Genomic DNA, 54567 nt, shown 5'->3' on the forward strand with positions numbered 1-54567 from the left:
TCACCCTTCGGTTATCTCGGTGATATAAGCGCGCAGTATCCGGTTATGCGGCCATTTCCAGCCGGCCCCATGAAGGGGGTGTAGCAGGAAGATGACTTTCCGCACCGTTGGGATGCCGTTGTATTTCCCCAAGCGCTTCTGAGATTCACCGAGGAACCTCACTGACTCCTCTGGCGATAGAATTTTTGAAAGATCTTCGCTGAATCGATCCAGTTGGAAGTAGAGTTTTTCTCATCAGGATCTCTACGTGAAGAAGTCGAAGTTTTTCGAAGAACAGATCAGAGCGAGCGGTACCGGAATGTGGCTGCTTCGGCGTCGTGTATGGGGCGGCCGATTGTCGTGCATCGGGCCTGCGCCGCGCCGATCAGGCGCTAGGGCTGGGATGGGCGGAAGTGGTTTGAGCCAGCCCTTTGATCGTGGCCATGGGGGTGCCTCTATAACAAGCGTGTTTTGTACGAGCGCCGCATCGGCGCAATCAGCTGTCCTTGCCGCTGAGCGCTTCACGCAGATCGGCGAAGCGGCGGAGCAGCCGCGGGGCCGGCGTCAGTGTCGCCAAGCCGTCGGCGCCATAGCCGTAGTCGACGCCGACGAAGGCCATGCCGGCGGTGGCTGCCGCTTCGGCGTCATGCAGACCGTCGCCGATCATCACGGCGTCGGCCGCCGCCACGCCGAGCGCCGCGAGCGCCGCCTGTAGCGGCAGTGGGTCCGGCTTGCGCGCAGCGGTCGAATCGCCGCCGATCACCGCACTGAACAGCGGCGCCAGGCCCAGCGCTTCGAGGATCGCGACGCTGATCGCCTCCGGCTTGTTGGTGCAGACGGCAAGCCGCCGGCCTTCGGCATGGAACGCCGCCAGCGTTTCCGGCACGCCGGGATAGGGCCGCGTATGGATGGCCGGGGCGGCGAGGTAGTCGGCCATGAAGCTGTTGCAGGCGGTGTCCAGCGTCGCCTTGTCCGGGGCGGCGCCGGCTGCCGTCAGGCCGCGCCGGACCAGTGCGCGCACGCCGTCGCCGACGAAGCGGCGGACCTGTTCGCGGCCCAGCGGTGCAAGGCCGCGGCCGGCGAGCAGGCGGTTCAGGCAGGCGTGCAGATCGCCGAGGCTGTCGACCAGCGTGCCGTCGAGATCGAACAGCAGCGCGCGCGGTGGCCGCGGAATGCGCCGGACCGTCGGCCCCGATCCGGGGCGACCGCGGGTTTTTGCTGCAGAAGCGCGGTCCTCAAACATGCGAAAATGATAGCCCGCCAGCCGCCCGTTCCCGTAATGTCCCTGACGATCCTTCCCGGTGCCGATTCGCTGTCGGCCTTCCGTGCCGAACGCCTGCTCGCCAAGCTGAAGGTTCACGCGCCGGGGCTGCGCGCCCTGCGCAGCCGCGATTTCTACCTGGTCGAACAGGCGCCCTCCGCGGCGCCGGTCGGCGAGGCCGAGCTGCGTCGCCTGTTGGGGCCGGGGCCGGCCACCTTCGAGGCCGCGGATCTGCTGCTGTTCGTGGTGCCGCGCGTCGGCACCCTGTCGCCGTGGTCGAGCAAGGCGACCGACATCGCCAAGGTCTGCGGCCTCGCCGGCGTCGCCCGCATCGAGCAGGGCCGCGCCTTCTTCCTCGACGGCGTATCAGCGCTGCCGGCCGCCGCGCTCGACGCGCTGCACGATCCGATGACCGAATCGGTGCTGCGCGACGAAGCCGCGCTGCGCCACGTCTTCGACGGCCAGCCGCGCCGCGCGCTGCGCACCGTCGACGTGCTGGCCGGTGGCCGCGCGGCGCTGCTCGCCGCCAACCGCGACTGGGGCCTGGCGCTGTCCGAGGACGAGATCGATTACCTCGCCGCCTATTACAGCGGTGCCGGCAAGAATCCGACCGACGCCGAGCTGATGATGTTCGCGCAGGTCAACAGCGAACACTGCCGCCACAAGATCTTCAACGCCGAGTTCACGGTCGACGGCGAGACGCAGCCGCACTCGCTGTTCCAGATGATCAAGATGAGCTACGCCGCCGCGCCGGACGGCGTGCTGTCGGCGTACAAGGACAATGCCTCGGTGATCGAAGGTCCTACGGCGATGCGCTGGTTCGCCGAGCCGGATCACGTCTACCGCGCGCACGACGAGCCGGTGCACATCCTGATGAAGGTGGAGACGCACAACCACCCGACCGGCATCTCGCCGCATCCGGGCGCCGCCACCGGCGCCGGCGGCGAGATCCGCGACGAGGCGGCGACCGGCCTCGGCGGCAAGCCGAAAGCCGGTCTCGCCGGTTTCTCGGTCGCCAACCTGCGCATTCCGGGTTTCGTGCAGCCCTGGGAAGCGGACCTCTCGCGTCCGCCACGCATGGCCAGCGCGCTGCAGATCATGCTCGACGGTCCGATCGGCGCCGCCGCCTACAACAACGAATTCGGCCGCCCGAATCTCAACGGCTATTTCCGCACCTACGAGATGCTGGTGACGCCGGACGGCCGCGAACAGGGTTCTGATTGCACCCGCAATCGCGGCTATCACAAGCCGATCATGATCGCCGGCGGCTACGGCAACATCCGCGCCGGGCACGTGCAGAAGCGCGAAGTGATCGAGGGCGCGAAGCTGATCGTGCTCGGCGGCCCGGCGATGCTGATCGGCCTTGGCGGCGGCGCCGCCTCGTCGATGGCGACCGGCGCCTCGAGCGCCGAACTCGACTTCGCCTCGGTGCAGCGCGCCAACCCGGAACTCGAACGCCGCTGTCAGGAAGTCGTCGACGCCTGCTGGGCGCTCGGCGAAGACAATCCGATTCTCTCGATTCATGACGTCGGTGCCGGCGGCATTTCCAACGCCCTGCCGGAGCTGGTGCATGCCGACGATCGCGGCGGCCGCTTCCAGCTGCGCGAGGTGCAGGCCGCCGACCCGGCGCTGTCGCCGATGGAAATCTGGTGCAACGAATCGCAGGAGCGCTACGTCATCGCCATCAAGGCCTCCGACGTCGCGCGCTTCGGAGCGATCTGCGCGCGCGAGCGCGCGCCGTTCGCCGTGGTCGGCACGGCGACCGCCGAGCAGCGGCTGCTGGTCGAGGATGCCGTGCTCGGCCGGCCCACCGTCGACATGCCGATGCCGGTGCTGCTCGGCAAGCCGCCGCGCATGAAGCGCGCGAGCCGGCGCGCGAAGACCACCTTCCCTCCGCTCGACACGGCGACGATCGATCTCGCCGAGGCGGCGCGCCGCGTGCTGCAGCTGCCGGCCGTGGCGAGCAAGCAGTTCCTCATCACGATCGGCGACCGCACGGTCGGCGGTCTCACCGTGCGCGACCAGATGGTCGGCCCCTGGCAGGTGCCGGTCGCCGACTGCGCCGTCACCGCGACCGGTTTCGAGTCGACGACGGGCGAGGCGATGGCGATGGGCGAACGCACGCCGCTGGCGCTGCTCGACGCGCCGGCCTCGGGCCGCATGGCGGTCGCCGAAGCGGTGCTCAACATTGCCGCCGCGCGCATCGAGAAACTGTCCGACATCCGCCTGTCGGCGAACTGGATGGCGGCCTGCGGCCAGTTCGACGAGGACGCGCGCCTGTTCGACACGGTGAAGGCGGTCGGCGCCGAGCTGTGCCCGGCGCTCGGCATCGCGATTCCGGTCGGCAAAGACTCGCTGTCGATGAAGTCGGTGTGGCAGGACGACCAGGGCGAAGCGCAGGCGCAGACCGCGCCGCTGTCACTGATCGTCTCGGCGTTCGCGCCGGTCGTCGACGTGCGCGCGTCGCTGACGCCGCAGCTGAAGACCGACGCCGGCGAGACGCGCCTGGTGCTCGTCGATCTCGGCGCCGGCAGGAACCGCCTCGGCGGCTCGGCGCTGGCGCAGGTTTACAACGCGGTCGGCGACGTCGCGCCGGATCTCGACGACGCGCAGCGGCTGCGCGCCGCCTTCGAGCAGATCCAGCGGCTCAATGCCGACGGCAGGCTGCTCGCCTATCACGATCGCAGCGACGGCGGCCTGCTGGCGACGCTCGCCGAAATGGCCTTCGCCGGTCACTGCGGCCTCGAGGTCGCGCTCGATCAGCTCGGCGACGACGCGGTCGCCGCGCTGTTCAACGAGGAACTCGGCTGCGTCGTGCAGGTCCGTCAGGCCGACGTGGTGGCGACGATCGCCGCACTCAATGATGCCGGCCTCGCGGCGATCGACATCGGCACACCGACGACCGGTGATCGCATCGCCTTCACGCAGGCCAATCAGGTCGTGCTCGAAGCCTCGCGCACCGCGTGGCATCGCCTGTGGGCCGAGACCAGCCATCGCATGGCGGCGCTGCGCGACAACCCCGACTGCGCGCAGGAGGAATTCGCCGCGCTCGCCGACGCCGACGACCCGGGCCTGCACGTGCGGCTGACCTTCGCGCCGGAAGTGGCGGCGCCGCATCTCGCGCGCCGGCCGAAGGTGGCGATCCTGCGCGAGCAGGGCGTCAACGGCCAGTACGAGATGGCATACGCCTTCCATGCCGCCGGCTTCGAAGCGGTCGACGTGCACATGAGCGACATTCTCGAAGGCCGCGTCAGGCTCGCCGACTTCGCCGGCCTCGCGGCCTGCGGCGGCTTCTCCTACGGCGATGTGCTCGGCGCCGGCCAGGGCTGGGCCAAGACCATCCTCTTCAACGAGCGCGGCCGTCGCGAGTTCGCCGACTTCCTCGCCAGCCCGGAACGCTTCGCGCTCGGCGTCTGCAACGGCTGCCAGATGTTCGCCGCGCTCAAGGACATCGTGCCGGGCGCCGAGCACTGGCCGGCGTTCCGCCGCAACCGCAGCGAGCAGTTCGAAGCGCGCTGGTCGCTGGTCGAGCTGCTCGAATCGAAGTCGATCTTCTTCACCGGCATGGCCGGCAGCCGCCTGCCGATCGCCGTCGCGCACGGCGAGGGCCGCGCCGAATTCGGCAGCGCCACGCAGCTGTCGGCGCTGCAGATCGCCGGCCAGACGGCGATGCGCTACGTGACGACGCGCGGCGAGATCGCCACCAGCTATCCGGCGAATCCGAACGGCTCGCCGGAAGGCCTGGCCTCGGTGTGCAACGCCGACGGCCGCGTGACGATCCTCATGCCGCACCCGGAACGCACGATCGCCGGCACCTCGGGTTCGTGGTGGCCGAGGAACTGGGCCGCCGACGGCGCCCAGGGCAAGACGCCGTGGTTCCAGCTGTTCGTCAACGCGCGCAAGTTCACGAAATAGCAAAGGCTGCGGCTGTACGGGAAGCCCGGCCCGCGGCCGGGCTTTTTCGTGGCGGCCGGCCTGCCTCAACGGTGTCGTGTCCGGTCGGTGTCGAGCGGCGCCAAATGCCGGACGCGATACTCGACCGCACCATCGTGACCTAGGCGGTCGTGAAATCCTTCTGCTCGCCCTCTGCTCGCCGCTGCTGCACCGCCACGCCCGGCGCGAGCCGCGCGGCGCGCCCGCCACCGGGGCGAGGTCTGAGTCGCCGGGGCGCGTCTACGAGCCGGACACGAAGCTGGCGCTGCCGTCGCCGCCGCCGTCGCCGAGGCGTTCGATCACCGTGCCGGGCGCCAGGCGCTGCGCCACCCGCGCGGTCGACGGTTCGGGGAATGCGGCGTGGATCAGCGGCAGATCGCGCGCGGCCTGTTCGCGCAGGGTCACGCTGCCGCCGGTGGTCAGCGCGCCGATGTGCGTCGTCTCGCGGAACTGGTAGCTGCCGAGATAGATGCTTTGTCCCGGCTCGACGCGGAATTCGACCGCCGCCGCCGATTGCGAGCGGATGACCGAAGCGCCGCAGCCGAGCTGCCAGCCTTTCAGCTCGTAGCGGCCGACCGGCATTTCGACGGCGAACGGCGCGCCCTGCGCGACGATGTCGGCGCGCGCCTCGCGGCCGGCGAACAGTGGCACCAGCTTGTCGACCGCGTCGCCGCGATCCTGCTCGATGCGGTAAGTCCTGCCTGAATCGAGCTCGGCGACATAGAGCGTGTAGTGCTCGCAGCGGCCATCCGAGGCGATGGTGCCGACGGCGACGCCGGTGGCGGCGGGCTGCGGAAGCGGGTTCTGCGTGGCGCAGGCTGCCGGGAGCAGCGCGCAGGCGAGGACGAGGCGGCGCATGGTGGGTGAGGCGGTCTTGGGGATACGGTCCTAGCCTAACGGCCGGCGGTGCCCCGACGCCAGCGGCGTGTCCGCCCGCTCGTGGCCGCACGGCGCTGATCGTTCGGCGCCCTCATGTCGCCGCGGCAGCCGCGCGCGGCGCGCGCTCGATCAGTCTTCCGGCAGCTCGGGCTCGGTGTACTTGGCCGGCGGATTGCCGTCGTAGACCTGGTTCAGGCGGCGCTGCAGGTAGGCGGTGCGCAGGAAGACGTAGGGATCGAGCTGCTGGTCGAGCACGCTGTCGAGGTCGAGCAGCTGCGCGCGCGTGTCGACCGCGAGCACGCCATTGAGCGCGATGCGCTCGGGCCACGTGTAGTCGACGTAGTTTGCTGGAGCCATGAAATAGTCGCCGACGCGCCCGACCGCGTCGCGATTGGTCGACGGCCCGAAGAACGGCAGCATGATGTACCAGCCTTCACCGACGCCCCAGCGGCCGAGCGTCTGGCCGAAATCCTCGTCGTGCTTGTCGAGCCCGACCATGGTCGCCGGGTCGAACAGGCCGACGACGCCGAACGTCGTGTTCATCAGGAAGCGCGTGAGGTCGAGCCCGGACTGCTTGAACTTGGCCTGCAGCGCGTCGTTGACGACGACGGTCGGGTAGAACAGGTTGTCGAAGAAGTTGCTGACGCTGCTGCGCACCGGCGCCGGCACGTAGTCGACGTAGGTTTTCGTCACCGGCCGCAGCACGTACTTGTCGGCCGTGGTGTTGAAGGCGTAGATCGGCCGGTTGATGCGCTCGAGGGGATCGGCCGGCTCATACGGCGAGTTGTGGGCGCAGCCGACGAGCAGCGCGGTCGCGAGCCCCCATGCGAGCGCCGCGGCCGTCCCCGTCGTCCCCTTGTCCATCGCGTGCGTCCAATGCCGCTTCAGGCGGCGCCAGTCCCTAAGCCCAGAATCGCGTCGAGTCCGAAGAACGCCACTAGCCCGCGCAGCTGCGCCGGCGCATTGACGAACTGCAGGCCACGGCCTTTCCTTTGGGCGGCGCGCCGCAATTCAAGGAGAAGGGCGACGCCGGCACTGTCGCACTGCGTGACGGCGGAGAGATCGATCGTGTCCCGCGCGGCGAGTGCCTCGGCGCGAGCGAACCATTCGGCCGCCGTGGCGAAGGTCAGCGGTCCGCTCGGTGCGTCCGGCGCCTGGTTCACGGCGCCTTGCCTGATTTGGCGTCGGCGGGGTCGACCTGCAGCTGGCCGGCGTTCAGGCGCTGGATCACCGAGGCGATGTTGCTCTTCTTGATCTCGGCGTCGATCTGCGTGCGGAAGTTGAGCACCAGCGAGATATTCTCGGCCTTGATGTCCCAGACCTTCCAGTCGCCGTCGCCGCCGTTGCGCATCGAGAAGGTCACCGGGATCGGCGGCTTGCCGTCCTTGCGCACGATGGTCGTGTTGACCTCGGCGCGCTTGCCGCCGTCCTGCACGACGCCCGGCTTCACCTGGATGTCGACGCTGTCGTAGTACTCGAGCAGCTTGTCGGCGTAGCTGTGCACCAGCATGTCCTTGAACGCCGTCTCGAACTGCTTGATCTGCTCCGGGCTCGCCTCCTTGAGGTGCGAGCCGAGGATGACCTTGGCGATGTAGGTCGTGTCGAAGTGCGGCACGATCTCGCGATCGACCATGGCGTAGAAGCTGGCCTTGTCGGCCTGGTACTTCGCCACGTTCTTGCCGATGTCGGCGCGCAGGGCGTCGGTCGTGGTCTTGATCACCTGCTCGGGCGGCGTCGCCGCCACCGCGCCGGCGGCGACGCCGAAGGCGGCGACGAGGCCGATGGCGAAATTGCGGATGAGGCCGCGACGGGTCGAAAGGTTCATGTCAGTGCGCTCCTGCGGTGGCGCCATTGTTCTTGGCTTGCAAGGAATCGGCGAGCTTGCCGATGGCATCGGCGAGCTTGTCGTCCTTGCCGGACGAGCCGGCGAGGAACTGGCCGATGAGGTTCTCGAGGACCAGCGCGCTCTGCGTCAGCGTCAGCTCGCTGCCGTCCTTGAGGTAATCGTCCATGCCGCCCGGCTCGAGACCGATGTACTGCTCGCCGAGCAGGCCGGAGGTGAGGATCTTCGCGCTGGAATCCTCGGGGATCTTGTCGTACTGCTTGAGGATGTCCATCGACACCTTGGCCTGGAAGCTGGCCGGGTCGATGCTGATCTCGCGCACGCGGCCGATCTTCACGCCGGCCATCGACACCGCCGCGCCGACCTTGAGGCCGCCGATGTTCTGGAACATGCCGGACACGCGATAGGTGTCGCCCTTGCCGACGGTGTCGAGGCTGGCGACGCGGAAGGTCAGCACGAAGACCGCGGCAACGCCGAGGCAGACGAAGAAGCCGACGAGGATTTCCAAGGCTCTGGATTGCATGGCTAGGCTCTGTCTCTACGCTGAGGCCGTTAATGGAACATGAACGCGGTGAGGACGAAGTCGAGGGCGAGGATCGCCAGCGACGACACCACCACCGTCGAAGTGGTCGCGCGCGACACGCCTTCCGATGTCGGCGCCGCGTGATAACCCTGGTAGACGGCGATCCAGCTGACCACCGCGCCGAACACCAGGCTCTTGGTGAAACTCTGGATCAGGTCGTGTCCGTCCACATTGGCGCGGATCTGCGACCAGTAGCTGCCGGCATCGACGCCGAGCAGTTCGACGCCGATCGCGTGGCCGCCGGCGACGCCGATCGCCATGACGTTGAAGATCGCGGTCAGCAGCGGCATGGCGATCACGGCGGCGATGAAGCGCGGCGCGATGACGTGGCGCATCGGATCGACCGCCATCATTTCCATCGCCGACAGCTGGTCGGTGGCGCGCATCAGGCCGATCTCGGCGGCGAGCGCCGAGCCGGCGCGGCCGGCGAACAGCAGCGCCGTCACCACCGGACCGAGCTCGCGGATGATCGACAGCGCGACCAGCACGCCGAGCGAGCTGGCGGCGCCGAAGCGCACCAGCGTGTGATAGCCCTGCAGCGACAGCACCATGCCGATGAACATGCCGGAGATGACGATGATGATCATCGACAGCACGCCGATCATGTAGATCTGCCGGACGATCGAGCCGGGACGCAGCAGCGCCGGCGGAATCGCGCGCAGGATGCCGAGCAGGAAGAACAGCGCGCGGCCGAGCCCGGCGAGGAAGTCGGTGAGCACCGTGACGATGCCGCTCATGCTTGCCCCAGCAGATCGTCGGCCAGCGTGCGGGCCTTGTAATGGAAGGCGACCGGGCCGTCCGGCCGGCCCTGCAGGAACTGCTGCACGTATTCGAGCGGGGACGCGCGGATCTCGTCCGGTGTGCCGCGCGCCTGTATCTGGCCGCCGGCCACCACGTAGGCGTAGTCGGCGATCGACAGCACCTCGGCTACGTCGTGCGACACGATCACGCTGGTGATGCCGAGCGACTGATTCAGCGAGCGGATCAGGCGCAGCAGCACGCCCATGCTGATCGGGTCCTGGCCGGTGAACGGCTCGTCGTACATCACCATTTCCGGATCGAGGGCGATCGCGCGCGCCAGCGCGACGCGGCGCGCCATGCCGCCCGACAATTCCTCCGGATACAGATCGCGCGCGCCGCGCAGGCCGACGGCCTCGAGCTTCATCAGCACGATGTCGCGGATCGCCGCTTCCGGCAGGCGCGTGTGCTCGCGCAGCGGGAAGGCGACGTTCTCGAACACCGACAGGTCGGTCAGCAGCGCGCCGTTCTGGAACAGCAGGCTCATGCGCTTGCGCAGCGCGTAGAGTCCGGCGCGCGACTGGCGATGCACGTTGAGGCCGTCGAACTCGACGGCGCCGGCGCTCGGCTGCCATTGCCCGCCGATGATGCGCAGCAAGGTGGTCTTGCCGGTGCCGGAAGGACCCATGATGGCGGTGATCCTGCCGCGCGCGATGTCGACATCGACACCGTCGTAGATCTTGCGGCTGCCGCGGCTGAAGTGCAGGCCGCGCACCCGGACGAGCGGAGGCAGCGTGGCGTTCGGCGCGGCGTCGGACGTCGGGACGGTCGATGGCATGTTAGGTCGAAGGCAAGCGGCGGAGGGACAGCCTGCAACGGCGGCACATTGTAGCGGAGCAGCCGAACGCAGCCTGACTGATCGTCATGGATCGGGCCGCGAACCCCTTGCCCGCATCTTGCCGAGGGTCGGGCGGCCGGAGCAAGCACGAGGCCATGCCAGGTGCTTATTGAGGCGACCGCGCGCATTTCACAAGAGCCGGCAAGATCCGGGACGCGCCGGGCCTCTTGCGCACGATGGCGGCGGCTTCAGGCACCGCCACCGTCCGCAGACGCCGGCCGGGTGAGGAAGCGCAAGAGATGCACGAGCAGGGCCTCGCCGGCCGCCTCGACGCTGGCCGGGCCGCCGAGATCCGCGAGCTGCGCCATGCGCAGGCCCCGGTAGCCACAGGGATTGATGCGCGAGAACGGTTCCAGATCCATGGCCACGTTGAGGGCCAGCCCGTGATACGTGCAGCCGCGCCGCACGCGCAGGCCGAGCGAGCCGATCTTCATGCGCACGCCGCGCGCATCGTCGACATAGACGCCCGGCGCGTCGCGGTCGGCATAGGCGCGGATGCCGGACTCGGCGAGCAGCTCGATCATGCTCTGCTCGAGCCGCGTCACCAGCGTGCGGATGCCGTAGCCGCGCCGGTGCAGGTCGATGAGGAAATACACCACCAGCTGGCCGGGACCGTGATAGGTGACCTGGCCGCCGCGATCGGCCTGCACGACCGGGATGTCGCCCGGCGCCAGCAGATGCTCGGCTTTGCCGGCCTGGCCCTGGGTGAACACCGGCGGATGCTCGAGCAGCCAGATCTCGTCCGCCGTGTCGGCGTCGCGCGCGTCGGTGAAGGCGCGCATGCGCGCCAGGGTGTCGGCGTAGGCGACGCGGCCGAGGCGGCGGACGACCGGCGGGGCCGGATCGGCGGCGATGGCGGAAGGCACGGCCATGGGGGCGGCGTGGAGCGGGCGAAGTCCGGAGCGGGCGGCGCGCATGGTGCGCCGCCGGCGCGGCGAACACAACCGGCCGCGTGAAACCGAATCGCACGGCCGGCCGTAATCCCAGTCGTCAGCGATTCATCGACCTGGGGAGGGCAGTTTGGACATCGCCATCATCGGCGCCGGCATTTCCGGTCTCGGCGCCGCGCATGCGCTGCAGCAGCGCCATCGCGTCGTCGTCTTCGAACAGGACGCGCGCGCCGGCGGCCACACCAACACCATCGAGGTGCCGACGCCGGCCGGGCCGCAGCCGATCGACACCGGCTGGATCGTCTTCAACGCGCAGAACTATCCGAACCTGGCGGCGCTGTTCGCCGAGCTCGACGTGCCGGTGCGGCCGACGCGGATGTCGTTCTCGGTGTCGCTCGGCGACGGCGCCTACGAATGGCGCGGCAGCGACAATCCGCTGTCCTTCTTCGCGCAGCCGGGCAATCTGCTGCGGCCCGCGCACTGGCGCCTGCTGCGCGACATCCTCGCGCTCAATGCACGCTGCCGGAAGCTGCTGCGCGAGGACCGCCTGCCGGACGGCACGCTCGGCGCGTTCCTCGACGCGCAGGGTTTCGGCGGCGAGCTGCGCAGCCGCTACCTGCTGCCGATGGCCGGCCTGATCTGGAGCTGCTCGCCGGCCGAGGCCGCCGAATACCCCGCCGCCGACTTCATGCGCTTCTTCGAGGCGCACGGCCTGTTCAGCACCATGAACCAGCCGTGCTGGAACACCGTGGTCGGCGGCAGCCAGGTCTACGTGCGGCGCCTGCTGCAGCGTTTCGCCGGCACGCTGCGCCTGGCGACGCCGGTGCGGCGCGTCGAGCGCGCCGCCGACGGCGTGCGCGTGCACAGCGCGGCCGGCGTCGAGCGCTTCGACGCGGTGATCTCGGCCGTGCACGCCGATCAGGCGCTGCGCCTGCTCGGCGCCGCCGACGACACCGAGCGCCGCGTGCTGCGCGGCATTCCCTACACGCGCAGCCGCTGCGTGCTGCATACCGACCGCAGCTTCCTGCCGCGCCGCCGCTTCGCCTGGGCGAGCTGGAACTACCTGCATCCGCGCGACGAGGTGCACCGCGAACCGATCAGCGGCAGCTACTGGATGAACCAGCTGCAGGGCATCGCCAGCGAAACGCCTTATATCGTCACGCTCAATCCGCGCCGGCCGATCGCCGCCGCGCAGGTGCTCTACGAGACCGACTACGAGCATCCGTTCTACGGCCCCGCCTCGGTCGACACGCATCGCGACCTGAGCGCGATGCAGGGCCGCGGCGGCCTGTGGTGGGCCGGCGCCTGGACCGGCTTCGGTTTCCACGAGGACGGCCTGAAGTCGGCGCTGGCGGTGGTCGCGCGCCTCGATCCGCACTGCCTGCCGACCTGGGCCGTGCTCGGCGCGGCGCCGTCGCCGGCCGCAGCGGCGCCGGCGGCCGGCGCGCTGCACGCGGTCGCCGTGCCGTGAGCAGGACGGTCGCCACGGCGGCGCTCTACGATTGCCGCGTCGTGCATCGCCGGCACCTCGCGCCGGCGCTGCGCTTCCGCTACCGGCTGCTCTACCTGCTGGTCGACATCGACCAGATCGAGGCGCTGTCGCGTTCGCTGTGGCTGTTCTCGTACAACCGCTTCAACCTTTTCAGCCTGCACGATCGCGATCACGGCGGCCGCCGGCCCGGCGCGCTGCGCGCCTGGGCGGAGGACGCGCTGCGCGCCGCCGGCATCGTGCCGGACGGCGGCCGCATCCGCCTGCTGTGCCTGCCGCGCCTGCTCGGCTACGCGTTCAATCCGCTGTCGCTGTGGTACTGCGAAGCGCGCGACGGCCGCCTGCGCGCCGTCATCGCCGAGGTGCGCAACACCTTCGGCGAGCGGCACAGCTACGTGCTCGAACGCGGCGGCGCGGCGATCGACTGGCTGCAGCCGATCGCCAAGGACAAGGTCTTCCACGTCTCGCCGTTTCTCGACCTGCGCGGCGGCCGCTATCGCTTCCGCCTCGAGGCGCCGGGCGAGCGCCTGCGCGTCGCCATCCACGAAACCCTGCACGGCGCGGCCGTGCTCGATGCCGGCATGGCGGGCGAGCGGCGCGCCCTGAGCAGCGGCGCGCTGCTGCGCGCGCTGCTCGGCATGCCGTGGATGACCGTCAAGGTCGTCGTCGCCATCCACTGGCAGGCGCTGCGCCTGTTCCTGCGCCGCGCACCCTTCTATCCCAAACCCCTTCCGCCTTCGTCGGAGATCAGCTGATGAGTCAACCGCTTCCCGAGTTTCCCAGCCTGCCCGCGCGCGCGGTCGAGGGTCGCGAGGTGACGAGCCGCGGCATGGCGCGGCTGCTGCTATGGATGCTGCGCGATTTCGCCATCGGCCGCCTCGATATCGAGTGGCCCGACGGCACCGGCGCGCGGCTCGAGGGCGCGCAAGCCGGCCCGCACGGCCAGCTGCGCATTCACAGCCCGCGCCTGCTCGGCTACGTGCTCGCGCGCGGCGAGGTCGGCTTCGGCGAGGCCTACATGGCCGGGCACTGGGACTCGCCCGATCTGAGCGCCCTGCTCGAAGTGCTGTACCGCAACGAGAACCGCGTGCGCGGCCCCTACGAGCGCAACGCGCTGGCGCGCCTGTGGGGGCTGCTGCGTCATCGCGCGCGACGCAATACGCGGCGCGGCGCGCGGCGCAACATCGAGTACCACTACGATCTCGGCAATGCGTTCTACGCGCAGTGGCTCGACCCGAGCATGGCCTACTCGAGCGCCGTGTTCGCGACGCCCGAACAGCCGCTGGCCGAGGCGCAGCGCCACAAGTTCGAGCTGCTCTGCGAGCGCCTGCAACTCGGTCCCGGCCAGCACCTGCTCGAGATCGGCTGCGGCTGGGGCGGCTTCGCGATCCATGCCGCGCAGCGCAGCGGCTGTCGCGTCACCGGCATCACGCTTTCGCAGGAACAGCTGCGCGAGGCCGAGCGCCGCGCCGCCGCGGCGGGGCTTGCCGACCGCGTGCAGTTCCGCCTGCAGGACTATCGCGATCTCGGCGTCGAGACCTACGACCGCGTGGTGTCGATCGAGATGTACGAGGCGGTCGGCGAGGCCTGGTGGCCGACTTACTTCGCCACCATCGCGCGCCTGCTCGCGCCCGGCGGCGTCGCCGCGCTGCAGGGCATCACCATCGATCCGGGCATCTTCGAGGCCTACCGCCGCAAGCGCGATTTCATCCAGAAGTACATCTTCCCCGGCGGCATGTTGAGCACGCCGGCGCTGCTCATGGCGCAGGCGCGCGCGGTCGGCCTCGCGCCCGAGGCGCCGGCCTTCTTCGCGCACGACTACGCGCGCACGCTGGCCTGCTGGCACCGCGGCGTGCTCGAGCACGCCGGCGCCATCGAGCAGGCATACGGCATCCGCTTCCTGCGCATGTGGCGCTACTACCTCGCCTACTGCGAGTGCGGCTTCTCGACCGGCAGCATCGATCTCATGCAGCTGACGCTGCGCAAGCCGGCGGTCGCGCCATGACGCGCCGCGCCCGCCTGCTCGCGCTGCTGCGCCAGCAACTGCTGCAGGGCGTGACGCCGCGGCGTCTGGCGCTGGCGCTCGGCCTGGCGTTCGCGCTCGGCATCTTCCCGGTGCTCGGCGCGACGACCATGCTCTGCGCCGTCGCCGGCGTGCTGCTGCGCCTCAACCAGCCGCTGCTGCAGCTCGCCAACTATCTGGTCTATCCCCTGCAGCTCGCGCTGCTGCTGCCGTTCTATCGCGCCGGCGAATGGCTGTTCGGCATGACGCCGGTGCCGCTGCTGTCGGTCGCCGATCTGCTGCGGCGCTTCGACGCCGATCCCTGGGCGTTCGTCGCCGACTATGCGCGCGTCGGCGTCGCCGGCATCGTCGTCTGGCTGCTGCTGAGCCCGCTGCTGGTCGGCACGCTGTACGGCGCCCTGCTGTTGCCGCTGCGGCGCATCGCCGGCCGCGAGGTGCCGGCATGAGCGCGGCGCCATGCACGCCGGCGCAGGCCATGCTCGCCGCCGCGGCGCTGGCGTTCGCCGCCAAGTGCTTCGCCTGGTGGCTGCAGCGGCGCACCGGCAACGCCGGCCTCGTCGATCCGGTCTGGGCCTGGACGCTGGGCGGCGTGGCCCTGCTGCTCGCCGCGCTCGGCAGCGCGCCGCCGTCGGTGCGCGTGCTGCTGGCGCTGATGGGCGGCGGCTGGGGCCTGCGTCTCGGCACGCATCTGTGGCGTCGCAATTTCGGCGCGGCCGAGGACTGGCGCTACGCGCAGCTGCGCGAACGCTGGGGCGCGGCGGCGCCGGCGCGCCTGTTCGCCTTCTTCCAGTTCCAGAATCTGTTCACCCTGGCGCTGGCGGCGAGCGCCTTCCTGCCGGTCGCCTGGCGCGGCGCCGCGCCGTCGTCGCCGGCGATGCTGCTCGCGGTCGCGATCTGGCTCGTCGCGGTGTTCGGTGAAGGCGTCGCCGATGCGCAGATGGCCGCTTTCCGCGCCGATCCGGCGCGCCGCGGCGAGGTCTGCGCCGACGGCCTGTGGCGCTGGTCGCGGCACCCCAACTACTTCTTCGAATGCCTGCACTGGTGCGCCTACGTGCCGCTCGCGCTCGGCGCGCCCTGGGGCTGGGCGACGCTCATCGCGCCGCTGGTGATGGCGACGCTGCTGCTGCGCTTCTCCGGCGTACCGCTGCTCGAAGCGGAGCTGATGCGGCGCAAGCCCGGCTATCGCGACTACGTGCGGCGCACTTCCGTTCTCATTCCCTGGCCTCCCCGTTCATGAATCTCATCGATCTCTGCGAGCGCGGTTACATCCCCGACTTCCTGACCCGCCTCGGCATGCGGCGCCTCATCGCACAGCGCCTGCGCGACGAGCGGCGGCGCGACACGCCGGCGGCGCGCGCCGCCTGGCTCGCCGAACTGCGCGCGAGCCCGATCGCCATCGACACCGGCGCCGCCAACGAGCAGCACTACGAGGTGCCGCCGGCCTTCTTCGAGATGCATCTCGGCCCGCATCTCAAGTACTCCTGCTGTCTTTACGACGACGGCGGCGAGTCGCTGTCCGGCGCCGAGGCGGCGATGCTGCATCGCTACGCCGAGCGCGCCGCGCTGGGCGACGGGCAGCGCGTGCTCGACCTCGGTTGCGGCTGGGGTTCGCTGTCGCTGTGGCTCGCGCGCCGCTATCCGCGCGCGCAGATCGTCGGCCTGTCGAACTCGCACGGGCAGCGCGAATTCATCCTGCGCCGCGCCGCCGAACTCGGCCTGCGCAATCTGCAGATCGTGACCGGCGACATCGCCACGTTCGAGTTTCCGGACGAAGTGCTCGGCAAGGGCTTCGACCGCGTGCTGTCGATCGAGATGTTCGAGCACATGCGCAACTACGAGCGCCTGCTCGCCAAGATCGCCGGCTGGCTGCGTGCCGACGGCCGCCTGTTCGTGCACGTCTTCGCGCACCGCGAGCTGAGCTATCCCTTCGAGGAGCGCGACGCCAGCGACTGGATGACGAAGCACTTCTTCCGCGGCGGCCTGATGCCCTCGCGCGCGCTGCTCGCCGAGTTCCAGGGCGATCTGCGCCTCGAGCGGGACTGGTGGCTGCCCGGCACGCACTACGCGCGCACGGCGGAGGACTGGCTGGCGCAGCTCGACGCGCGGCGCCACGACATCCATCGGCTCTTCGCCGGCACGTTCGGCGCAGCGCAGGCGGCGCTCATGGTGCAGCGCTGGCGCATGTTCTACATGGCGGTCGCCGAGCTGTTCGGCCATGCCGGCGGCGGCGAATGGGGCGTGGCGCACTACCTGTTCGCGCCGCGCAAGGCGCAGGCCTGATGCCGATGCGCGCCTCGCGCGCGGCGCCGCGGTACGCGGCCGGGCTGGCGCTGGCGCTGCTGCTCGGCCGCGCGGCGGGCGCCGAGCGCGTCGAGCGTTTCTACGGCTACGCCTTCGAACTCGACAGCGGCCGCTTCCTCTACACCGAGGCGCACCGCCAGCGCTACGACGGCGAGCGCTGGCTCGGCGGCGAGGTGCGCTACGTCGACGCGCAGGGCCGCGAGTTTGCGCGCAAGACGCTCGATTTCAGTGCCAGTCCGTACGTGCCGACCTACCGGCTCGAGGTGCCGGGCGACGGCTATCTGGAAGGCATCACGGCGGTCGCGGGCCGCGACGTGCAGCTGATCAAGCGCGAGCGCGCCGACGCGCCATTGCGGCGGCGCGAACTCGCGCTCGACGGCACGCTGGCCGCCGACGCCGGCTTCAACAGCCTGCTGCTCGATCATCTCGACGCCCTGCGCCGCGGCGCGACGCTGGCGTTCCGCTTCATCGCCGCCGGCCGTCTCGATGCCTATCGCCTGCGCGTGCGCGAACTCGGCGACACGCAGTTCGAAGGCCGGCCGGCCGTGCGGCTGCAGGCCGAACCGGATTCGCTGCTGCGCCTGCTGGTCGCGCCGCTGCAACTGGTCTACGACCCCGAGCGGCGACGCCTGCTCGAATACCGCGGACCGTCGAATGTGCACGATCCGGCGAGCGGCGCGAGCTGGAACGTGCGCGTGAGCTTCTCCGCGCAGCCGCCGGCGCAGGCCCTGCCGCTGCCGCCGCCCTGAGGGCGACGGCCTCAGCCGCTCTGCAGGATCGCCGCCGTGGTCAGCACCGGGCCGGTCGGCTTGCCGGTCGGCGAGCCGCCCTGCGGTTCGAGGCTGACGGCCAGGGTGCGGCCGGCGGCGAGCGGCAGGTGGGCGGGCAGGGCGCGACGCAGTTCGCCGGACACCGGCAGCAGACCGAGCGAGACCGGGCCGGCGTCGGTGATCAGCCACAGTTCGACGTCGTGACCGGCGACCGCGGCGGGCGGCTGGCCGCCGGCGCGGATCGCCAGCGCGTCGCGCGCCGGCGTGGCGCTCACCGTCCAGTGCATGTCCGACTGCGGCATCTGCAGCACGGCGACGTAGCTGGTGGCCGCCACCGGCACCTCGACGCGCTCGGTGATGACCTGCGGCGGTTTGCGCATCTGCACGCCGAGCGCCACGGCGAGCACCAGCGCGGCGGCGCTGGCGGTCCACGCCCAGGCCGTCGTCGCCGTCGCGCGCGGCGCGCGGCGCAGCGGCGTCACCGCGGCGCCGGCGATGCGGCGCTGCAGGCCGAGCCAGACCAGCGGCCGCGGCGGCAGCGGCGCGAGGCGCAGGCCGAGCCCGGCGAAACGGCGCTCCCACCACCACAGCTCACGGCGGAAGCCCTCGTCGCGCGCCAGCAGCGCCTCGGCCTCGCGGCGGGCATCGGCTTCGAGCGTGCCGAGCGCGTACTCGGCGGCCAGCAGACTGCGTTCGTCGTCGGCGCGCGGGTCCATGTCAGGCGCCTCCCAGGCAGTCGCGCAGGCGCAGCAGGCCGCGGCGCAGCCAGGACTTCACGGTGCCCATCGGCGTGCGCGTGCGCGCCGCGATCTCGCTGTGCGTGCAGCCCTGGTAGTAGGCCAGCAGGACGATGCCGCGCTGCTCGGCCGGCAGCTCGCGCATGCAGTCGTCGAGGCGGGCCAGGCCTTCGGCCTCGGCGGCGTAGTCCTCGGGCGTCTGGTCGTGCGCAGGCGCATGGTCGTTGTCGTCGAAGTCCTCGTCGACCGGCTCGGTGCCGGCCGGCTCGCTGTCCGGCCGGCGCGCGCGCAGCAGGTCCAGCGCGCGATAACGGGCGATGGTGGCGAGCCAGGCCATCGGCGCGCCGCGCTCCGGCGTGTAGCGCTCGGCGTTCTGCCAAATGCGCAAGTAACAGTCCTGCAAAGCATCCTCGGCCCATTCCCGTGTCTTCATGATACGCAGCAGGATCGCGAACAGTTTCGGGCTGGTCAGCGCGTACAGTTCGGCAAAGGCGTTTTCATCGCCGCGACCGCTGGCGGCGAGCAGCAGGGACAGCGTGTCGGCGTTGTCGGCGGAAGGCACGTCGTCGGGCATCGGTCGGGCGGTGCGACGATCATACTGGCTTCGCCGCACGATGACTGCAGAAAACCTCAACAAGGCAACAACGTGCGAGCGGCAATTTGCGGAAATCGGCGGCGGACGGCCCGGAATTTGCGTTGCCCGGATACCGACACCGGAGTCGAGGACGCAGGACATGCAGGCCGTGGCAGAAACAGTGGCAACGATGCCGACTGACGATGCGGGCGACGTGCAGCAGGCCGATCGCACGCCCCTCAGCGCGGCGGCGCGGTCGGAATTGGTGCGGCGCCTGTTCCAGGAACACAATCGCGCGCTGATCGGCTTTCTCGTCGCGCGCCTGCAGTCGGAAGCCGAGGCGCAGGACGTCGCGCAGGAAGCCTACGTGCGCCTGCTGCAGCTCGATCAGGGCTCCGCCGTCAGCTTCCTGCGCGCGCACCTGTTCGCCATCGCCGGCAACCTCGCCATCGACCGCCTGCGCCAGCGCCAGGTGCGCGAGCGCAACTCGCCGCAGGAATTCTTCGAGGATCTGCTGACCCGCCCCGGCCCGGACCGCATGGCCATGGCGCAGGAGGAACTGGTGCTCATCAAGGCCGCGCTGCGCGAACTTCCGGAAAAGTGCCGCCGCGCGTTCATGCTGCATGTCTTCGCCGGTCAAAGCGTGCAGGAAATCGCGGCCCAGATGCATCTCACCGACCGCATGATCCGTCACTATGTTGCCCGCGCGATGGCCACGTGCCGGCAGCGTATGGATGAAGCGAACTCCTGATCCCAAGCATTCCCTGACGATTCACGCGCTGCCATCCGTGACGTGCTGCCCGTCGGGCGGCCGGCGGCGGTTCGTGTGTGCATCGCAAATCTGGGACAATGCCCTTCGGAGGGGTTGGCAATGAATCCGAAGGAAACAACGACGACCGGCCTGGAACAGGCGGCCCTGTGGTGGCAGCGCCTGCGCGAGGCCGACGTGGCGCCGGAGACCGTCAGCGAATGGCTCGACTGGTGCCAGCGCGATGCGGCGAACCTGCAGGCCTTCGAGAAGATCGAGGCGCTGGGCGGCCGTTTCGAAGCCCTGGATGCGCAGACGCGCGCCGGTCTGATGCGCGAGCTGCTCGACGACGCGACGCCGGGCTCGGCGCCGCCGGCGGATCGGCAAAGGCGCGCGCGCAAACCCTGGCGTCTGGCGCTGGCGGCGGGCTTCTGCGCGGCGCTGATCGGCGCCGGCGTCTATCTGTATGCGAACCACGGGACGGGTGCCGTGCAGCGCGCGGTCTACGTGACCGCCAAGGCGCAGAGCCGCGAACTCGAGCTCAGCGACGGCTCGCACGTCGCGCTCGGCGCGGCGACGCGCCTCGACGTCGCCTATTCCGCCGACGTGCGCGATCTGCAGCTCGGCGACGGCGAGGCCTACTTCGAAGTCGCGCACAATGTGCAGCGGCCGTTCGTGGTGCGGGTCGGCCGCCTGAAGGTCGTCGCCGTCGGCACCGCCTTCAACATCCGCAAGACCGGCGCGCACGTCGAGGTCGTCGTCACGCAGGGCGCCGTCGACGTCGAGAACGCGGCGTCGCTCAATGCCGCGCAGTCGGCGCAGACGCGCCTGCCGAACGACGGCGCGATCCGCGTCGCCGCCGGCCAGCTGGTGGTCGCCGACGCCGCGCAGGGTCTCAGCGTGCGCCCGGCCGACCGCGTCGCCGCCACGACCTGGCGCCAGGGCCGCCTGCAGTTCGTCGACGAGGATCTGTCGATCGTCGTCGCCAACCTCAATCGCTATGCGCGCCACGAGGTCGTCATCGCCGACGCCTCGCTCGACGGCCTGCGCTATACCGGCACGATCGTGCAGGGGCGCGAGACCGAGTGGCTCGCGGCGATCGAGAAAGTGTTCCCCGTCGACGTGCAGCGCGATGCCGAGGGCCGTGCGCTGCTGCGCCGCCGCGAGGCGACGCGCGCCGCGCTGAAGAGCTGATCCCCGCCGCATTCCCCTGACGGCGGCCGCAGGCACGCGGCCGTCGCATGATGCGCGCCTTTTTCCGATTGCGCGTCGCCGCGCGTTCCCGCTTCGTTGCCACAGCGAGAACGCGCATGGGCCGCATCCGTCAACGCCTGAAGAAATACGCCGGCGCGCGCGCCGCGGCACCGCTGCGGCCGCGCGACATCACGCCGGCGCGCGCCTGGCGCGCCGCGCGCGGGGAAGGCCCGGGCGCCGCCGGCCCGCAGCGCTTGCCCCGAGGCGATGCCTCTGCCTCATCGTCGCGCATCGGCGCACCGCCGGATGGCATCGCTGCGCCAACAGAACGCAACTGATCCTATTCGCGAAAATTGTGGTTGACCGGATTTCCGAATTCATTTTGCCGCGCGTTTTGAAGTTGGGAAGGGCACGCCGTCGCGCGCCCACGCAACAAGCGGCAGACAGAGTAAAGGGAGTCAGTCGTGATGAACGTGAATGGTATTGGGGCAGTCCTCGAATCGATGCGCCCGCGCGTGCCGGCGCGTGCCTGGGCCTGTGCATCGCTGGTGCTCGGCGCCGCGCTCGCGGTGCAGAACGCGCACGCGCAGAGCACCGACGCCGCGGCGACCGAAGTCGCCGTGGCCGATCCGGACCCGGCACCGGCGCCGGAGCCGGCGGCTGACGACAGCGTCGAGGAAGTGATCGTCACCGGCACGCGCAAGGTCGGCATGCAGGCCTCCGACAGCCCGGCGCCGGTACAGGTGATCGGCGTCGAAACGCTGAAGCAATCCGGCGCGACCGATCTGGTCAATGCGATCGCGACGATGGTGCCGTCGTTCAATGCCGAACAGACCGGGGGCGACATGGAAAGCCAGACGCTCACCGCGCGCCTGCGCGGCCTGTCGCCGAACCACGCGCTGGTGCTGGTCAACGGCAAGCGCCGCCACATCACCGCCAATGTCGCGGTCGGCGGCGGCGCGGTGACCGGCGCCGAAGTGGCGGACCTCGCCTTCATTCCGAGCGATGCGATCGATCACATCGAAGTGCTGACCGACGGCGCCGCCGCGCAGTACGGCTCGGACGCCATCGCCGGCGTCATCAACATCATCCTCAAGAAAGGTTATGAAGGCGGTGTCGCCGACGGCGGCTACGCCGGCTACCAGGACGGCGGCGGCGGAACCTCGAACCTCGCCGGCAACATCGGCTTCGGCAGCGACAAGATGTTCCTCAACCTGACGGCCGAGGTGCTCAACCAGGCGACGGCGCATCGCGAGGGAACCTACGGGCCGGCGCAGTGCCTGCTCGACGGTCCGGTGTCGGAGGGCGGCAGCTGTCCCGATGAGACCTACCAGTCCAATCTCGTCAACCAGAACATGATCTACGCCAAGGGCTTCCCGAAGCTGAATCCCTGGGGCGCGCCGCCGGAAGTGCACAAGCAGATCGGCTTCTTCAACGCCGGCGCCGAGCTCGGCGGCGGCATCGATTTCTACAGCTTCGGCAGCTTCGGCAAGAAGCAGGCGCAGTCGTTCGAGAATTACCGTCGCCCGACGCAGGGCGGCGGCTACACGAATCCGACCACGGGCGAGCAGGAATACCTGTATCCGTTCGGCTTCTGGCCGAGCGAGATGTCCGACGAAACCGATTACGCGCTGACCATGGGCGTGAAGGGCGCGTTCGCCGACTGGAACTGGGATCTGTCGAGTTCCTACGGCAAGGACAAGATGGATGTTCACACCATCAACTCGATGAACTTCACGCTGTACGCCGACACCGGCGCCTCGCCGACCGACTTCTACGACGGCACCTTCAACGCTTCGCAGCTGACCACCAATCTCGACATCTCGCACGATTTCGCGATCGGCCTGGCCGCGCCGATGACGGTGGCGATGGGCGTAGAACACCGCCACGACACCTATGGCATCGATCCGGGTGAACCGGCCTCGTACTACGGCGCCGGCGCGTCGTCGTTCCCCGGCTACAACCCCGCGCTCAACACCGGCGACTACTCGCGCAACAACATTGCCGGCTACGTCGACTTCATCCTCACGCCGGTCGAAGCCTGGCAGATCGATCTCGCCGGCCGTTTCGAGCACTACAGCGACTTCGGCAGCAAGACCGTCGGCAAGCTGACCACGCGCTACGACATCAGCGATGCGGTCGCCGTGCGCGGCACGGTGAGCACCGGCTTCCGCGCGCCGACCCTGGGCGAGGAGTACTACTCGGCGGTCAACGTCGGCCCGACCTCGGCGAGCCCGGTGCTGCAGCCGAACGGTCCGGGCGCGGCGTCGCTTGGGCTCGGCAGCGGCCTGAAGCCGGAGACCTCGACGAACTTCAGCTTCGGTCTGGTGCTGCACCCGATCCCGAAGATGACGACGACGATCGACGCCTACCAGATCGAGATCAAGGATCGCATTCTCCAAGCCGATCTCTGCTACGCCGAGAACGAGCCGGGCGGCGGCGTGCACGACTCCATCGCCATGCCCTGCCACGGCGAACCGGGCGGTCCGTTCAATGTCGCGATCGGTACGGTGCTTGCCGAGCAGGGCTACATCGGCGATCCGGCGAATCCGCAGGGTCCGGGCGGTACGCTCGATCCTTCGGCGCGCGCCAACATCGACGTGCTGCTGTTCAACAACTCGCTGTCGACACGGACGCGCGGCGTGGACCTGGTCACGACGTATCCGATGGCCTTCGATTGGGGCAGCGTCGACTGGACGCTGAGCGGCAACTACAACGAGACCAAGGTCACCAAGGTGGCGGCCATGCCGGAGGAACTGGGCGGCGGCACGCTGTACGGCAAGGACACGCTCAGCACCTACACGACCGGCTCGCCGAAGTACCGCGTCAATCTCGGCGCGCTGCTGACGATGGGCAAGTTCTCGCTCAACGTGCAGGAAAGCTGGTACGGCTCGAGCTACACCTGGGCGCACACGAGCTATACCGATCTCTACGGCGCCAACGGCATCGACGCCGACGGCTGGTACAAGGACAAGATCGGCGGCATGCCGATCACCAATGTCGAGTTCGCCTTCAAGCCGGTGAAGACGCTCAAGTTCAGCGTCGGCGCCGACAACCTGTTCAACAATTACCCGAACAAGGTCAAGGGCGAGGTCTACCAGAAGTATGTCGATGGCTATTCGACATCGACGGCGACCGTCTACAAGTCGGGCAGCCCGGTCGGCTTCTTCGGCGCCCGCTACTTCGGCAAGGTCAGCTACAGCTTCTGAAGCTTCACTTCCCGGTGGATTGCGGCGGCCGCGAGGTCGCCGCTTTCTTTTGCGCAGCGCGGAAGCGCGCGGACGGGCGGTTGGCAAAGTGGGCGTTTTCCGCCCTTGTCGCTCCGCAGCGCCCTGCGTAGCGTGGACGACGAGGAAGACGCATGAGGGGGCATTGCGGCGCGGCATTTCCATGCGCCGCGCATCAAACGTTCAAGAGGCAGGGATCGCGACGTCGCTGACGCCCGCGAGATCCGTCACCAGCAAGAAGGGGAGTCATTCATGAGTTCAACGAAGGCGCCGACCGTGATGAGCCGGCGCGAGTTGCTGACGCTGATCGGCAGTGTCGCCGGCAGTGCCGTCTCGTATCGCGCGATGGCCGGCATGGGCCTGGTCAGCGAGTCGACCTACAAGGGGCCGATCAAGCTCGAAGGCAACCCCAGGGGCGCTTCGGTGCTGATCCTCGGGGCCGGCATCGCCGGCATGGTGGCGGCGATGGAACTGCGCAACGCCGGCTACAAGGTGCAGGTGCTGGAGTACAACAACCGCGCCGGCGGCCGCAACTGGTCCCTGCGCGGCGGCGACAGCTATACCGAGCTCGGCGGCTTCACGCAGAAGTGCGAGTTCGATCCGGGCCTGTATCTGAACCCCGGCCCCTGGCGCATCCCCTACCACCATCACGGCATCCTCGATTACTGCCGCCGCCTCGGCGTCGCGCTCGAGCCCTTCGTGCAGGTCAACTACAACGCCTTCGTGCATTCGACCGAGGCCTTCGGCGGCAAGCCGCAGCGCTACCGCGAGATCCAGGCCGATTACCACGGCCAGATCGCCGAGCTGCTGGCCAAGGCGACGAACCAGAAGAAGCTCGACGCGCTGGTCAGCAAGGAAGATCAGGAAATGCTGCTCGCCTCGCTGAAATCCTGGGGTGCGCTCGACAAGGACTACAAGTACGCGCCGGGCGAAGCGTCCAGCAACCGCCGCGGGTTCCAGAAGGCGCCGAGCGGCGGTCTTTCGGCGCGGCCGGTGTACTCGACCGACATCACCGGCATGAGCGAGCTGCTCAAGTCGCAGCTCTGGGCCTCGATCAGCGCCGGCCACAACTACGAGATGCAGACCACGCTGTTCCAGCCGGTCGGCGGCATGGGCCGGATCGGCGAGGCCTTCGGTCGCGAGCTGGCGAGCGTCATCCAGTACAACGCCAAGGTCGTCAAGATCCGGCAGGACAGCAAGAAGGTCGCGGTGACCTACGTCGACGCGAAGAGCGGCGGCGAGCCGCGCACGGCGAGCGCGGACTACTGCCTGTGCACGATTCCGCTGTCGGTGCTGAGCCAGATCGACATCAACGTCGGCGCCAAGATGCAGGCGGCGATCAACGCCGTGCCGTACATGTCGGCGGTCAAGGTCGGCCTGCAGTTCAAGCGCCGCTTCTGGGAACAGGACGAGCACATCTACGGCGGCATCAGCTACACCAATCTGCCGATCCGCACGATCGGCTATCCGAACACCGGCTACCACAGCGGCGGCAAGGGTGTGCTGCTCGGGGCTTACGTGTTCGGGCCGAACGCCTTCGAGTTCACCGCGCTGCCGCCGGCGGAGCGCGTGAAGAAAGCCTACGAGTACGGCGCGATGATCCATCCGCAGTACAAGCAGGAATTCGAGAACGGCATCGCCGTCGGCTGGCACCGCGTGCCGTGGACGCTCGGCTGCGCCGGCGGCTGGACCGACGAGACGCGCGCGCAGCACTACGACAATCTCTGCCAGCTCGACAACCGCATCCTGCTGGCCGGCGAGCACGCCTCGTACATCCCGGCCTGGCAGGAGGGCGCGGTCACGTCGTCGATCGACGCGATCACGCGCCTGCACCAGCACGTCGTCAATCGCTAAGGGGGCATCACGATGAAATCCGCAAACCATGTGATCGCCCGGACCCTGTGCGCCGCGCTGCTGCTGGCGCTGGCCGGTGCCGCGCAGGCGCAGGCCGACCTCACCTCCGGCACGATCTTCAGCAAGGGCTACGGCTTCGAGGAGAAGGACGGCGAAGCGCTGTACAAGGGCATCTGCCAGGGCTGCCACATGCCGGACGCCAAGGGCGCGACCGGCGCCGGCACGTATCCGGCGCTCGCCGCCAATCCGCGCCTCGCCGCCAAGCAGTATCCGCTGGTGCTGGTCGTCAACGGCTCGCGCGCGATGCCCGGCTTCGGCCACTCGCTGAGCGCCGAGCAGATCGCCGCCGTGGTCAACTACGTGCGCACGCATTTCGGCAACGCCTACACCGACGTCGTCACGCCGGCCGAAGTGAAAGTCCTTTTACCCACGAAACCCGAGACAGGAGAGTAAGGAATGATCAAGAGAGTCCTATCGCTTGGACTGCCGTCCGCCGCGCTCGGCGCCGCGCTGTTGTTCGCATCCGCCGCGCAGGCCGCCGACAAGGCGGTGGTGATCTACAACCCGAAGAAGGCGCCGATCGCCTCGGCCGTCGAAGTGCCGGCCGGCAAGACGCTGGTGTTCCTGTCCGGCAAGCTGTCGCAGGTCGTCGTCGACCCCAAGGCGCCGAAGGAATCGCCGGCTTCGCTCGGCGACACCGAGACGCAGACCTATGGCGCGCTGAAGGTGATCGAGGAAGACCTGAAATCGATGGGTCTCGGCATGAAGGATGTCGTCAAGATGACGGTCTTCCTCGCCGGCGATCCGGCCAAGGAAGGCAAGCTCGACTTCGGCGGCATGATGAAGTCGTACACCAAGTTCTTCGGCACGCCGGAACAGCCCAACGTGCCGGCGCGTTCGACGGTGCAGGTGGCGGCGCTGGCCGGCCCGCAGTATCTGGTCGAAGTCGAGGTCATGGCCGTGCGCCCGTAAATGTGCCCGTAGATGCACCGCAGCGGTCCAACACGCGCCGGTTCGATGCGAGCCGGCGCATTTTTCCGTAGGCGCGCGGCATCCGCCGCGACCGGGCGCGTGGCCTGCGTTTTGCATTGCTGAAGGCGGCGGCACTGCAGTGAACAGTAGGGTCTGTTACCGCCATGGGCATCGCTGTGATGCCGTCTGGCAGGCCGCCAGGCCAGGCGCGGGACGCGCACCTGGGTGATTCCCAGGAAGCGCCCCGCAACGCCGCCTGGCGGCCTGCCAGACGGCAGCCGCAGGGCCGGACCGTTTTGCCGCAGCGCGGCGTCGCTCGTCGCTCGTGTACTGCGAGTACACGTCGCTCCTCGCTTCTTGCGCTGCGGCAAAGCGGTCTCGGTCACGGCGATGCCCATGGCGGTAACAGGCCCCAGTGGTTTTCCGGCTGCGCGACATCGCGGCGCGGTCGAGCGATGGCCTGCCGGAAGCGGGCGAATCTCACCGGCGAGAGCGGCAACCATCAGGACCAAGGGCGAGCGAAGGCATCGAGGGCAGCTGCGTCGCCTGTGCTGCGCGGCGATCGTGCTGTTCGCCGCCCTGCAGGCGCGAGCCGTCCGCGCCGACCTGGCGAGCGAAACCGAGTTCCACATCGACGCGCAGCCGCTCGCCACGGCGCTGACCGCGTTCGCCGACGCGACGCACATCCAGATCGTCATGGCCGCCGACGATCTCGGCGACCGGCGCTCGCCGGGCATTCGCGGTCGCGCGACGGCGGTCGCGGCGCTCGGCGAGCTGCTGCGCGGCACCTCGCTGCACTTCCAGATCATCAGCGCCGACACCGTGGCGATCGTCGCCGCCGATGCCGCGCCGCCGGACGCCGCGCCTTCGCTGGGCCAGCTCGACGACGTGGTGGTCGTCGGCCACGGCTATACGCGCGCCTCGAACACCCTCGCCCCGCAGGAAGCGCCGGCCAAGGCGCCGGGCGCACCGGTGCAGAGCCTGCTCGGCGACCTGCCCGGCGTCAACGTGCAGAACAGCGATCCCTACGGCCTCTACGAATTCGGCAACTCGGTGCGCATCCGCGGCTTCGCCAGCGACCAGCTCGGCATCTCGCTCGACGGCGTGCCGCTGGAGAGCTACGACGTGCGCGACGGCACGCCGCCGGGCCGCCTGGTCGACGACGACGATCTGGCGAGCGTGACCGTGGCGCAGGGCTCCGGCGACGTGATGATGCCCTCCTATCACGCGCTCGGCGGTTCGGTGCGCTACTCGACCGGCGAGCCGCTCGGCGTGCGCGACATGCAGCTGACGGCGACCGGCGGCAGCAACGATCTGACGCGGCTGCGCGCGCGGATCGACACGCCGCCGTGGTGGGCCGGCGGGCCGGAGGCGCATTTCAGCGCATCGCGCACGCGCGCGACGCAGTTCGACAATGCGCACGCCGACATGGGCGTCGATCACGCCGGCGTCAAGCTCGCGCAGGATTTCGGGGCTTTCGCGGCGACGCTGATCTACCGCTACGGCAAGCGCGACGATCACGACATGCAGAACTACGACGCGCAGGGCCATGTGCTGAGCGGCTTCGATCTGCTCGAGACGCCGACCGGCGATCCCGAGCGCGACGCGCTGTACTACGGCTACTGGACCAACGGCCGCACCGATCAGCTGCTCAGCCTGCAGCTGCGGGCCACGCCCGCCGAAGGCCTCGCGCTGCAGCTGCAGCCCTACTTCGAGCACAAGCGCGGCTACGGCTACGCCGGCGTCGCACCGTCCGCCGCCGAGGCGCAGTACGCGGCGTCGATCGATCCGGACAGCGGCGTCCCGGGGCGCGACGACAACCTGCCCTACGACGGCAGCGGCATCACCGAGCGGCGCGAGACCCTGCGCGGCAACCGCGACGGCGCGACCATCGGCGCGAGCTTCGAAGGCGAACGCCACACGATCAGTGCCGGCGGCTGGTACGAGCGCTACCGCTTCGACCAGGACCGCTCGCTGTACAACGTCGACGACGACGGCCTCATCGAGGACCGCGGGCCGCCCATCGTCAACTACTACGATCGCCACTTCGACACGCAGGTGCTGCAGTTCTACGCCAAGGACAGCAGCCGCTGGTTCGATGAGCGGCTGCGCATCGACGTCGGCTTCAAGGGCCTGCACGTCGATCGCGATTTCAGCGGCACCGCCAACGTCGCCGCCTACGACGCGCAGCAGCTCGCCCGCATCGGCCGCGTCGACCACGATTACTTCCAGCCGCAGTTCGGCCTGACCTGCAAGCTCGACGAGACGCGCGAGCTGTTCGCCAACTACGCCGACAACTTCAGCGCCGCGCCGCGCAACGCGCTGAGCGCGGAAAACTACGAGTCGCTGCTGCGGCCGGAAACCTCGCACAACATCGACTTCGGGCTGCGCAGTCTCGGCAAGCGCGTCAGTGCCTCGGCGACGCTGTACTACATCGACTACGCGCACCGCATTCTCGAACTGACGGTGTCCGATCCGTTCATGATCAGCGAGGAGATCTACCGCAACGTCGGCTCGATCCACACCTATGGCATCGAGTTCGCCGCATACGCGCGGCCGCTGCGCGGCCTGCGCATCGGCGGCACGCTGTCATTGAACCGCTCGGTGTTCCAGAACGACTACGAGCGCTATGACGAGGACACGCAGGCGATGCAAAGGGTCGCAGTGGCCGGCAAGACACTGCCCGACACGCCGAACCTGATGGCGGGCCTCGGCGCGCAGTATCGCGCCGGGCGCTTCAGCGCCGACGTCAACGCCAAGTACACCGGCCGCCGCTATTCGACGGCGACCAACGACGAGCACGTCGCCGGCTATGCGGTGGTCGATGCCGCGCTCGGCTACGAGCTGGCGCCGCGCAGCGCGCGTGCCGGCGGCCTGCAGCTGCAGCTGCAGGTCTACAACCTGCTCGACGAGCACTACATCGGCTACATCACGCCGGCCGAGTTCGTCGACAACGACAACCACGGCCAGTTCTTTCTCGGTACGCCGCGCACTGCGTATCTGAGTCTCAGCGCGTCGTTCCGCTGATTGAATTCTCCCGCGACGGATGTCGGGGGAGCGGCAATCATTCCTTACGCAAGGGCGTGCCGATGAAGCGCCAGGCATACCGCCCGCGCGCGAGATGTCGAGCGCAGTCGCTGCATCGGGGTCCGCCTTACCAGCCGAACCAGAGGCGGATGCTATCGATCAGGCGGTGGAAGAAGCCGCCGAGCGGCACGTCGTCCATCGCCACCAGCGGGATGGTCTTCAGCGTCTTGCCGTCGAGCGTCACCGTCGCCGTGCCGAGCGCCTGGCCCTTGGCGAGCGGCGCGACGATCGGCGCGTTGATCTGTGCGCTGACCTGCAGGCGGTCGGCGTTGCCGCGCGGCAGCGAGATGGCGACCGGCTCCAGCGTGCCGATGGCGATCTCGTCGGCGGCGCCCTTGTAGACGCGCGTCTGCTGCGCCGGCTTGCCGGGGCCGAACAGCGTGCTGGTCTCGAAGAAGCGGAAGCCGTAGTTCAGCAGTTCGAGGCTGGCCTGCTCGCGGTAGGCCCAGCTCTTGGTGCCCATCACCGCGGCGATCAGGCGGCGGCCGTCGCGCTGCGCCGAGGTCAGCAGGCAGTAGCCGGCTTCCGAGGTGTGGCCGGTCTTGATGCCGTCGATCGACGGGTCGCGGCCGAGCAGCAGGTTGCGGTTCGGCTGCTTGATGCCGTTGTAGACGAACTCGCGCTCGGCAAAGATCTTGTACCACTCCGGGAAGTCGTGGATCAGCGCGCGTGCGAGGATGGTCAGATCGTGCGCCGTCGTGTAGTGCTGCGGATCGGGCAGGCCGGAAGCGTCGGCGAAGTGCGAGTTCTTCATGCCGAGCTTGCCGGCGTACTGGTTCATCAGGTCGGCGAACACCGGCTCGCTGCCGGCGACGTGCTCGGCGACGGCAACCGTCGCGTCGTTGCCCGACTGGATGATGATGCCGCGCAGCAGATCGATCAGCTTCACGCGCGTGCCGACCTGCACGAACATGCGCGATTCGCTGGAGTCGATGCCCTGCTTCCAGGCCTTCTCGCTGATCAGCACCTCGTCGTCCGGTGACAGGCGCTTCTGCCGGATTTCGTCGAAGACGATGTAGGTGGTCAGCACCTTGGTGATGCTGGCCGGCGCCACGTGCGTGTCGGCGTTCGAGCCGACCAGGATCTCGCCGCTGGCGTAGTCCATCAGCGCGTAGGCGGTGGCGTCGAGCGCCGGCGGGTCCGGAATGTTCTCGGCGTGCGCGAGCGGAACGGCGAAGGCGAGGGCGGCGGCAAGCAGCAGTTTTTTCATGTGCGGGGGCAAGTCCATCGGTACGGCGAAAGTGAACATTTTACGCAAGCGCTGCGCGAGTGCGGCGCACGGGCTTCAGCCCTTGATCCAGAACGCGGCGTAGCCGGCGTCGTGCAGCCAGTCGCGGACATCCTGCGCGTCGCTGTCGCGCGCGTAGGGACCGATGACGACGCGATGCAGCTTGCCATCGTTGCTGGCGCGCACGGCGACGCTTTTCAGGCCCTGATTGCTCAGCTCGTCGCGCATGGCGATGGCGTTGATCGGATCGCTGTACGCGGCGATCTGCAGCCAGCGGCCGGCGCCGCCGCCGGCGGTTTTCGGCACCGGCGGCGGCTTGGGCGCGGCGATGCCGGGCAGCGATGTCGGCGGCGGCGCGGCTTCGGCGGCCGGCGCGTTGTTGGCGGCGACCGCGACGGCGCCGCCGTCGCCGTCCGGCTGCAGCGCGCGGATCTCCACTTCGGCGTGGCCGTCGTCGATGATGCCGAGCCGCGCGGCGGCGGCGTAGGACAGGTCGATGATGCGTTCGGAATGGAACGGCCCGCGATCGTTGATGCGCACCACCGCAGTCCTGTGGTTCTCGAGATTGGTGACGCGCACGTAGCTCGGGATCGGCAGGGTCTTGTGCGCGGCGGTCATCGCGAACATGTCGTAGGGCTCGCCGCTCGCCGTCTTCTTGCCCTGGAATTTCTTGCCGTACCAGGAGGCGCGGCCGCGTTCGCTGAAGCCGGCCGGATCGTCGATCACGCGATAGATCTCGCCGAAGGCTTCGTACTCGGGCGGATTGCCGGAGCGGCTGCGCGGCTCGCGCTTCGGCACGGCGTCCGGCGTGTTGGCGACGTCGGGCGGGATGTCGCCGCCGTTCGGCGCCGAATCCTTGATGCCGGGCTCGGCGATGACGACGCGCGGGCGCGTGCCGTTGCTGTGCGGCGGCGGCCTCGGCCCGGTCGACGGCGTCCGGCCAGGCACCGGCGGCGGGCCTACGGGGCCGAGACAGGCGGCGAGCGGCAGCAGCGCCAGCGCCAGCGCGAGACGGCGCAGCGCCCTCACGGCGTCACCGCCGTGGCCGCCTCGATGCGCTGCGCGAGTCGGGTGACCGCCATCGCGTAGAACACGCGCGGGTTGTAGCTCATCACCGAGTAGAAATTGGGAAAGGCCAGCCAGTATTCGTGGCCGTCATCGTCCAGCGCGAGGTCGATGACGCCGACCGGCGTGTCGGCCGGCAGCTTCACCGCGGTGGTGAGCCCCGCGCGGCGCAGATCGCCGGCGCGGTACAGCATGCCCATCGAGTTGGCGACCACGCCGGCCGGCAGTGCGTCGCCGCGCAGCGTGGCCGGCACCGCGATCGGCTGGCCGCGCTCCCAGCGCCACTGCGGCTTGTAGTCGTTGAAGTAGTGCGCGATCGAGCCGATCGCGTCGGCCAGCGACCACAGATCGCGCTTGCCGTCGCCGTCGTAGTCCACCGCCAGGCGGCGGTAGTTGCTCGGCATGAACTGCGCGGCGCCCATGGCGCCGGCGTAGGAACCTCTCGGCTGCGTGGCGTCGAGCTTGCCGTCGCGGCACAGCACGAAGAACTGCGTCAGCTCGTCGAAGAAAAAGGCGCTGCGCGTGGGATGCTCGAAGCCCTGCGTGGCCAGCGCATCGAGCACGCGCACGTTGCCGGTGAGCTTGCCGTAGCGCGTCTCGATGCCGAGGATGCCGGCAATCACCGCCGGCGGCACGCCGTATTCGTACTCGGCGCGCTCGAGAACGTCGCGGTAGTCGCGCAGCAGCGCCGCGCCGGCGGCGATGCGCGAGTCGTCGACGCGGCGCGCGTACTGCGTCCAGGTCTCGGTGTGCTCCGGCGCCTTCTGCTCCTGCTGGATCAGCTGCGGCAGCTGCTGCGCCTCGGCCAGCGCCGTCGTCACCTGCTGCAACTCGGGTTCGCTGAAGCCGAAGCCGCTGCGCAGGCGCTGCAGCAGCTCCGGCACGCGCGGATGCGTGCTGTAGTCCATGCCGTCGGCGAACGCCGCCGGCGCGGCGAGCAGGCAGGCGAGCAGGGCCATGCCCCGTCGAACGGCCCGCATCCTCCCATACGCTGCCGCGAAGGGTCTCAGCCTCCCTCCGTTGCAGGGACCGGGACGCCGCTGCGCGGGCGAAGGACGCAGATCGCACTGCGGTCGCTGTTTTGTCCGGCGCATCAGTTCGCGAGCAGCTTGCGGTGAGTGTGGACCGACATCAGCATACCGAAGCAGGCGAGCAGCGAAACCGCCGAAGTGCCGCCGTAGCTCACCAGCGGCAGCGGCACGCCGACCACGGGCAACAGGCCGATGACCATGCCCATGTTGATGAACACGTAGATGAAGAAGGTCATCGCCAGGCTGCCGGCGAGCAGGCGCTGGAAGGTGTCCTGCGCGCGCACCGCGATCCACAGGCAGCGGCCGACGATGGCGAGGTACAGGGTCAGCAGCAGCAGCACGCCGATGAAGCCGAGTTCCTCGGAATACACCGCGAAGATGAAGTCGGTGTGCGCTTCCGGCAGGAATTCCAGCTTGGCCTGCGTGCCGTTGAGCCAGCCCTTGCCGAAGGTGCCGCCGGAGCCGATCGCGATCATCGACTGCGTGATGTGGTAGCCGGCGCCGAGCGGATCGCTCTCCGGATCGAGCAGGGTGAGGATGCGCTGGCGCTGGTAGTCCTTGAGATGCTCCCAGAGGATCGGCGCGGCGGCGCCGAGCACGGCCAGCGCGCCGATCATCCAGCGCCACTGCAGGCCGCCGAGGAACAGCGCGAAGCCGCCGGCGGCGACGATCAGCAGCGCGGTGCCGAGATCCGGCTGCCTGGCGATCAGCGCCGCGGGCACCAGGATCAGCAGCAGCGTCGCGGCGATGGTCAGCAGGGTCGGCGGCAGGCGCCGCGTGTGCAGGAAGGCGGCGACCGTGGTCGGCATCGCCAGCTTCATGAACTCGGACGGCTGGAAGCGCACGACGCCGAAATCGAGCCAGCGCGTCGCGCCCTTGGCGGCGTCGCCGAGCAGCAGGGTGGCGACCAGCAGCAGGATCGTGAAGGCATACAGCCAGGGCGCGACGGTGCGGTAGAGATCGGGCGGCGCCTGCGCGATGACCGCCATCACCACCAGGCCGAGCGCCACGCGCTGTGCCTGGCTGATGACGCCGTCGATCGAATGCCCGGACGCCGAGTACTGGATGAAGATGCCGATGCCGGCGACCGCCAGCAGCAGCATCAGCAGCCAGATGTCGATGTGCCAGCTCTCCAGCCAGTCGGCGAGTCCCGGTTCCGGCTTGTTCGGCCGGCGGCCGCGCATGGGTTGCAAGACGTCAGCGATCATCGTCGTCCTCCTGCTGGGCCGGCGTGGCGGGAACCGCCGCCGGCGGCGTGGCGGCGGCCGGCGCGGTCTGCTGCAGCATCTGCTGCAGTTCCGGCGGCACCGGCAGGCCCGGCACAAGGGCCGGCGTCACGCGGCTCGAAGGCACTTCCGCCTTCTCGTTGTTGTACAGCACGTAGCCGAGCAGGTACTGGTCCATCACCTGGCGGGCGATCGGCGCGGCGATCGAGGCGCCGTGGCCGCCGTGCTCGGCCATCACCGCGACCGCGATGCGCGGCGCCTCGGCCGGCGCGAAGGCGATGAACAGGGCGTGGTCGCGTAGCCGCAGCGGCATCTCCTCCTGCTTCTGCGGCCGCGTTTCGTCCTGGCGCAGGCCGGCGACCTGCGCCGAGCCGGTCTTGGCGGCGATGCGGTAGGGCGCGTTGCGGCCGACCGCGTAGGCGGTGCCGCCCTGTTCCTGGGTGACCGCCTCCATGGCGGCGATCACGACATCCCAGGTGCCGTTGTCCTTGAGGTCGATCTTCGGCAGCGCCTCCGGCACGATCTCGGTGATCTTGCGCGTGATCGGATCTTCGGTCGCGTGCAGCACGTGCGGCTTGTAGCCGCCGCCGCGCATGGCGATGCGCGCCACCATCTGCGCCAGCTGCATCGGCGTCGCCAGCACATAGCCCTGGCCGATGCCGGTGTTCAGCGTCTCGCCCGGATACCAGTTCTCCTTGCGCGCCCTGCGCTTCCACTCGCGCGAGGGATAGAGGCCATCCTTCTCCAGCGGCAGGTCGACGCCGGTCGCGTGGCCGAGGCCGAAGCCGGTCATCGCCTCGTGCATGCGGTCGATGCCGAGCAGGGTCGCCAGATTGTAGAAATAGATGTCGCAGGAGCGCTTCACGCCTTCCAGCATGTTGACCGCGCCGTGGCCGGTGCGCTTCCAGCAGCGGTACTTGCGCGACGAGCCGGGCAGCGTCATCTCGCCCTTGCAGTATTCGCTGTGCTCGGGCGTGACGACGCCGTATTCGAGCCCGGCCAGCGCCATCGCCGGCTTGACCGTCGAGCCGGGCGGATAGAGGCCCTGCAGCGAGCGGTTGAACAGCGGCCGCGTCGGATCGTTGAGCAGCGTCTGGTAGCTGGCGGTGTCGATGCCGCCGACGAACAGCTGCGGATCGAAGCCCGGCTTGCTGACCATGGCGATGATCTCGCCATTGCGCGGATCGAGCGCAACCACCGAGCCCTGGAAGTTGCCCATGGCCTGCTCGGCGACGGTCTGCACCTTGGTGTCGATCGACAGGTACAGGTTGCGGCCCGGATAGCCGCGCCGGTAGTCGAGCTCGCGCAGCGGCCGGCCGTAGGCATTGGCCTCGATGATCTTGGCGCCCGGCTCGCCGCGCAGCAGGTCTTCCTGGCTTTTCTCGACGCCGTTCTTGCCGATCTGCGTCAGGCCGAGGAACTGGCTCTCGTTGGCCTGCTTGAGTTCCTCCTCGCTGATGCCGCCGACGTAGCCGACGAGATGCGAGGCGGTGGCGCCGAAGGGGTAGTTGCGCGTCAGGCCGGCGTTGATCTCGACGCCGGGGAACTGGTGGCGGTCGATCTCGTAGCGCGCCACTTCTTCCATGGTCAGGTTGGAGCGCAGCGGCACGCCGCGATAGCGCGGCGACTTGCGCACGCGGTCCTTGAAGCGCGTGATGTCGGTGTCGGTCAGCGTGATGACGTGCTGCAGCTTGGCGAGCAGCTCGTCCATCGCCGTGCGGTTGCCGACCTGCTCGGGCGTCACCTCCAGCACGAAGGCCGGCTGGTTCTGCGCCAGCAGGGTGCCGTTGCGGTCGTAGATCAGGCCGCGCACCGGCGCGACCGGCGTGACGCGCATGCGGTTCTCGTCGGCGCGCGTCTGGTAGTGCTCGTGCTCGACGATCTGCAGATCGGCGAGGCGCACGATCAGCAGCACCACGCCGGCGATGCAGAACAGCACGGCGACGCCGGCGCGGCGCAGGAAGGAATCGCGCTCGGCGTGGACGTTCTTCAGCGCGTCGCGGCGCCGGCGAGCGAACAATGCCACCTCAGTCCTCGTCGCCGCCGGGCCGGCGGACCAGTTCCATCACGCTCCACAGCAGCGGCCAGAACAGCGTGGTGGAGATCGCCGGCAGCCAGCGCAGCCAGATTTCCGGGCGATGATTGGTCGCGCCGTCGATCCAGAACATCAGGAAGCAGTACAGCGCCCAGGCCGGAATCAGCGCCAGCGTCGCCTGCCACAGCGGGAAGATGATGAAGAAGCTGCGCAGGCGCACCACGAGATAGGAGACCACGACCAGGCCCAGCGCGTGCTGGCCGAACGGCGCCGCGTACAGCACGTCGAGCATCAGGCCGACCAGGAACGAGGGCAGCAGGGCCGGCAGCTGCGGCTCGCGCAGCGCCCAGTACGAGAGGATCAGCGGCATCCACAGCGGGCGCGCCGCCGACAGCGAGTCCGGCAGCTCGACCAGCTGCAGCAGCAGGCCGACGAGCAGGCTCAGCAGGAACGAGAACCACACCGCCTGCGGGCTCGGCCGGCTCATCGCGACGCTCCCGGCCGGGCCGCCGGCGCGGCCGGCTTGGCGCCCGGCGCGGCGGCGGGCTTCTGCGCCGCGGGCTTCTGCTCGGACGGCTTCGGCGGCGGCGCGCCCTCCGGCTTGCGGGTCGCCGCCGCGGTGCCGCTCGCCGCCTTGGGCGGCGGCGCGGTCGTCGTCGTCGTCGTGGCGGCGGCCGGCGCCGCGCTGCTGCTCGCCGCGGCCGGTGCCGTTTTCGATACCTCCTCGGCCGGCGTCTCGCCCTGCTGGGCCAGCCGTTCGGCGGCGGCCGCCGCTTCGGCGTCGGCGCGCGCGCCGACGTTCCACACCAGCAAGGCCTCGCGGCCCTGGTTCAGTCTCGCGGCCGGGTAGGCGTAGGCCTCCATGAAATGCTCGCCGGCGACCGGCTTGACGTCGTACACGGTGCCGACCGGGTAGCCGGCCGGGAAGCGGCCGCCGAGCGAGGACGACACCAGCAGATCGCCGTTCTTGATGTCGGCGTTCGACGGCAGGAAAGGCAGGCGCAGGCCGCGCTCGTCGCCGAGGCCGACGGCGATGGTCTGCAGGCCGGTGCGGTTGATCTCGACCGGCATGCCGTGGTCGGGATCGGTCACCAGCAGGGCCTTGCTGGTGTTCGGCGCGACGTCGACGATCTGTCCCATGATGCCGAAGGCGTCGACCAGGGCCTGGCCGCGGTAGACGCCGTCGTGCGAGCCGCGGTTGAGCGTGATCTGGTGGCGGTACGGGTCCTGGTTGACGGCGATGACCTCGGCGACCAGCACCTGGTCCGGCAGCTGCGCCGAGGCCGCCAGCAGCTCGCGCAGGCGGCGGTTCTCGGCTTCCAGCGCTTCCATTTTGGAGAGCCGGGCCGAGAGCACGAAGTGCTCGGCCTGCAGCTGCTCGTTCTGCCGCTCGATGGTGTTGTGGGTGTCGATGCCGCGCGCCATGTCGACCAGGCGCACCGGCACCGAGGCAAGCCAGATCACCGGCGTCAGCGCCCAGGCGGTCCAGGCGCGGGCCGGCTTCAGCGTGTCGCCGCGCATGTCGTAGAAGATCAGCGTCAGCGCCAGCGCGATGAGGAACAGCGTCTTGAGGCCGAGCCCCGGGCCGCGCGGAAACAGCGGCCGGTGATGGTAGGAGTCGTGCAGCGAGTTCAAGTGCGCGCCGTCGGACTTGTTATGTAATGGTAAAAACTGCCCGCAGCATAGAGGCGCGGGGAACCGCCGGCAATTGCTCGAAGGCCGATGCCCGCCGGCGAGGCGGGCATCGGCCGGGCTGCATCAGTCGAGCGAGTAGAAGTCTGACTGGCGATCGAGCATGTCGAGCACCATGCCGCCGCCGCGCGCCACGCAGGTCAGCGGGTCGTCGGCGATGATCACCGGCAGGCCGGTTTCTTCCGAGATCAGCTTGTCGAGGTCGCGCAGCAGCGCGCCGCCGCCGGTCAGCACGATGCCGCGCTCGGCGACGTCGCTGCCCAGTTCCGGCGGCGTGCGCTCGAGGGCCTGCTTGACGGCCTTGACGATGCCGGACAGCGGCTCCTGCAGGGCGTCGAGGATCTCGTTGGAGTTCATCGTGAAGTTGCGCGGCACGCCGGCGGCCAGATGGCGGCCGACCACGTCGATTTCCTGCACTTCATGGCCCGGGAAGGCGGTGCCGATCTGGATCTTGATGCGCTCGGCGGTGGCTTCGCCGATCAGCATGTTGTACTGGCGGCGCACGTAGCTGACGATGGCCTCGTCGAACTTGTCGCCGCCGATGCGCACCGATTCGGCGTAGACGATGCCGTTCAGCGAGATGACCGCGACTTCCGAGGTGCCGCCGCCGATGTCGACGACCATCGAGCCGCGCGCCTCGCCGATCGGGATGCCGGCGCCCAGCGCCGCGGCGATCGGCTCCTCGATGACCCAGACCTTGCGCGCGCCGGCGTTCTCGACCGATTCGCGGATGGCGCGGCGTTCGACCTGCGTCGAGCCGTAGGGCACGCAGACCACGACGCGCGTCATCGGCCGGCTCATGCGGCCTTTCTGCACCTTGCGGATGAAGTGCTGCAGCATCTTCTCGGTGACGGTGTAGTCGGCGATCACGCCGTCGCGCAGCGGGCGCACCGTCGTGATGTTGGTCGGCGTGCGGCCGAGCATCTGCTTGGCCTCGATGCCGACCGCCTCGACCTTCTTGGCGCCGCGCGCATCCATGCGGATGGCGACGACCGAGGGTTCGTTGAGGACGATGCCTTCGTCACGGACGTAGACGAGGGTGTTGGCGGTGCCCAGGTCGATGGACAGGTCGTTGACAAACAAACGGCGTACGGCGTCGAACATCTCGGTGGCCTGGTGGGAAGCTGAATTCGAATTTTGGTGCCGGCGGCGGGGTCCGCGGCGGCGATGCACCTTCTCACATTCCAGTAGAATTGTGCATCCGCACATCATAAACCATTCGCGGCGCCGCAAGGCTGCCGCGATGGAGAGAGAATCCGATGCGCGCCGGACGCCGTCAAACCGCGCCGGAGCAAGCCCTAGACCGTTCTCGATGCCGTTCCCAATGCCGTTCGTCACCGGTTCCACAACGCGATGAGCCTGAGCCCCGAAAACATCCAGCAGGTCGCCCATCTGGCGCGCCTCGAACTGCCGGCCGACAAGGTCGGTCCGTATGCCGAGCAGCTGTCGAACATCCTCAAGCTGGTCGGCCAGCTGTCCGGCGCCGACACCGGCGGCGTGGCGCCGATGGCGCATCCGCTCGACATGCAGCAGCGCCTGCGCCCGGACGCCGTCACCGAACCGGACCGCCGCGACGCCTTCCAGACGATCGCGCCGGAGGTCGACAACGGCCTGTACCTGGTGCCGAAGGTCATCGAGTAAAGGCGTGATTCGTGATCCGCGGCTGGTGATTCGCGACAGCGGCAGCCAGTCCCCGTCACCCCTCACCCATCATGGCTGAAAAGACATGCACACTCTGTCAATCAAAGAACTTTCCGAAGGCCTGCGCGCGAAGAAATTTTCGTCGCGCGAGCTGACCGCGCACTACCTCAAGCGCATCGAGCGGCACGATGCCGAGCTGAACAGCTTCATCACCGTCACCGCCGAGCGCGCGCTCAAGCAGGCCGAGGCGGCCGACGCGCGCCTGGCGCGGGGCGAGGGCCACGCGCTGACGGCCCCGCTGATCGGTGTGCCGATCGCGCAGAAGGACATCTTCTGCACGCTCGGCGTGAAGACGTCCTGCGCCTCGCGCATGCTCGACAACTTCATCGCGCCCTACGACGCCACCATCGTGCAGAAGCTGCACCTCGATGCCGGCATGGTTATGCTCGGCAAGTGCAACATGGACGAGTTCGCGATGGGCTCGTCGAACGAGACCAGCTTCTACGGCCCGGTCAAGAATCCCTGGGACACCAGCCGCGTGCCGGGTGGCTCGTCGGGCGGCTCGGTGGCCGCCGTCGCCGCCGGCCTGGCGCCGATCGCCACCGCGACCGACACCGGCGGTTCGATCCGCCAGCCCGCCGCGCTCACCGGCCTGACCGGCATCAAGCCGACGTATGGCAGGGTTTCGCGCTACGGCATGATCGCCTTCGCCTCCAGCCTCGATCAGGCCGGCGTGGTCGCGCGCAGCGCCGAGGATGCGGCCTATGTGCTGCAGGCGATGTCCGGCTTCGATCCGCTGGACTCGACCAGTATCGAGCGCCCGGTCGACGATCTGGTCGGCGGCCTCGATGCGTCGATCAAGGGCCTGAAGATCGGCCTGCCCAAGGAATACTTCGCGGAAGGGCTCGCGCCCAGCTCGCGCGAGAAGATCGATGCGGCGATCGCCACGCTGAAGTCGCTCGGCGCCGAGTTCGTCGAGATCTCGCTGCCGAACTCGCCGCTGTCGGTGCCGACCTATTACGTCGTCGCGCCGGCCGAGGCCAGCTCCAACCTCGCGCGCTTCGACGGCGTGCGCTACGGTCATCGCGCCATCGGTGCGAAGAACCTCGAAGAGCTGTACAAGCGCAGCCGCGGCGAAGGCTTCGGCGCCGAAGTGCAGCGCCGCATCATGATCGGCACCTACGTGCTCAGCCACGGCTACTACGACGCCTACTACCTGCAGGCGCAGAAAGTCCGCAAGCTGATCTACGAGGACTTCAAGCGCGCATACGAAAGCGTCGACCTGATTCTCGGCCCGACCGCGACCGACGTCGCTTTCGGCCTCGGCAGCAAGACCGACGATCCGGTGGCGATGTACCTCAACGACATCTACACGATCGCCGCCAACCTCGCCGGCATTCCGGCGATGTCGCTGAACTGCGGTTTCGTCGACGGTCTGCCGGTCGGCCTGCAGCTGATGGGCAACTACTTCAGCGAAGCCAGGCTTCTCAATGTCGCCCACCAGTTCCAGACGGCGACCGATTTCCACAAGCAGATGCCCAAGGCATACCTCTAAGGGCGCGACGACATGGCATACGACAGCTCGACCTGGGAAGTGGTGATCGGACTCGAAGTCCACTGCCAGCTTCTCACCAAATCCAAGATCTTCTCCGGCGCGGCGACCGCCTACGGCGCGGCGCCGAACACGCAGGCCGATCCGGTCACGCTCGGCTTTCCCGGCGTGCTGCCGGTGCTGAACAAGACCGCGCTCGAATACGCGGTGAAGTTCGGCCTCGCGGTCGACGCCAAGATCGCCGAGCGCAGCGTGTTCGCGCGCAAGCACTACTTCTATCCGGACCTGCCGAAGGGCTATCAGATCTCGCAGTACGAACTGCCGATCGTCTACGACGGCCATCTCGACATCGAGGTCGACGGCGCCAACGGTGACAAGACCATCAAGCGCATCGGCATCACGCGCGCGCACCTGGAAGAGGACGCCGGCAAGTCGGTGCACGAAGGCTACGTCGGCCAGTCCGGCATCGACCTCAACCGCGCCGGCACGCCGCTGATCGAGATCGTCTCCGAGCCGGACATCCGCTCGGCGGCCGAAGCCGTGGCCTATCTGAAGAAGCTGCACCAGCTCGTGGTCTACCTCGGCGTCTGCGACGGCAACATGCAGGAAGGCTCGTTCCGCTGCGACGCCAACGTTTCCGTGCGCAAGCGCGGCGCCAGGGAATTCGGCACGCGCACCGAGACCAAGAACGTCAACTCCTTCCGCTACGTCGAGAAGGCGATCGAGTTCGAGATCGAGCGGCAGATCGACGTCATCGAATCGGGCGGCAAGGTCGTCCAGGAAACGCGCCTGTTCAATCCGGACAGCGGCGAGACGCGGGCCATGCGTTCCAAGGAGAACGCCAACGACTACCGCTATTTCCCGGACCCGGACCTGCTGCCGGTCGTGGTGACGAGCGCCGACATCGAACGCATCCGCGCGACGATGCCGGAACTGCCGGAAGCCAAGAAAGCGCGCTTCATCGAACAGTACAAGCTGCCGGCTTACGACGCCGGCGTGCTCACCTTTGATGCGGCGCTGGCCGATTACTACGAGGCCGTCGTCGCCACGTCGAAATCCGATCCGAAGAGCTGCGCGAACTGGGTCATCACCGATCTGCTCGGCGCCTTGAACAAGCTCGGCAAGGGCATCGACGCCTCGCCGGTCACCGCCGCGATGCTGGCGGGACTGGTCATGCGCATCGCCGACAAGACCATCTCCGGCAAGATCGCCAAGGACGTCTTCGAGGCGATGCTGGCGGGCGAGGGCGAGGCGGATGAGATCATCAAGGCCCGCGGCCTCGTGCAGATCACCGACGAGTCGGCGATCGCCGCGGCGATCGACGACATCATCGCCAGGAACCCGCAGCAGGTCGCCGACTACCGTGGCGGCAAGGACAAGCTGTTCGGCTTCTTCGTCGGTCAGGCGATGAAGGCGACGCAGGGCAAGGCCAATCCGGAAGCGCTGAACCGCCTGCTGAAGGAAAAATTGGCAGGCTGAGACCGCAAGAGCGGTAACCACAAATCGCACAGACCACAGATCGCACAGATTGAAAAGACAGCTCTCTTTTTCTGTGTAATCTGTGGAATCTGTGGTTGAGAAGCTTTCTGCTCGCCCCATAAAGCGCCGATGAACAACCGACTCACCGAATTCCTGCTGCCTGAGCTGGGCGTGCGTGGCGCCGTCGTCGAGTACGAAGCCGGCGTCGACAGCATGCTCGGCTCGCGGTCCTACGCGCCGGATGTACGCGGACTGCTGGCGCAGGCGATCGCGGCGATGCCGCTGCTCGCCGCGCATACCAAGCTCGAAGGGCGCATCAGCCTGCAGTTCCAGCACGCCGAAGGGCCGGTGCAGATGCTCGTCACCCAGGTCGAGCACGGCCGCGACGGCGATCCGGAGCCGGGCCTGCGCGTGCGCGGCATGGCCAAGGCCAGGGCCGACGCCAGCGGCGACTTCACGACGCTGCTGCACGGCGGCCGGCTCGGCCTGCTGATCGAACCCGAGAAAGGCGGCCAGGACTATCAGGCGATCGTCGGCATCGAGGGCGAGCGGCTCGCCGACGCGCTCGAGCACTACTTCGCACAGTCCGAGCAGCTGCCTTCGCTGCTGCGTCTCGCCTACGACGGCACGCACATCCGCGGCCTGATGCTGCAGCGCCTGCCGCTCGGCGAGAAGAACAGCAGCGAGCTGCACTGGGAGCACGTGCAGGTCCTGTTCGACACGCTCGGCGAGGACGAGCTGGCGAAGACGCCGGGCCTGACGATCCTGCGCCGCCTGTTCAACGAGGACACGGTGCGCGTGTTCGATCCGCAGCCGGTGCGGCTCGCCTGCCGCTGCTCACGCGAAGGCATCGGCGCGATGCTGCTGTCGCTCGGCGCGGAGGAGATCGCCGACCACCTGAAGACGCACGGCCGTTTCGACGTGACCTGCGAGTTCTGCGGCCGCGAATACCGCTTCGACGAGGCCGACGTGCAGCAGCTGTTTCTCAACGCGCACATGCAGCCGTCGAACGAGACGCGGCACTGACAGGGCGACCCTCCTCACCCAACCCTCTCCTCCCCTTGGGAGGAGAGGGCTCAAACGGCGCGCCTTTCCGGACTCCCCTCCGCCGCGTGCGGGGGAGGGGCTGGGGGAGGTGGCATTCAATCGGGCTTCGCGGCGAGCGGCTGGCTTCTCTCCATGCTTCTCCGCTGCCGGCGTCGAAGGCGCAAGCGCGCCGCGCTGTCCTCCAGTTCCCTCCGCGCCCCCCGCACCGCGCGCCGCGACAGCCCTCCTCACCCAACCCTCTCCTCCCCAGGGGGAGGAGAGGGCTCGAACGGCGCGCCTTTCCGGACTCCCCTCCGCCGCGTGCGGGGGAGGGGCTGGGGGAGGTGGCGTTCAATCGGGCTTCGCGGCGAGCGGCGGCCGCTCTCTCTCCTCTGCGCCATCGGCGTCGAAGGCTCGAAAGCGCCGCAGGCTCATCGCGCGTGCCGCCCGTCCTCACCTGCATCACCTTCGCCCCGGCAGCTGCTCTATGCTGAGCACGCCCGTCTCCGCTCCGCCATCGCCGTGATTGTTCCCCGCTACCGCGTCGCTCCCTCGCTCATTCCGCAAGCCGGCAAGGGTCTTTTCATCGATGAAGCCGTCGCGCGCGGCGCGGTCATCGTCGCGCCGGACCAGATTCACACGGTGTGGCCGGAGCACAAGCTGCGCAGGTATCCGCCGGATTCGATCGAGGTCGAATCCAGCGTGCGCTGGTTCGAGGACTGGTTTTCGCTGACGCCGGAGTGGAGCGACGAGTGCTACGTCAACCACAGCTTCGCGCCGACCGCGCTGTGGCATCTCGGCTTCATCTTCGCGCTCGCCGATCTGCCGGCCGGCAGCGAGGTGACGATGGACTATCGCTACGTGATCGGCGACGGCGAGCGCATGCCGTTCGCCGACAGCGTGACCGGCAAAGAGATCGTCGGTCTGCCATGGCGGCAGGTGCTGATCGAAGGCGCCCGGCGCCTCGCGGAACTGGCGGCGTGAAAGGCGCCGGCGGCATCGCGGCCGTGCTGCTCGCCGCCTGCGCATGGCTGCCGTTGCCGGCGTGCGCGCAGCCGGAGAATCTCAAGTTCTATGGATATGCCTACGAGTTGGCATCGGGCCGCTACCTGTACACCGAGGTCCACGATCAGCGCGTCGACAACGGCCACTGGCGCGGCGGCATCATCCGCTACTACGCGCCGGATGCGACGCTGCTCGGCGAGAAATCGCTCGATTTCAGCCGCGATCCCTACGTGCCCTTGTATCGCTTCGACATGCGAGCGGACGGATACTTCGAAGCGATCACGCACGTCGCCGGCGAGGTGACGCTGCAAAGGCGCCGCTCGCGTCAAGATGCGCTGCGCGAGAAGGCCGTCGCGCATACCTCGCCGATGTGCGCCGATGCCGGGTTTCACGCCTTGCTGCGTGCGCATTTCGACGAGTTGATGACCGGCAAGGCGTTCAATTTCCGCTTCGCGGTCGCCGGCAATCTCGATTCGTACAAATTCCGCGCGCAGCGCGATACCGACACGCGCTTCGAGGGCCGTGCCGCGGTGCGCTTCCGCGTCGAGCCCGATTCGATGCTGCGCTGGTTCGTCGATCCGCTGCTCGTCACCTACGATCCGCACACCAGACGCCTGCTCGAATACCGCGGCGTCGGCAACGTGCCCGATCCGGCGAGCGGCAAGCCGCACGTGGTGCGTATCGCCTACTATTCGCAACCTCCGAAGGACGTTCCGACACTGCCGCCGCTGGAGCCGTGATGCGCCATTCCCTCGCGCCCCTTGCCGTCGCCCTGGCCGCCGCACTCGCGCTGGCCGCGTGCGGCAGGAAAGAATCCGCCGAACCCGCCAACACCATTGCGGCGCCGGCCGCCGCCGTCGCCGCCAAGGAAAGCCTGAGCTACGACGAAGCCGTCGCCCGGGCCAAGGCGCGCCAGGCGCCGCTGATCGTCGATTTCCACGCGCCCTGGTGCTACTCCTGCTATTTCATGGCGACCAATGTGCTGACCGGCCCGGAATGGCAAGCGGTCGAGAAGAAGGCGGTGGTCGTCGAAGTCGACGCCGATTCGCCGGAAGGCGCGGCCTTGCGCGCGAAGTACGGCGTGAAGATGCTGCCGAGCTATCTGGTGCTGAATACCGCGGGCGAGGAACTGGGCCGCATTCTCGGCGAGCAGACCCGCGCCGAGTTCTATCCGCAGCTCGACAAGTTCCTCGACGCCGGCATGCCGCTGACCGCCGTCGCCGCGCAGGTCAGGGACGGCTCGCCGGCGTCGCTGCAAGCCGGGCGCACGGTGCTGAAGTCCTGGCTGGCGCGCTACGACGGCGACGGCGGCCTGCAATGGTTCGCCTCGCTGCCGGCCGCGGCGCGCGGCGCGCTGGAGAAGGACTCGGCGGCGGCCCTGCTGCTGGCGCGGCTCAAGTTCCTGCAGGCGCGCAAAGCCGGCGACGAGCAGGCCGCGCTGTCCCTGGGCCGCCAGGTGCTCGCCGGCGATCTCGGCTGCGAGCGTTCCTACGAACTCGATCCCTATCTCGAACTGGCGCGGAAGCAGGCGGACGCCAAGGCCCTGATCGCGGCGCAGCAGCCGGCGGCGGAGAAGCTGGTCGCCGATGGCGTGTTCGGCGCGGCGCCCTGCGCCGACAAGCGCTCGGCCGTGCTCGTGCTCGCCGACATTCACGAAGCGCTCGGCGACAAGGCGGCGAAGCAGGCCCTGCTCGAAAAGGCGATCGCCGACGTCGAGAAGAGCATCGGCGGCGATTTCAGGAAGGACCGCAATCTCGACGACAACCTGCGCATCTACGACGATCAGCTCGCCGCGCTGACCGGCGACTACGCGGCCTACGACGCGCTGATGCCGAAGCTGATCGCCGCCTGGCCGGACGATTACGTCTACGCCTACCGCTGGGGCAAGAGTCTGCTGGCGCGCGGCAAGACCGCCGAAGCGCTGACGCAGCTCGAACGGGCGGCCGGCAAGGCCTACGGCATCAACCGCCTGCAGGTCGCCGAGCAGCGCGTGAAGGCGCTGCAGGCCCAGCAGCGCGACGCCGACGCCCGGCGCGTCGCCGCCGAGACGCTGAAGGCCAACGGCCCCTGGTTCCCCGAAGAGGCCGCCAGGCTCAAGGACCTCGTCAAGGCGTAGCACGCCTGACTCCCCCTCCGCCCGCGTGCGGGGGGCGGGCTGGGGGAGGCGGGCGATCGGGCGGTGCACGTCACGATGGCCTCCTCTCTTTCTTGCGATTTCCCCCTGGTCGCCGCTTCCGGTATAAACGCGCGTTCCGTTTTTTCCGCCTGCCTTGCCGCGCGTCATGACGACCGAGCCTGAAACCACCGCCCGCCTGCTGATCACCTGTCCGGATCAGCCGGGCATCGTCGCCGCCGTCACCACGTTTCTCTATCACCACGGCGTCAACATCACCGAGCTCGATCAGCACTCGACCGATCCCGAGGGCGGCCGCTTCTTCCTGCGTCTCGAATTCCAGACGCCGCATCTCGACGTGCCACGCAGCGCGCTCGAACGCGCCTTTCGCGAATCGGTGGCGAGCCGCTTCACGATGGACTGGCGCATCAGCTACGCCGCCGACAAGCCGCGCATGGCGATCCTCGTCTCCAGGCACGACCACGCGCTGATGGAACTGCTGTGGCGCTGGCAGCGCGGTGAGCTGCGCGTCGACATTCCCGCGGTGATCTCGAACCACGACGATCTGCGCGCCGAGGTCGAGCGCTTCGGCGTACCGTTCGAGCACGTGCCGATCGACGCCGCGACGCACGCCGAGGCCGAGGCGAAGATGCTCGAGCGGCTCGAAGGCAAGACCGACTTCATCGTGCTGGCGCGCTACATGCGGATCCTCTCCGCCGGTTTCGTCGCGCACTATCCGCACCGCATCATCAACATCCATCACAGCTTCCTGCCGGCCTTCGTCGGCGCCGATCCCTACCAGCAGGCCTACACGCGCGGCGTGAAGCTGATCGGCGCGACCGCCCACTACGTGACCAGCGATCTCGACCAGGGCCCGATCATCGACCAGGACACCGGCCGCGTCTCGCACCGCCACGAAGTCCCCGACCTGCGCCGCCTCGGCCGCGACCTCGAACGCCAGGTCCTCGCCCGCGCCGTGCGCTGGCACATCGAAGACCGCGTGATCGTCGACGGCAACAAGACGATCGTGTTCGCCTGAGCAATCAGGCTTTGTGCGCCGGTTGCGGGCGAGTGGCGCCTGCTGGTGCCTTCACACGGCCAGCGATAGCAGAAGCCCGCCGCACAATCCGATTGCAAAGGCCCATAGTGCCCAGACGTAGCGCGGCTTGAGTCGCTGCTCACCCGTTTTTGAATCGATATACGTCAGCATCGTCTTTGCCCCCGACGCGGTTGCGGTGATGGACCGTTGAACAAAAAAAGGGGAGGCTCGCGCCTCCCCTCAATGACGGAAATGCACTCCGCCGTCTGGTTACTGCTTACTGGAACGCCTTTTCCACACCCGTGCCGGCATCGTTCGGCGCGATCGGTGCGAACTCGGTCGTGGTGGTCGGTGCCGCGCTGGTGATTTCACGCAGTGCCGCATCGCGATCATCAGGGCCAATCAGCAGGTTCGGATCAACGGCGCTGGCGAAAGACTGGCCTGTCGCGACGTTGATGCGGTTGGTCGCTTCGATGGTTTGGCCCGCAGCGCCCGAGAACGTCACGCGGAGCACACTGCCCTGCTTGAGCGTGCGCGAAGCAGCATCGCCACTGACCGTCGCCGGGGTAAACGTGCCACCGATGAACGAGCCGACGTCGGCCGAGCTGACCGTGATGTTGGCATCGGGCACGCCGGTGTTGTCGACAGCAAGCACCAGGTGCGAAGCGACATACGCCGTCACTTCGGCGCCACTCAGCTTGCCGTTGACGTCGGTATCGGCCGCCGTCAGATCGAGCGGATGCGTGAACTGCAGGTCGACACTGAATGTCGTATTGCCCGCGGCAAGCACGCGGCCCGAGGTGAACACCGTCGAGCTGACCAGCGACTCAGTGAACGGCCCGAGAATGTTGGCGGCGTAGAACTCAGGCGCGTGAACGCCGAGGCCGTTAGCCTCCCAGCTATCCCAACTGTTGCCCGTTAGACCACCAATATCGCTGTTGTCCGCCTTGTCTTGGACGGTCTTGTAGCTCACGAGGCCATGCTTCGGCTTCACCGCGAGATTAGACTCGGCAAGAGCCGTCAGTGACTTGCCACCGACACGAAGCGCTGCGGCGGTCGCGTAGCTCGTTTCGCCGTAGGCCGTGCCGCCGAGTGCCGTGGCGGCGGCAATGCCGGCGGTCTCCGGGTTGCCGACCGGAATGACGATGATGCTATCGACCGTGTTGCCGCTGCCGTCGACGAAGTAGGACGCACGCTTGTCGGCCGGCACCGCAGACGCAGCGGCGAGCGCCAGATCAATCACGTCGCCGCTATCCTCGAGGGTGATCTGACCGACGTTGAGCTTCACCGGCTCATTGAACTGGAAGACCCAGTACGTGCCGTCGAAGAAGGCTCGCGTCATGACCGGCGGCGTGAAGTCACGCAGCTGGACCTTGGCCTTCGTCGCCGCACTCGCCGCGTTGCCGGCAAGGTCGGTGACACCCGTCAGATCCAGTGAGAGCTTCTTGCGTGCATCGGCTTGGAGCTTCTCGGCGGAATCGATGTCTACCTTGTAGACGAAGAACGACAGCCCTGGGCCGAACTCGGTCGAAATGCCAACCGGATTGCCTTGCGAGTCGACGCCCTGCTGGCCAGGGTTCGAGAAGACCGTGGTCGCGGCCGCGTCCGTCTTGAGCAGCGGCTGCGTGCTGGCGAGACCTTCGCTGACGTTGATGGCGATCGTGCCATGCACCGACGACAGGAAGGCCGCTGCGCCCGTGGCATCGTACTGCGTGCCGGCCGGGAAGCTGCTCTTCAGGTCGGCAGACGACAGGCCCTTGAGCTCATGCGAGCCGTTCAGCTCGTCGCCGGCATAGCCGTCGTTGATGGTGTCGTCGACGTCGTACAGCTGCGGTGTCACCGGATAGATGACGGTACCCGGCTTGGCGTTCTCGCCGCCCAGCACGAGGTTGCCGCCGGCACCATTGGCGCCGCCTTCGCCCTGCGAGGCCGCTGCCTCGGCGGCGGCCAGCTGCCAGAGTTGTGGCACGACGGTTGGCGCGATCTTGTCGAGCAGCGGCAGCGTGCCGACCGCGCTTTCCGAAACCACCGGCGCGCTGCCGGTGTCGCCGAGCGAGACGATCTTCAGCGTCTGGCCGGGCTCGACATTGCCAATGGCGATCTCGATATCCTGTCCCGTCTTGCCTGCGGTGACAGGGTACAAGGCCGGATAAGTTCCGTCGCCGAGCGGCTCATCGAGCGAAACACCGCCGCTGGAGGGCACGTTGACGGTGGGCGTGATGACAGTGACGCTCGGCGCCGCGAAAGTACCATCGTCATTGGCGAGCACAAAGGCGTAGCCGCTCGCCCCATTGGTGGTGAACTTCACCCGCGCCACATCGGTGTGAACGTCGCTGAAGTGGAAGGGGCCGGAGTAGAGGTGGCCGTCTTCCAGCGCGTCGAGCAGGCGAGCCAGATAGAGGCGGGATTCCGGTGCGTTCAGCTGCTCGATCGGGAAATCGGCGCCGCCGGCGTTCTCGATCGTGTCGGTCAGCGCGTCGCTGGACAGATAGTACTGGCTCGCCGTGTTGGTCGCGGTAAGGATGCGCGCTGGCGTGACTGGCTGCAGTCCTGTGACCGGCGGATTGTACGTCTTCAGCGTCAGGATCAGGTCGCGGTTGTCGGTGCTGTCCGAGTCGAACAGAACCTTGTCATTCGCTGGCGTGGCTACAACGAGCGCATTGCCCGCGACGTCTTCGATGTTCTCCTTCGAGATGTAGATCTTGATCGTCTTGTTGGCCGCGATCGGGCTGGCGGTCTTGATCGTCAGGGTGTTCGTGGCCAGATCCAGCGTCGGCGTGGCGGAGACAATGGTCTCGGTGCCGCCCGGATTGGCGACCGTTACCTTGATGACAGCGGTCGATGCTGCCGAGAGCTTCTCGCTGAAGTGGATCGTGAACGTATCGGTGAAGCTCGAGGCGAGCTCGCCGACGCCGCCGTTAGCGACGACCTCATCCACCTTCTGCACAAACGGCGCGATGCTGTCGTTGGTTGCCACCGGCGACGTGTAGATCAGGCCGAGCACCGTCGTGTTCGCGCCTTCAGTGGCCGTCGAAACCGGGCCGTACTTGTGGTCGTCGTCGAAGCCTTCGACGAAATAAAGTTCGGACCCGAGGATGAGATTCGAGTCGTCCGGCACATTGGTGAACGTGAACGAACCGTCGTCCTGCGTGACCGCAGTCAGAATGCTTGTCGCGTAGGTGACCGGAGCGACCGTGCTGTTCGGAAATTGCGAAACATCGCGGCCGAGGAAATCGAGCGTCAGCGTCTGGCCAGCGACAGCGGCGCCGGTCGTCGAGTCACGCAGCGTACCGACGACCTTGCTGGTCAGCGCAGGAATCTTGACCGTGCCGGTGCTGGCGGTGAAGCCATCGATGAAGACCAGCGGTGCATTCGTCTGTCCTCCGCTCACTGTGCCGCCGCCGGGCTGATCATTCACGACCTGCGCCTGCGGATAAACAGCGATCGTTGCATCGAGATAGCCGCTCGGCGTATCGACGAAGATCTGAATCGGCTGATTGTATTCACTGCCGGTGCTCGATCCCCCCGAATTGGCGACCGATTGCACGACCACGTTAGTGATCGTGAACTGACCTGCAGCGTTGGTGGATACGGATGCCTTCGGCTTGATGGCGCCGCTCTTGATGGCGGCCGCTTTGGCGGCGGCGGAGCCAATGGCTCCGTCGGCGATGTAGACCGTCGCGCCATTGATCGGATTTCCGTTGGTATCAACGATCTGACCGACCACTGTTCCCTTCGGTGCTGTGACGGGCGTCACAGTTCCGCCGTTGTTCTCGGTGTTCTTCGTGTCGTCACCACAGGCCACGATGCCCAAGCCGAAGGTCGCCGCCATTGCGGCGATCGCCAGCTTGCGGCCCAGTCCTTTTACCGCGTGCTCTGCAAATTGCATATGAATCTCCCAGCGAAAGTAAGTCCAGAGTTGCCGGTCAGTACCGCTTGGGTGTGAGCAACACTGCGGCTGCCGCAGTCGCTGGGAAATCCCAACCCCCCCCCAACCGCTGCGCACCGGGTAGCGAACAGACGGCGCAGTCTTTGTACCGGCGCAGTCCAGATCGATCATCACCTCGCAGGGTGACGGCAATTTTGTTGCGATCACGCAGACTCACGTCGCTGTTGGCAATATTCGCAACGAGCCGGCTTGGATGCGGCTCCTCCCGGGGGGGAATGGATGTCAGGGAATGAGAGTGCGATCTCGGCGGCAAAGCTGCTCGCTGAGGCGTTCGACGCGCTGTCCGTTGCGGCCGCCATTGTCGACAACGCCGACAAGGTCATCGCGATAAGCGCTGAGTGTCAGAGGCTCGTCGAAGCGCAGACATTCCTGAGAATGCAAGATAACTCGCTCGAGTGTGTTCAGGACAGTGACACCGAAAAACTGAGAGCCGCCATCAAGTCGAGTCGCGTCGTTGGACTTGCCTTGCCGTCTGAGCTAAGGACATTGACGTTTTCGTCCCATGCGGAAACAGCCAAAGTCACGGTCGCGCCACTGCTGCTCGACCATGCCGATATGAGCATCGACTCCCCGACGCTGATCGTGATCGAGAGGATCCCCAGGCAGGAATCGGCCCAACACATAGCACTCCGCGAAAAGAAGCTGACGCATGCGGAGATCGAAGTGGCTGCAATGCTTCTTCAGGGGAGACGCATGGCGGAGATTGCGGAGCGGCGGCATGTCTCGATCGAGACGGTCCGCTCGCAGGTGAAGACTATTTACTCGAAACTCGGAGTGGCGAATCAGGTCGAATTGCTTGCAACCATGCGACGGCACTGACCACGCAGGGCAGTCATCGCGCTTGAATACGTGAACTGATTCTCTGTGTCGCTGCGTGCGCTGGGGAACAATCGATGCCTGGACGTGGAGTGCAAAGGGCAATCGTTGTAGATCAAGGAAAGATCATGGAGCCGGCTTTGCGAAAACTGTTCGACTTAGCGAAAACACGAGAAATCGCGCTGTCTATTGTTGTGCCGTGCTCCGTGCGTCGTCGGCAGTCCCTCGGTCACCCCCGTCTCCGCTACCTCCCCAATTCGCCACCACTTCGATTCGACGCCTCATCATGCGATCGTTATGCGCTCGGACATGAATCGCTCGAGGGTGCGACGTATAGAGCGTCCTCCGACCACAGGCGCTCGGCTGCGTCGAAGCGCCTCCGCTATGGGCGTCGCTCCGTTGCAAGACATTCGGCGATGAACCTCGCCTTTCCGATGTGGCGAAGCTAAATCAATTTATCAGGATCGCCGACACACGTGGGAAAGCCATGATCGTTTCCAACAAGCTCCATCGCGAAAGCGCCGCTAATATTGCTGCGGCCTTCAACGGGATGCCGCTAGCGGCATTTGTCGCCAATGAGCTCGGCGACGTCATTGCCTGTAACGACGCCGCGAAGATGCTGATCCGCAGAAGGCAATGGGTCCGCCTGGAGAACGGACGGCTGGAGTTTCTCAACCCGGCGGATACACGACGACTGCATGTGAAGCTGTCGGATGTTCATCCCGCCAATCCCGGGAAGATGCAGATCAGTGGCACGGGAAGGGGAGGTGAAATGGCGGAGATCGCCGTTTCTCGTATCAGGGGCGGCGATTCGGCGTTCGGGCCTTCCGGCCTTTCGCTCATTATTATCAAGGTGCAGCGCTATGCTGCCGATCATGAAATTTTGTATGGCTTGCGCGGAGAATCGCTGACTCGAGCAGAGCTTGCCGTGGCCGAGCATCTCGTGTTGGGACGAAGAACTCTGGAAATTGCCAACATCAGGCAAGTTTCCGTCGAGACTATCCGGTCACAGATGAAGTCGATCTACGCGAAGTTGAATGTCCGCAACCAGATCGAACTGATGAAAGTTCTTCAGGCCGCCGCGGCCTAGGCAGCATAGAAGATCGGTGGCGCCGGCGATGGGGATACTTTCGCGCAGGTACAGGCTGAGTCTTTAATTTTCCAGGTTCGGCGCCGGTCGATCGGGCCGGATCATGAATTCGCGGCTTTTTGAGGCCGCTATTGATCGTGGGACTGGCGTTGCAGATCGCGCCTGCGCGCCTTCAAGTTCCGTCTTCCTCGCACGTTTCCAAGAAGCCTTTTCTGGTCCGGACCATTCGTTCGCGCTGTACAGTCGTGCGCGCAACTGGAGTGGCCGCGCTTCTTGCGGCCTGTGAGGATTCGTCGAGTGATAGCGTCTGATATGACTTCCGCCGTCAAGAACGAGAGATGAAGCTTTTGCTGTTTTCAGTTCATTGGGATTTCCGAATCCTCTGAAGGCGGCGCAGCCAGCACGCTCGACGGTTGCTCACGCTGATATTCGCGGGTTGGGTACCGCAGTGCTGTGATCCGTCCATGCGCCTGCCGCGGTCTAGGCTCGCGAGTCGGCGATGCTCTGCCGTCGCCTAACGCCAACGCGGATTGCGCACCTTCACCGGGCTGCGCCGCCGTCAAAAGACTCGTCCTCCTGGGATTTGGGTGTGGATGGGAT

The 54567-nt window shown here is 68.0% G+C and carries 47 protein-coding genes (1 of these 47 only partly in view); 27 read left to right on the forward strand and 20 right to left on the reverse strand.

What is annotated here, in order from left to right; translation table 11 throughout:
* Positions 1-23 carry the 3' end of a hypothetical protein gene (locus K344_RS24000; RefSeq protein WP_157622853.1) on the forward strand. 763 nt of this gene lie to the left of the window's left edge, so 23 of the gene's 786 nt are visible here — the last part of the coding sequence; its start codon lies beyond the left edge, outside the window; it ends in the stop codon at positions 21-23.
* Positions 24-475: 452 nt separating this feature from the next.
* On the opposite strand, the gene gph is transcribed toward K344_RS24000, so the two are convergent.
* Positions 476-1222: a phosphoglycolate phosphatase gene (gene gph, locus K344_RS0109100; protein ID WP_051362064.1), complete on the reverse strand. Its 747-nt coding sequence runs from the start codon at positions 1220-1222 to the stop codon at positions 476-478.
* A gap of 42 nt (positions 1223-1264) precedes the next feature.
* Here gph and purL point away from each other — a divergent pair, with 42 nt between their 5' ends.
* The gene (gene purL / locus K344_RS0109105; RefSeq protein ID WP_028080408.1) at positions 1265-5155 is read left to right on the forward strand and encodes a phosphoribosylformylglycinamidine synthase; all 3891 of its coding nucleotides are present in this window, start codon (positions 1265-1267) and stop codon (positions 5153-5155) included.
* Between the two features lie 258 nt (positions 5156-5413).
* Here purL and K344_RS0109110 read toward each other — a convergent pair whose 3' ends face one another.
* The 8 genes from K344_RS0109110 to lipB all read right to left on the reverse strand — a co-directional run bounded on the left by K344_RS0109110 (position 5414) and on the right by lipB (position 10986).
* Complete coding sequence (locus K344_RS0109110) at positions 5414-6031, reverse strand: hypothetical protein (RefSeq protein WP_028080409.1); 618 nt, start codon at positions 6029-6031, stop codon at positions 5414-5416.
* 150 nt (positions 6032-6181) lie between these two features.
* Positions 6182-6916 (reverse strand): MlaA family lipoprotein, encoded by a 735-nt coding sequence (locus tag K344_RS0109115; protein WP_028080410.1) that lies wholly within the window; start codon positions 6914-6916, stop codon positions 6182-6184.
* 20 nt (positions 6917-6936) lie between these two features.
* On the reverse strand, positions 6937-7215 hold the full coding sequence (locus K344_RS24320) for an STAS domain-containing protein (protein WP_043114169.1): 279 nt from the start codon (positions 7213-7215) through the stop codon (positions 6937-6939).
* Positions 7212-7877 carry an MlaC/ttg2D family ABC transporter substrate-binding protein gene (locus K344_RS20970; RefSeq protein WP_169729277.1) on the reverse strand — a complete coding sequence of 222 codons (666 nt, stop codon included), beginning with the start codon at positions 7875-7877 and terminating at the stop codon, positions 7212-7214. The genes K344_RS24320 and K344_RS20970 overlap by 4 nt, the downstream gene beginning before the upstream one ends.
* 1 nt (position 7878) lies before the next feature.
* Positions 7879-8418: an outer membrane lipid asymmetry maintenance protein MlaD gene (gene mlaD, locus K344_RS0109130; RefSeq protein WP_043114170.1), complete on the reverse strand. Its 540-nt coding sequence runs from the start codon at positions 8416-8418 to the stop codon at positions 7879-7881.
* 29 nt (positions 8419-8447) lie between these two features.
* On the reverse strand, positions 8448-9215 hold the full coding sequence (gene mlaE, locus K344_RS0109135) for a lipid asymmetry maintenance ABC transporter permease subunit MlaE (protein ID WP_043114172.1): 768 nt from the start codon (positions 9213-9215) through the stop codon (positions 8448-8450).
* Positions 9212-10054: an ABC transporter ATP-binding protein gene (locus K344_RS0109140; protein ID WP_043114173.1), complete on the reverse strand. Its 843-nt coding sequence runs from the start codon at positions 10052-10054 to the stop codon at positions 9212-9214. Before K344_RS0109140 ends, mlaE begins: the two co-directional genes overlap by 4 nt.
* Before the next feature lie 248 nt (positions 10055-10302).
* A complete protein-coding gene (gene lipB, locus K344_RS0109145) occupies positions 10303-10986 on the reverse strand; it encodes a lipoyl(octanoyl) transferase LipB (protein ID WP_051362066.1) in 684 nt (227 codons plus the stop codon).
* Between the two features lie 148 nt (positions 10987-11134).
* On the opposite strand from lipB, the gene K344_RS20975 reads away from it, so the two are divergent.
* From K344_RS20975 to K344_RS0109180, 7 genes are read left to right on the forward strand one after another with little or no spacing between them, the layout of a single operon-like run.
* Positions 11135-12475: an NAD(P)/FAD-dependent oxidoreductase gene (locus K344_RS20975; RefSeq protein ID WP_084197208.1), complete on the forward strand. Its 1341-nt coding sequence runs from the start codon at positions 11135-11137 to the stop codon at positions 12473-12475.
* Entirely contained in the window at positions 12472-13248 is a 777-nt protein-coding gene (locus tag K344_RS0109155; protein ID WP_028080415.1) for a DUF1365 domain-containing protein, read from the forward strand. The genes K344_RS20975 and K344_RS0109155 overlap by 4 nt, the downstream gene beginning before the upstream one ends.
* Positions 13248-14498, forward strand: coding sequence for an SAM-dependent methyltransferase (locus K344_RS0109160; RefSeq protein ID WP_084197210.1), 1251 nt, complete (start codon positions 13248-13250; stop codon positions 14496-14498). The genes K344_RS0109155 and K344_RS0109160 overlap by 1 nt, the downstream gene beginning before the upstream one ends.
* Positions 14495-14962, forward strand: coding sequence for a DUF2062 domain-containing protein (locus K344_RS0109165; RefSeq protein WP_028080417.1), 468 nt, complete (start codon positions 14495-14497; stop codon positions 14960-14962). The genes K344_RS0109160 and K344_RS0109165 overlap by 4 nt, the downstream gene beginning before the upstream one ends.
* Positions 14959-15753, forward strand: a complete 795-nt coding sequence (locus K344_RS0109170) for a DUF1295 domain-containing protein (protein WP_245586167.1) — start codon at positions 14959-14961, stop codon at positions 15751-15753. The genes K344_RS0109165 and K344_RS0109170 overlap by 4 nt, the downstream gene beginning before the upstream one ends.
* Complete coding sequence (locus K344_RS0109175) at positions 15750-16796, forward strand: SAM-dependent methyltransferase (RefSeq protein WP_028080419.1); 1047 nt, start codon at positions 15750-15752, stop codon at positions 16794-16796. The genes K344_RS0109170 and K344_RS0109175 overlap by 4 nt, the downstream gene beginning before the upstream one ends.
* Positions 16796-17566 carry a hypothetical protein gene (locus K344_RS0109180; RefSeq protein ID WP_028080420.1) on the forward strand — a complete coding sequence of 257 codons (771 nt, stop codon included), beginning with the start codon at positions 16796-16798 and terminating at the stop codon, positions 17564-17566. Before K344_RS0109175 ends, K344_RS0109180 begins: the two co-directional genes overlap by 1 nt.
* Positions 17567-17577: 11 nt before the next feature.
* Here K344_RS0109180 and K344_RS22985 read toward each other — a convergent pair whose 3' ends face one another.
* Both K344_RS22985 and K344_RS20985 read right to left on the reverse strand, forming a co-directional pair.
* Positions 17578-18303 (reverse strand): anti-sigma factor, encoded by a 726-nt coding sequence (locus tag K344_RS22985; RefSeq protein WP_051362067.1) that lies wholly within the window; start codon positions 18301-18303, stop codon positions 17578-17580.
* A gap of 1 nt (position 18304) precedes the next feature.
* Entirely contained in the window at positions 18305-18886 is a 582-nt protein-coding gene (locus K344_RS20985) for a sigma-70 family RNA polymerase sigma factor (protein WP_245586168.1), read from the reverse strand.
* Between K344_RS20985 and K344_RS0109195 the strand changes: the two genes are divergently transcribed.
* The 8 genes from K344_RS0109195 to K344_RS0109230 all read left to right on the forward strand — a co-directional run bounded on the left by K344_RS0109195 (position 18861) and on the right by K344_RS0109230 (position 29920).
* A complete protein-coding gene (locus K344_RS0109195; protein ID WP_245586169.1) occupies positions 18861-19649 on the forward strand; it encodes an RNA polymerase sigma factor in 789 nt (262 codons plus the stop codon). The two genes, K344_RS20985 and K344_RS0109195, sit on opposite strands and share 26 nt — an antisense overlap.
* Positions 19650-19769: 120 nt before the next feature.
* The gene (locus K344_RS0109200) at positions 19770-20840 is read left to right on the forward strand and encodes a FecR family protein (RefSeq protein ID WP_028080422.1); all 1071 of its coding nucleotides are present in this window, start codon (positions 19770-19772) and stop codon (positions 20838-20840) included.
* Positions 20841-20890: 50 nt separating this feature from the next.
* Complete coding sequence (locus K344_RS24325) at positions 20891-21178, forward strand: hypothetical protein (protein WP_169729278.1); 288 nt, start codon at positions 20891-20893, stop codon at positions 21176-21178.
* 129 nt (positions 21179-21307) lie between these two features.
* Positions 21308-24049: a TonB-dependent receptor plug domain-containing protein gene (locus K344_RS0109210; protein WP_043114176.1), complete on the forward strand. Its 2742-nt coding sequence runs from the start codon at positions 21308-21310 to the stop codon at positions 24047-24049.
* A gap of 297 nt (positions 24050-24346) precedes the next feature.
* On the forward strand, positions 24347-25921 hold the full coding sequence (locus tag K344_RS0109215) for a flavin monoamine oxidase family protein (protein WP_028080425.1): 1575 nt from the start codon (positions 24347-24349) through the stop codon (positions 25919-25921).
* 12 nt (positions 25922-25933) lie between these two features.
* On the forward strand, positions 25934-26374 hold the full coding sequence (locus K344_RS0109220) for a c-type cytochrome (RefSeq protein ID WP_028080426.1): 441 nt from the start codon (positions 25934-25936) through the stop codon (positions 26372-26374).
* A gap of 3 nt (positions 26375-26377) precedes the next feature.
* Positions 26378-26893 (forward strand): RidA family protein, encoded by a 516-nt coding sequence (locus tag K344_RS0109225; protein WP_051362068.1) that lies wholly within the window; start codon positions 26378-26380, stop codon positions 26891-26893.
* Between the two features lie 564 nt (positions 26894-27457).
* Positions 27458-29920 (forward strand): TonB-dependent receptor, encoded by a 2463-nt coding sequence (locus tag K344_RS0109230; RefSeq protein WP_051362069.1) that lies wholly within the window; start codon positions 27458-27460, stop codon positions 29918-29920.
* A 127-nt stretch (positions 29921-30047) separates the two neighbouring features.
* Here the strand turns inward: K344_RS0109230 and K344_RS0109235 are convergent, their stop codons facing one another.
* The 8 genes from K344_RS0109235 to K344_RS0109270 form a co-directional block, all read right to left on the reverse strand.
* Positions 30048-31208 carry a D-alanyl-D-alanine carboxypeptidase family protein gene (locus K344_RS0109235; protein WP_028080429.1) on the reverse strand — a complete coding sequence of 387 codons (1161 nt, stop codon included), beginning with the start codon at positions 31206-31208 and terminating at the stop codon, positions 30048-30050.
* 57 nt (positions 31209-31265) lie between these two features.
* A complete protein-coding gene (locus K344_RS24815; protein WP_051362070.1) occupies positions 31266-32237 on the reverse strand; it encodes a septal ring lytic transglycosylase RlpA family protein in 972 nt (323 codons plus the stop codon).
* A complete protein-coding gene (gene mltB / locus K344_RS0109245; RefSeq protein WP_245586171.1) occupies positions 32234-33232 on the reverse strand; it encodes a lytic murein transglycosylase B in 999 nt (332 codons plus the stop codon). The genes K344_RS24815 and mltB overlap by 4 nt, the downstream gene beginning before the upstream one ends.
* A 134-nt stretch (positions 33233-33366) precedes the next feature.
* Positions 33367-34488 (reverse strand): rod shape-determining protein RodA, encoded by a 1122-nt coding sequence (gene rodA, locus K344_RS0109250; RefSeq protein ID WP_051362071.1) that lies wholly within the window; start codon positions 34486-34488, stop codon positions 33367-33369.
* Positions 34489-34501: 13 nt separating this feature from the next.
* The gene (gene mrdA, locus K344_RS0109255) at positions 34502-36556 is read right to left on the reverse strand and encodes a penicillin-binding protein 2 (RefSeq protein WP_028080432.1); all 2055 of its coding nucleotides are present in this window, start codon (positions 36554-36556) and stop codon (positions 34502-34504) included.
* A gap of 1 nt (position 36557) precedes the next feature.
* Positions 36558-37052: a rod shape-determining protein MreD gene (gene mreD / locus K344_RS0109260; protein ID WP_028080433.1), complete on the reverse strand. Its 495-nt coding sequence runs from the start codon at positions 37050-37052 to the stop codon at positions 36558-36560.
* Entirely contained in the window at positions 37049-38200 is a 1152-nt protein-coding gene (gene mreC, locus K344_RS0109265) for a rod shape-determining protein MreC (RefSeq protein WP_051362072.1), read from the reverse strand. The genes mreD and mreC overlap by 4 nt, the downstream gene beginning before the upstream one ends.
* A gap of 123 nt (positions 38201-38323) precedes the next feature.
* Positions 38324-39361 (reverse strand): rod shape-determining protein, encoded by a 1038-nt coding sequence (locus tag K344_RS0109270; RefSeq protein ID WP_028080435.1) that lies wholly within the window; start codon positions 39359-39361, stop codon positions 38324-38326.
* A 249-nt stretch (positions 39362-39610) separates the two neighbouring features.
* Here K344_RS0109270 and gatC point away from each other — a divergent pair, with 249 nt between their 5' ends.
* The 8 genes from gatC to purU all read left to right on the forward strand — a co-directional run bounded on the left by gatC (position 39611) and on the right by purU (position 48112).
* Positions 39611-39898 carry an Asp-tRNA(Asn)/Glu-tRNA(Gln) amidotransferase subunit GatC gene (gene gatC / locus K344_RS0109275; protein ID WP_028080436.1) on the forward strand — a complete coding sequence of 96 codons (288 nt, stop codon included), beginning with the start codon at positions 39611-39613 and terminating at the stop codon, positions 39896-39898.
* Positions 39899-39983: 85 nt separating this feature from the next.
* Positions 39984-41453, forward strand: coding sequence for an Asp-tRNA(Asn)/Glu-tRNA(Gln) amidotransferase subunit GatA (gene gatA, locus K344_RS0109280; protein ID WP_028080437.1), 1470 nt, complete (start codon positions 39984-39986; stop codon positions 41451-41453).
* Positions 41454-41465: 12 nt separating this feature from the next.
* Entirely contained in the window at positions 41466-42929 is a 1464-nt protein-coding gene (gene gatB, locus K344_RS0109285; protein WP_028080438.1) for an Asp-tRNA(Asn)/Glu-tRNA(Gln) amidotransferase subunit GatB, read from the forward strand.
* 129 nt (positions 42930-43058) lie between these two features.
* On the forward strand, positions 43059-43955 hold the full coding sequence (gene hslO, locus K344_RS20995; protein ID WP_043114178.1) for an Hsp33 family molecular chaperone HslO: 897 nt from the start codon (positions 43059-43061) through the stop codon (positions 43953-43955).
* A gap of 522 nt (positions 43956-44477) precedes the next feature.
* Positions 44478-44939, forward strand: a complete 462-nt coding sequence (locus tag K344_RS0109295) for an SET domain-containing protein-lysine N-methyltransferase (RefSeq protein ID WP_028080439.1) — start codon at positions 44478-44480, stop codon at positions 44937-44939.
* The gene (locus K344_RS24005) at positions 44936-45700 is read left to right on the forward strand and encodes a hypothetical protein (RefSeq protein ID WP_028080440.1); all 765 of its coding nucleotides are present in this window, start codon (positions 44936-44938) and stop codon (positions 45698-45700) included. The genes K344_RS0109295 and K344_RS24005 overlap by 4 nt, the downstream gene beginning before the upstream one ends.
* Complete coding sequence (locus tag K344_RS0109305; protein ID WP_028080441.1) at positions 45700-47076, forward strand: thioredoxin family protein; 1377 nt, start codon at positions 45700-45702, stop codon at positions 47074-47076. Before K344_RS24005 ends, K344_RS0109305 begins: the two co-directional genes overlap by 1 nt.
* 166 nt (positions 47077-47242) lie before the next feature.
* Positions 47243-48112: a formyltetrahydrofolate deformylase gene (purU, locus tag K344_RS0109310; protein ID WP_028080442.1), complete on the forward strand. Its 870-nt coding sequence runs from the start codon at positions 47243-47245 to the stop codon at positions 48110-48112.
* Between the two features lie 277 nt (positions 48113-48389).
* Here purU and K344_RS0109315 read toward each other — a convergent pair whose 3' ends face one another.
* Positions 48390-52001, reverse strand: a complete 3612-nt coding sequence (locus K344_RS0109315) for a hypothetical protein (RefSeq protein ID WP_157622856.1) — start codon at positions 51999-52001, stop codon at positions 48390-48392.
* Positions 52002-52250: 249 nt separating this feature from the next.
* Between K344_RS0109315 and K344_RS22990 the strand changes: the two genes are divergently transcribed.
* Complete coding sequence (locus K344_RS22990) at positions 52251-52880, forward strand: helix-turn-helix transcriptional regulator (protein ID WP_211234510.1); 630 nt, start codon at positions 52251-52253, stop codon at positions 52878-52880.
* A gap of 484 nt (positions 52881-53364) precedes the next feature.
* Entirely contained in the window at positions 53365-53967 is a 603-nt protein-coding gene (locus tag K344_RS0109325) for a helix-turn-helix transcriptional regulator (protein WP_028080444.1), read from the forward strand.
* Positions 53968-54567: the final 600 nt, after the last annotated feature.

Origin of the sequence: Solimonas soli DSM 21787 (assembly GCF_000474945.1) — a bacterium.
Taxonomy (GTDB): domain Bacteria; phylum Pseudomonadota; class Gammaproteobacteria; order Nevskiales; family Nevskiaceae; genus Solimonas; species Solimonas soli.

Coding starts and splice junctions, on each gene's coding strand:
- gatC (WP_028080436.1), top strand. CDS start 39,611: ATGAGCCTGAGCCCCGAAAACATCCAGCAGGTCGCCCATCTGGCGCGC.
- K344_RS0109305 (WP_028080441.1), top strand. CDS start 45,700: ATGCGCCATTCCCTCGCGCCCCTTGCCGTCGCCCTGGCCGCCGCACTC.
- K344_RS0109215 (WP_028080425.1), top strand. CDS start 24,347: ATGAGCCGGCGCGAGTTGCTGACGCTGATCGGCAGTGTCGCCGGCAGT.
- K344_RS0109110 (WP_028080409.1), bottom strand. CDS start 6,031: ATGCGCCGCCTCGTCCTCGCCTGCGCGCTGCTCCCGGCAGCCTGCGCC.
- K344_RS0109235 (WP_028080429.1), bottom strand. CDS start 31,208: ATGGACTTGCCCCCGCACATGAAAAAACTGCTGCTTGCCGCCGCCCTC.
- K344_RS22985 (WP_051362067.1), bottom strand. CDS start 18,303: ATGGACCCGCGCGCCGACGACGAACGCAGTCTGCTGGCCGCCGAGTAC.
- K344_RS0109270 (WP_028080435.1), bottom strand. CDS start 39,361: ATGTTCGACGCCGTACGCCGTTTGTTTGTCAACGACCTGTCCATCGAC.
- purU (WP_028080442.1), top strand. CDS start 47,243: ATGACGACCGAGCCTGAAACCACCGCCCGCCTGCTGATCACCTGTCCG.
- rodA (WP_051362071.1), bottom strand. CDS start 34,488: ATGCGCGGCCGCCGGCCGAACAAGCCGGAACCGGGACTCGCCGACTGG.
- K344_RS0109220 (WP_028080426.1), top strand. CDS start 25,934: ATGAAATCCGCAAACCATGTGATCGCCCGGACCCTGTGCGCCGCGCTG.
- gatB (WP_028080438.1), top strand. CDS start 41,466: ATGGCATACGACAGCTCGACCTGGGAAGTGGTGATCGGACTCGAAGTC.
- K344_RS0109170 (WP_245586167.1), top strand. CDS start 14,959: ATGAGCGCGGCGCCATGCACGCCGGCGCAGGCCATGCTCGCCGCCGCG.
- K344_RS0109175 (WP_028080419.1), top strand. CDS start 15,750: ATGAATCTCATCGATCTCTGCGAGCGCGGTTACATCCCCGACTTCCTG.
- mltB (WP_245586171.1), bottom strand. CDS start 33,232: ATGGCCCTGCTCGCCTGCCTGCTCGCCGCGCCGGCGGCGTTCGCCGAC.
- mlaD (WP_043114170.1), bottom strand. CDS start 8,418: ATGCAATCCAGAGCCTTGGAAATCCTCGTCGGCTTCTTCGTCTGCCTC.
- K344_RS0109225 (WP_051362068.1), top strand. CDS start 26,378: ATGATCAAGAGAGTCCTATCGCTTGGACTGCCGTCCGCCGCGCTCGGC.
- K344_RS0109115 (WP_028080410.1), bottom strand. CDS start 6,916: ATGGACAAGGGGACGACGGGGACGGCCGCGGCGCTCGCATGGGGGCTC.
- K344_RS24325 (WP_169729278.1), top strand. CDS start 20,891: ATGCGCGCCTTTTTCCGATTGCGCGTCGCCGCGCGTTCCCGCTTCGTT.
- K344_RS0109200 (WP_028080422.1), top strand. CDS start 19,770: ATGAATCCGAAGGAAACAACGACGACCGGCCTGGAACAGGCGGCCCTG.
- gatA (WP_028080437.1), top strand. CDS start 39,984: ATGCACACTCTGTCAATCAAAGAACTTTCCGAAGGCCTGCGCGCGAAG.
- gph (WP_051362064.1), bottom strand. CDS start 1,222: ATGTTTGAGGACCGCGCTTCTGCAGCAAAAACCCGCGGTCGCCCCGGA.
- K344_RS0109160 (WP_084197210.1), top strand. CDS start 13,248: ATGAGTCAACCGCTTCCCGAGTTTCCCAGCCTGCCCGCGCGCGCGGTC.
- K344_RS0109315 (WP_157622856.1), bottom strand. CDS start 52,001: ATGCAATTTGCAGAGCACGCGGTAAAAGGACTGGGCCGCAAGCTGGCG.
- K344_RS0109180 (WP_028080420.1), top strand. CDS start 16,796: ATGCCGATGCGCGCCTCGCGCGCGGCGCCGCGGTACGCGGCCGGGCTG.
- mreD (WP_028080433.1), bottom strand. CDS start 37,052: ATGAGCCGGCCGAGCCCGCAGGCGGTGTGGTTCTCGTTCCTGCTGAGC.
- K344_RS0109325 (WP_028080444.1), top strand. CDS start 53,365: ATGATCGTTTCCAACAAGCTCCATCGCGAAAGCGCCGCTAATATTGCT.
- K344_RS0109140 (WP_043114173.1), bottom strand. CDS start 10,054: ATGCCATCGACCGTCCCGACGTCCGACGCCGCGCCGAACGCCACGCTG.
- K344_RS0109165 (WP_028080417.1), top strand. CDS start 14,495: ATGACGCGCCGCGCCCGCCTGCTCGCGCTGCTGCGCCAGCAACTGCTG.
- hslO (WP_043114178.1), top strand. CDS start 43,059: ATGAACAACCGACTCACCGAATTCCTGCTGCCTGAGCTGGGCGTGCGT.
- lipB (WP_051362066.1), bottom strand. CDS start 10,986: ATGGCCGTGCCTTCCGCCATCGCCGCCGATCCGGCCCCGCCGGTCGTC.
- mlaE (WP_043114172.1), bottom strand. CDS start 9,215: ATGAGCGGCATCGTCACGGTGCTCACCGACTTCCTCGCCGGGCTCGGC.
- K344_RS20970 (WP_169729277.1), bottom strand. CDS start 7,877: ATGAACCTTTCGACCCGTCGCGGCCTCATCCGCAATTTCGCCATCGGC.
- K344_RS0109210 (WP_043114176.1), top strand. CDS start 21,308: ATGAACGTGAATGGTATTGGGGCAGTCCTCGAATCGATGCGCCCGCGC.